30 protein-coding genes (1 of these 30 running past the window's edge) are annotated in these 57,671 nt (G+C 53.8%); 17 read left to right on the forward strand and 13 right to left on the reverse strand.

Annotated features, from left to right (window positions below):
- From T360_RS0109640 to T360_RS16220, 3 genes are all read left to right on the forward strand, one after another.
- Positions 1–302 (forward strand): IS3 family transposase (locus tag T360_RS0109640; RefSeq protein ID WP_028910969.1); only part of this gene is annotated, 302 nt, incomplete at its 5' end.
- A gap of 443 nt (positions 303–745) precedes the next feature.
- Positions 746–1,297 carry a DNA-binding protein gene (locus T360_RS0109645; protein WP_028912600.1) on the forward strand — a complete coding sequence of 184 codons (552 nt, stop codon included), beginning with the start codon at positions 746–748 and terminating at the stop codon, positions 1,295–1,297.
- An 81-nt stretch (positions 1,298–1,378) separates the two neighbouring features.
- Positions 1,379–1,480, forward strand: a complete 102-nt coding sequence (locus tag T360_RS16220; protein WP_155949475.1) for a smalltalk protein — start codon at positions 1,379–1,381, stop codon at positions 1,478–1,480.
- A gap of 99 nt (positions 1,481–1,579) precedes the next feature.
- On the opposite strand, the gene T360_RS0109650 is transcribed toward T360_RS16220, so the two are convergent.
- Both T360_RS0109650 and T360_RS0109655 read right to left on the reverse strand, forming a co-directional pair.
- A complete protein-coding gene (locus tag T360_RS0109650) occupies positions 1,580–3,580 on the reverse strand; it encodes a RagB/SusD family nutrient uptake outer membrane protein (protein ID WP_028912601.1) in 2,001 nt (666 codons plus the stop codon).
- Positions 3,581–3,614: 34 nt separating this feature from the next.
- Positions 3,615–6,911: a TonB-dependent receptor gene (locus T360_RS0109655; RefSeq protein WP_028912602.1), complete on the reverse strand. Its 3,297-nt coding sequence runs from the start codon at positions 6,909–6,911 to the stop codon at positions 3,615–3,617.
- A gap of 155 nt (positions 6,912–7,066) precedes the next feature.
- On the opposite strand from T360_RS0109655, the gene T360_RS0109660 reads away from it, so the two are divergent.
- Positions 7,067–9,637: a sugar-binding domain-containing protein gene (locus T360_RS0109660; protein WP_028912603.1), complete on the forward strand. Its 2,571-nt coding sequence runs from the start codon at positions 7,067–7,069 to the stop codon at positions 9,635–9,637.
- On the opposite strand, the gene T360_RS16740 is transcribed toward T360_RS0109660, so the two are convergent.
- Positions 9,634–12,849 carry a glycoside hydrolase family 88 protein gene (locus tag T360_RS16740; protein ID WP_369793509.1) on the reverse strand — a complete coding sequence of 1,072 codons (3,216 nt, stop codon included), beginning with the start codon at positions 12,847–12,849 and terminating at the stop codon, positions 9,634–9,636. The two genes, T360_RS0109660 and T360_RS16740, sit on opposite strands and share 4 nt — an antisense overlap.
- Before the next feature lie 184 nt (positions 12,850–13,033).
- On the opposite strand from T360_RS16740, the gene T360_RS0109670 reads away from it, so the two are divergent.
- Positions 13,034–17,275: a hybrid sensor histidine kinase/response regulator transcription factor gene (locus T360_RS0109670; protein ID WP_036929401.1), complete on the forward strand. Its 4,242-nt coding sequence runs from the start codon at positions 13,034–13,036 to the stop codon at positions 17,273–17,275.
- Positions 17,276–17,351: 76 nt separating this feature from the next.
- Here the strand turns inward: T360_RS0109670 and T360_RS0109675 are convergent, their stop codons facing one another.
- The 3 genes from T360_RS0109675 to T360_RS0109685 all read right to left on the reverse strand — a co-directional run bounded on the left by T360_RS0109675 (position 17,352) and on the right by T360_RS0109685 (position 23,974).
- Positions 17,352–19,487 carry a RagB/SusD family nutrient uptake outer membrane protein gene (locus T360_RS0109675; RefSeq protein ID WP_028912605.1) on the reverse strand — a complete coding sequence of 712 codons (2,136 nt, stop codon included), beginning with the start codon at positions 19,485–19,487 and terminating at the stop codon, positions 17,352–17,354.
- Positions 19,488–19,526: 39 nt separating this feature from the next.
- Positions 19,527–22,664: a TonB-dependent receptor gene (locus tag T360_RS0109680; protein ID WP_028912606.1), complete on the reverse strand. Its 3,138-nt coding sequence runs from the start codon at positions 22,662–22,664 to the stop codon at positions 19,527–19,529.
- A 131-nt stretch (positions 22,665–22,795) separates the two neighbouring features.
- Positions 22,796–23,974: a rhamnogalacturonan acetylesterase gene (locus tag T360_RS0109685; protein WP_036929404.1), complete on the reverse strand. Its 1,179-nt coding sequence runs from the start codon at positions 23,972–23,974 to the stop codon at positions 22,796–22,798.
- A gap of 174 nt (positions 23,975–24,148) precedes the next feature.
- Between T360_RS0109685 and T360_RS0109690 the strand changes: the two genes are divergently transcribed.
- From T360_RS0109690 to T360_RS16030, 8 genes are all read left to right on the forward strand, one after another.
- On the forward strand, positions 24,149–26,545 hold the full coding sequence (locus tag T360_RS0109690) for a glycoside hydrolase family 2 TIM barrel-domain containing protein (protein ID WP_028912608.1): 2,397 nt from the start codon (positions 24,149–24,151) through the stop codon (positions 26,543–26,545).
- An 11-nt stretch (positions 26,546–26,556) separates the two neighbouring features.
- Positions 26,557–27,666: a glycoside hydrolase family 105 protein gene (locus T360_RS0109695; RefSeq protein WP_028912609.1), complete on the forward strand. Its 1,110-nt coding sequence runs from the start codon at positions 26,557–26,559 to the stop codon at positions 27,664–27,666.
- Positions 27,667–27,718: 52 nt separating this feature from the next.
- Entirely contained in the window at positions 27,719–30,133 is a 2,415-nt protein-coding gene (locus tag T360_RS0109700; protein ID WP_036929406.1) for a glycosyl hydrolase, read from the forward strand.
- A 194-nt stretch (positions 30,134–30,327) separates the two neighbouring features.
- Entirely contained in the window at positions 30,328–33,552 is a 3,225-nt protein-coding gene (locus T360_RS0109705; protein WP_028912611.1) for a TonB-dependent receptor, read from the forward strand.
- Between the two features lie 19 nt (positions 33,553–33,571).
- Positions 33,572–35,383, forward strand: a complete 1,812-nt coding sequence (locus tag T360_RS0109710) for a RagB/SusD family nutrient uptake outer membrane protein (RefSeq protein ID WP_028912612.1) — start codon at positions 33,572–33,574, stop codon at positions 35,381–35,383.
- 58 nt (positions 35,384–35,441) lie between these two features.
- Positions 35,442–37,004, forward strand: coding sequence for a DUF4957 domain-containing protein (locus T360_RS0109715; RefSeq protein ID WP_051523504.1), 1,563 nt, complete (start codon positions 35,442–35,444; stop codon positions 37,002–37,004).
- A 9-nt stretch (positions 37,005–37,013) separates the two neighbouring features.
- Positions 37,014–38,591 (forward strand): glycoside hydrolase family 28 protein, encoded by a 1,578-nt coding sequence (locus T360_RS0109720; RefSeq protein ID WP_081772771.1) that lies wholly within the window; start codon positions 37,014–37,016, stop codon positions 38,589–38,591.
- Between the two features lie 79 nt (positions 38,592–38,670).
- Positions 38,671–40,494: an exo-alpha-sialidase gene (locus T360_RS16030; RefSeq protein WP_155949477.1), complete on the forward strand. Its 1,824-nt coding sequence runs from the start codon at positions 38,671–38,673 to the stop codon at positions 40,492–40,494.
- Here T360_RS16030 and T360_RS0109735 read toward each other — a convergent pair.
- Positions 40,491–41,435: a bile acid:sodium symporter family protein gene (locus T360_RS0109735; protein ID WP_028912615.1), complete on the reverse strand. Its 945-nt coding sequence runs from the start codon at positions 41,433–41,435 to the stop codon at positions 40,491–40,493. The genes T360_RS16030 and T360_RS0109735 overlap by 4 nt on opposite strands.
- Before the next feature lie 114 nt (positions 41,436–41,549).
- Here T360_RS0109735 and T360_RS0109740 point away from each other — a divergent pair, with 114 nt between their 5' ends.
- Entirely contained in the window at positions 41,550–42,728 is a 1,179-nt protein-coding gene (locus T360_RS0109740) for an alpha/beta hydrolase family protein (RefSeq protein WP_028912616.1), read from the forward strand.
- 25 nt (positions 42,729–42,753) lie between these two features.
- A complete protein-coding gene (locus tag T360_RS0109745; RefSeq protein ID WP_028912617.1) occupies positions 42,754–44,412 on the forward strand; it encodes a glycoside hydrolase 43 family protein in 1,659 nt (552 codons plus the stop codon).
- An 11-nt stretch (positions 44,413–44,423) separates the two neighbouring features.
- On the opposite strand, the gene T360_RS16745 is transcribed toward T360_RS0109745, so the two are convergent.
- Entirely contained in the window at positions 44,424–46,868 is a 2,445-nt protein-coding gene (locus T360_RS16745) for a carboxylesterase family protein (RefSeq protein WP_369793507.1), read from the reverse strand.
- A 15-nt stretch (positions 46,869–46,883) separates the two neighbouring features.
- Positions 46,884–49,910 (reverse strand): FAD-binding and (Fe-S)-binding domain-containing protein, encoded by a 3,027-nt coding sequence (locus tag T360_RS0109760; RefSeq protein WP_028912618.1) that lies wholly within the window; start codon positions 49,908–49,910, stop codon positions 46,884–46,886.
- A gap of 170 nt (positions 49,911–50,080) precedes the next feature.
- On the opposite strand from T360_RS0109760, the gene T360_RS0109765 reads away from it, so the two are divergent.
- Positions 50,081–51,685: an L-lactate permease gene (locus T360_RS0109765; RefSeq protein WP_028912619.1), complete on the forward strand. Its 1,605-nt coding sequence runs from the start codon at positions 50,081–50,083 to the stop codon at positions 51,683–51,685.
- Here the strand turns inward: T360_RS0109765 and T360_RS0109770 are convergent.
- Positions 51,678–52,478: a hypothetical protein gene (locus T360_RS0109770; RefSeq protein WP_155949479.1), complete on the reverse strand. Its 801-nt coding sequence runs from the start codon at positions 52,476–52,478 to the stop codon at positions 51,678–51,680. The genes T360_RS0109765 and T360_RS0109770 overlap by 8 nt on opposite strands.
- Positions 52,479–52,622: 144 nt before the next feature.
- Here T360_RS0109770 and T360_RS15130 point away from each other — a divergent pair, with 144 nt between their 5' ends.
- Positions 52,623–53,849, forward strand: coding sequence for an MFS transporter (locus T360_RS15130; protein WP_036929409.1), 1,227 nt, complete (start codon positions 52,623–52,625; stop codon positions 53,847–53,849).
- Here the strand turns inward: T360_RS15130 and T360_RS0109780 are convergent.
- From T360_RS0109780 to mfd, 3 genes are all read right to left on the reverse strand, one after another.
- Complete coding sequence (locus T360_RS0109780; RefSeq protein WP_197019300.1) at positions 53,836–54,579, reverse strand: sensor histidine kinase KdpD; 744 nt, start codon at positions 54,577–54,579, stop codon at positions 53,836–53,838. The genes T360_RS15130 and T360_RS0109780 overlap by 14 nt on opposite strands.
- 180 nt (positions 54,580–54,759) lie before the next feature.
- Positions 54,760–55,185: an Hsp20/alpha crystallin family protein gene (locus T360_RS0109785; RefSeq protein ID WP_028912622.1), complete on the reverse strand. Its 426-nt coding sequence runs from the start codon at positions 55,183–55,185 to the stop codon at positions 54,760–54,762.
- A 106-nt stretch (positions 55,186–55,291) separates the two neighbouring features.
- Positions 55,292–57,671: the 3' portion of a transcription-repair coupling factor gene (gene mfd, locus T360_RS0109790; protein ID WP_028912623.1), read on the reverse strand. 998 nt of this gene lie beyond the right edge of the window; only the last 2,380 of its 3,378 coding nucleotides appear in the window; its start codon lies beyond the right edge, outside the window; its stop codon occupies positions 55,292–55,294.

The raw sequence follows: 57,671 nt of genomic DNA on the forward strand, positions 1-57,671 counted from the left end.
TACACTCTGATCAGGGTTGGCATTATCAGCATATGATGTATCAGAAGATACTCAAAGACCATGGAATCGTACAAAGCATGTCAAGGAAAGGCAACTGTCTGGACAATGCCATGATGGAAAACTTCTTCGGACTTATGAAGAACGAATTACTATACGTGAATCATTTTGAATCTGTCGAAGAGTTTGAACGAGAACTGAAGAAATATATCTGGTGGTATAACAATAAAAGAATAAAACTGAGATTAAAAGGAATGAGCCCGGCTATATACCGAGCTCACTACTATAGAGAGATAAATAATTAACGTTTAATTTAATGTCCAACTTTTCGGGGTCACATCATCGCGGCGCGGGGCACTTTTTTGCCGACGTATTTGAAGTCAATCGGTTACACAGTTGCACAGTGTGACAGTTAGAAAAACAAGCCTTCACCCAACCAAAAAAGTATCTATATATTTATATATATTTATATATATAAATATATAGAGATAATTTCGAGGGTGGAAGAGGAAAAATCGAACTGTCACACTGTATTTTTTGTGCAAACATTCGTGAACCGCAATCAAAATATCGTACCTTTGCATCGTCAAAATGAGAATGATACGACGCTCCCGCGCGAGGCAGAATTATTTTCCACGTGCACTAAGAAAATCTCCCACACGTGAGAAGAATTTCGTTCTTAATTGGCAATCGACAATGAAAAATTGACAGCTAATAAATTTTATTTACAAACTAAAAAAATAAGATTATGGCACTGAAAGTTAAAGCACAGGAAAAGTTGCAGAAGATTGGCAAGTATGAGGGCACTTATCGCTACATCATGATGCCCGAGTTGTACACCTCGCTCTCGCAGGACAAGGTGATCAAGGAGGCTGCCCTTCGCAGCGGCGTAAGTAAGGGCATCATGCAGGCCTGCTGGGATGCAGCTGGCGAGGTGATCAAGGCGTGGGCCACTGAAGGCCACTCGGTAGCACTGCCTGGTCTGGGCACCATGCGATTCGGACTGCGCGCCAAGAGCGTGGCCAAGGTAGATGAGGTGAAGGCGGGCCTCGTAACCAGTCGCCGCATCATCTTCACCCCGGCAGTAGATCTGAAGGACGAGCTGGCCAGCACCGCCATCCAGATCACCTGCTACGACCGCGACGGCAAGGAGGTGAAGCGCGTCACCAGTACCGACGCTGGTGTGGTGGAGGACAACGAGAATACCAATCCAGGCACCTCCCCTAGCCCCTCCCAAGGTGGCGGACAGCCTAGCGGCGGCGGAGACAATGATCCGATCGACGAGCCCAACGGCGACTAAGGGTTGGGGCGAAAGCCCCGCCCTATTCCAAAATTAAAAAATGTAAGAATGTAAAAATTGACCAATTAAACCTTAACCATTATGACAAAGAAGGAAACAGCAAAGTTTATTGTGCAATTGATTGCATCTATCGCATCGGCGATACTCACAGCACTGGGCGCCACATCGTGCATCGGCGCGTAGGCGCTGCCCAGCCTCACGGGCGCATGAATAGCCCGGCAGAAACACAAAAATCCCCCGCAGACGAATCTGCGAGGGATTGCTTTTTATATACAAGATGTATTACTGCATAGCAGGAGCGTCGGTCTCGGTGGGCCAGTATGGGTTCTGGTACATCGGACTCTGGTCGATGCTGGCGTGGTCGGCTGCTGTCAGCAGGAACTGGCGCAGAGGCAGTGGCTGCAGATAGTAGGCCATGCGCCAGGTAAGACCGTTGGCATAGCTATTGTTAGTCATGTTAACCACGTGTGGGCAGTGATACTCGCTGATGCTCTTCTGCGATACGTTTGAGCTGCTAGAGCCGTCAGCCACGAGGTCGTTATACCACTTCTCCATAGGTGTGTTCCACAGGTGGATACCCTCGGCATAAACAGGCTTCTTGATGAGCTGCTCGTATGAGCGCCAGCGCTTCAGGTCCATATCGCGCAGACCCTCGGCCAGGAACTCGCAGCTGCGCTCACGACGGATGTTGTAGAGTGTAGCGTCGGTGAGCAGCTCGCCAGCGGTGTAAGCACCCCAGTCGAGTGTCTCCTTGCTCATGTCGGTGGCAGCGATGGTCACCTGAGGATCGATGGCAGCACCGGTGAAGCCGGCAGCCTCGCGCACCTTCTTCCAGTACTCCAGAATCTTGCCCGCGTTGATGTTCTTGGTGAGCATATACTCGGCCTCGATATAGTTGAGCAGAGCCTCAGTGGCACGGAAGATAACGCAAGCGTTGTAGCTACCGCCATTGGCTGTGAGCGCACGGTCGAAGGTCATACCCTTGCGGATAGCGTAACCAGTGATATATCCATCCTCGGCGTTAGCGTTGGTGATGTTTGGTGTAGGCTCCTTCTCAGTCCAGTGTGTACCGGCATCGTCGGTCACGTTCAGGAAGCAGTTCACCTGTCCGGGCACCTTCAGCATCACCTGCAGGCGTGGGTCGCGGTTCTCTACCACCTTGGCTATCTCAGAGTCGTCGTAGGTGTACTTTGAAGCGTAGATAGGCTTACCGTCGGCCATCACGTAGCGCTCTACCAGCGAGCGGGTTACGCCAGTGCCGATGTTACCCTTCTCTACAGCCACCTCAACGTCGTTGTTCAGACCGAGCGACTTGCTGTACTCGCGCCACAACAGAATCTCGCTCTTGCCAGCGCAGTTGGTGGTGCCCCACAGCTCCAGGTAAGGATTGCTCTCGCCCTCGGCCTGAGGAACCACGCCGTTGTTGATGGTCAGCGTGTTCTTATACTTCTCGGCCACCTCCTCGGCAGCTGCAGCAGCAGTCTCGAAGAAGTACTTAGCCTCGTTCTCCAGCGAACCAGTGGGGAACTGGTAGTTAGGATTCTTGGCAGCACCTGGCCAGCCTGTGCCGTTGGGCACGAATGGAGTGCCGGCAAAGTTGGTGAGCCATGAGCCCATGTAGAGGGCCACGCGGCTCTTGAACAGCTTGGCAGCGTCGGCCGAGATGCGTGTGTGGCGCTTCTCGAAGTCGGGCTTCATATAGGTGAGTGCTGTATCCAGGTTGTTCACGATGAAACGAGCCACCTCGTTGCAAGGCTGACGATGACTGGCAGCCACGAGCACGGCCTCATCATCGGGCAGAGCCTCGGTCAGGATGGGCAGGTCGCCATACTTCTTCAGCATGTCGAAGTAAGCGTAGGCACGGAAGAAGTAAACCTCGCCGATATACTGGCGGATGTTGGTCTCGTTGCCGCTGATGGCATTCTTGGCCAACTTATCCTTGAGCTCAGCCAACTGATAGTTGACGTTGCGGATATTACCCCACGACCAGTCGCCCTCGCTCTGGGCAGTGTGCCACAGATTGGCCGAGAACTTAGCGCTTGGTGTGCGCGCAGCCTGAACGTCGGTGTTGTTATCGTTTGTATATGTACCGTAGTCCCAACCGCCATGACCAGGCATGATGTCCTGATAGAAACGGTTAGCTACAGCCTGCACCTGGTCCTCGCTGGTGTAGAAGTTCTCAGGTGTGAGCGATGATGGTGGCTCCTGCTCCAGATAGTCGGTACATGCAGTAACGCCAGCTGCGAGAGCCAATGCTATGAATGAAGATTTATATAGTTTCATGATTTCCTATAATTATAATATGTGAAAAATACCATTAGAACGATACGTTAAGACCGAAGGCGAATGTCTTCTGCAAAGGATAGCCGTTGTTCTGATCTACAGAGTTTGACATCAGCTCAGGATCGAACTGGTGAGGCATCTTTGTGATAGTGAAGAGGTTCTCGGCCGAAACAAACACACGCAGGTTGGTGATGCCCCAAGGCTGAGTGATCTGGCGTGGCAGGGTGTAACCCAGCTGCAGATTCTTCAGGCGAACATAGGCACCATTCATCAGATAGCGGGTCTGAGCCTGCTCGTTCTTGTCGCTGAACTGTACGCGTGGCAACCAACCGTCCTGATTGGCCTTCTGATAACCGTTCTGAACCGACCATGTGTTGGCATCGCGGTAGTAGTCCTGAACGTCGGTGATACCTACGCTCCACCACTCCCATGAGTTGGTGGTACCAAACAGGTACTCCAGACCGCCGCCCCATGAGCCACCGATCCACCAGTCGCGCTTCATCACGCCCTGGAAGAAGGCGCTCAGGTCGAAGCCCTTCCAAGCTGCATTCAGGTTCAAACCTACCAGGTAGCGAGGTGTAGAGTTACCAATCACCTTCAGGTCGCCGTGGTCGTCCAGTGTCTGTGCGCCACGCGAAATCTTGTTGTCGCCATTCAGGTCGCGATACATGATATCACCAGCAGCCCAGTTGCTGCCCAGTGAGCTCTGATCGGCTGTAGCCAGGTGGGCGTTCATCTCCTCGTCGCTCTTAGCGATACCGATGGTCTCAAAGCCCCAGATCTCGTTCATATAACGACCCTTGATGTAGTTGTTGATAGAGTTTGTGGGGTTGTTAGGATAACGAGTGATCTTGGTGCGGGCATCAGAGATGTTGAAGGTGACGCCGTATGACAGACCGTTCTGCAGCACGTCGCGCCAGCTGATCTGCAACTCCCATCCAGAGGTGCGCAGGTCGGTATTGTTGGTCACGGGCACGCCGGTACCCAGGATAGCAGGCAGCTCAGGTGCATTACCCACCATGTTCTTGGTGTTACGGATATAGTAATCGAATGTACCAGTGAGTCGGTTGTTGAAAGCACCGAAGTCGAGACCCAGGTCGTAGCTCTCCACCTTCTCCCATGTCAGCAGGGCTGAAACGAGTCCAGGAGCGCTGGTGGTGTTAGGCTTAGCGCCATTCTGCAACCAAGTTCCGGCTACAGAGTTGTAGGCGATGGTCTGGTAGGTCTGATACCAGTTGTTGATATTCTGGTTACCCAGCGAACCGTAAGAAGCGCGCAGCTTCAGGGTGTTCACTGTGCCGGCCAGATTCTCCCAGAACTTCTCGCGGGCGATGTTCCAACCCAGTGATACTGATGGGAACAGCTTCCACATCTTGTCGCTACGGAAGCGTGAGGTTCCGTCGTAACGCAGGTTGGCCTCAAACAGATACTTCTCATCGTAGTTATAGTTCACACGACCGAAGAAACCGGCTGTCTGCCACTGGTTGCGCGAACCGTTCACATCGGGAACGATAGCCTCGCCAGAGTAGCTCAGACCGTTGGTCAGGTCAACCTCAGGCTTCGAAGGATCCAGGATACCGTTGCGCTGCAGTCCGAACTGGGTGCGCTTCAGCTGCTCAGTCTGGAAACCGCCCATCACGTGGAAGTTGTGCTTCTCGGCCATGGTCCATGTATATTCGCTGTAGGCCTGGAAGTTCAGGTAGTTATCCTTCGACTCGTCCTCGTGCACATTTGAGTTCTGGTTGTAGATGATAGCCTCGCCAGCCACGTTGTGGTTGTAAGTGCGCTGACTATCCCAGTGGCGGATGGCATTATCTATTTTGTAGTTGAAGTCGATATGTGTGATCCAGTTCTTCACTGGCTCCAGTACGAAGCCCAGCTGATGGTTCAGCACGTCGCGCTCCAAGCGGTCGGTACCACCAGTAGCCAGTGCCAGTGCTGGTGATGGTGAAGAGTAGAGATAGCCGTTGCGATCATACAGGGGCAGCATAGGCCATCCCTGACGGGCCATATCGTTATAGAGGCTGCCAGTGAGAGCAGCAGGACGATGATAGTTGGTGCGGGCAAAGCGCATGTTGTAGTTCATGCGAATCCACTTGGCCAGCTCAACGTTCAGCTTAGCGGTACCATTGTAGCGCTTGTAACCATCGCTACCCATGTTCATGAATCCGCCCTGATCCAGATAGCCGATTGATGCATAGAAGTTCAGCTTGTCAGAACCGCCGTTCACGCTGGCGTTGTGCTCCTGCGAGAAGGCTGAGTTGCGGTAAACCACGTCGTACCAGTCGATATCGTCAATACCGTAGCCGTAACCGTCGTCCCATGTGGTGCCGTTCTGCGAACCGATGGCGTAAACCAGTTTGCCATCGGCAGTGCGGCGTGTGCCAGGACCTACGGGTGTGGCATCGTGATACTCCTTGATGGCTGCCATGCGCTCGGCATCAAAGAATACCGACTGACCCTGATTGGTCTTGGCATCGTTGAGCCATGAAGCATAGTCCACAGAGTTCATCATGTGCTTACCGCGAATCAGATTGCTGAAACGGAAGCTGTTGTTATAGTTCACCTTCACCTTGCTGTCCTTGCTACCGCTCTTGGTGGTGATCAGGATCACACCGAAAGGTGCACGGCTACCGTAGATAGATGATGCAGCGGCATCCTTCAGCACTGAGATGCTCTGGATATCCTGTGGGTTGATGGTGTTGAGGTCGCCCTCCATACCGTCGATCAGGATCAGAGGCGAACCGCTTGAACCCTCACCGATGGTGGCAGTACCACGCACGTTGATGCTGGGAGTAGCATCCAGCTGACCGCTGGTAGCGGCAATCTGCAGTCCGGGCACTACACCCTGCAATGCCTGAGCGGCATTAGCCACGGGGCGCTGAGCCAGCTCGTCGCCATCTACTACTGACACGGCACCAGTAAGGTTTACCTTCTTCTGGGTACCGAAACCTACTACTACAACCTCCTGAAGGGCTTTTGAATCCTCAAGCAGGGTTACCTTTACGTTAGGACCGGTAACCTTGATAACCTGAGTCTTATAGCCGATGTAGCTCACTTCGAGCTGGTCGCCACGCTGAGCGTCGATGGCAAAGTTACCCTCAAAGTCGCTGATAGCACCCTTCTGTGTGCCTACAACCTTGATGGTAGCACCAATGACGGCCTCACCCGACTGATCGACTACTAAACCATTCACCTTAGATGACTGTTGAACTCCTGTTACTCCTCCGTAAGCATAAGCCTGAGTGACTGGTGCTGTAGAACAGAGTAACGCTGCCAAGGCAGAGGTAACAAACACATGCCTTGATGACAAAACACTCTTTTTGTACATTTTTTAATTAGTTAGTTAATTATAATTGTTAGTAACAAGTATTTTAAAATTCCTGAAACATGGCGCAAAATTAAACATTTTTTTGGATTTAATGCAGGATAATTGAAAAAATCACAATTATTTTATTTAAATTTGCACCAAATAATTAAAAAACGATGAGAAAACTAACCATTCTGCTACTCCTAGTGGCCTGCAGCTCCATTTTTGCTGCTACTATCAACCGCGTGCACATAGATCTTAGCGGCACATGGCAATTCGCTCTCGACCCCGAGGGCACCGTGAATCCTAATCAGCTGTTGACAGACACTATCTGTCTGCCAGGAACCACCGACACCAACCGGAAGGGCTTCGCCATCCAGAAGCGGGACGAGACCACCCATCTCTCGCGCCTCTTCGCCTACAAGGGCAAGGCGTGGTATAGTCGCACGGTAGAGATACCGGCCAGCTGGCGTGGGCGACCGGTCTTTCTGATGCTGGAGCGCACCAAACCATCGCAGGTGTATGTGGATGGGCACTTGGCTGGCGCGTCGAACGATATTTCTACCCCACAGGTGTTCGACCTGCGGAAACTGCTCACGCCGGGCCGACACCAGCTCACCATCATGATTGACAACAGTAGCGGGGTGCCACAGCAGCTCTATGCCAGCAGTCATGCCTACACCGAGGACACGCAGACCAACTGGAACGGCATCATCGGACAAATCATGCTGCTGCAGCAACCGCAGCCCAGCGCCGAGCCACAGAAGGAGGTGCACCCAAACTTCAGAAACTTCCACATAGAGAAGCAGCACTTCTATGCCAACGGGCATAAGCTGTTTCTGCGCGGCAGGCACGACGCCTGTGTATGGCCACTGACAGGTCATGTGGCGATGGACACCGATGCCTGGAGAGCGTATTTCGCCACATGCACGGCCTACGGACTGAACCACGTGCGCTTCCACTCCTGGTGCCCGCCCGAAGCGGCTTTCCAGGCTGCCGACGAGGCTGGCATCATCCTGCAGCCCGAACTGCCTTTCTGGGGCAGCTTCGACGAGAAGGACTCACTGCTCATGACCTTCCTACACAAGGAGGGCCTCAACATCCTGCGCTGGTATGGCCATCACCCCTCGTTCCGCATGTTTGCACTGGGCAACGAGCTCTGGGGCAGCATCGAGAAAATGGCCGAGTTTGTGGCCGACTTCAGAAAGGCGGCACCCGACAAGCTCTACACCTTCAGCTCTAACTATTATCTGGGCTATCAGGGGGTGAAACCGGGCATGGACTATTTTACTACTTGCCGTGTAGGCGGCGAGGGATGGGGCAACTACAACACCCACACGCGCGGCTCGTTCTCGTTTGCCGACGCTGCCGACGGCGGCATGATCAACCACTACTACCCCAACACGCTGATGAACTTCGAGGAGGGATGCGCACTGGCCAAGGTGCCCATCATATCGCACGAGACGGCGCAGTTTCAGACCTATCCCGACTACGACGAGATAAAGAAGTACACGGGCGCGCTATATCCTTATAATATGGAGGTGTTCCGACAGCGACTGCAGCAGGCTGGCATGGCCGACCAGGCGAAAGACTTCCACAAAGCCAGCGGACTATGGGCACTGCAACTCTACAAACAGGACATCGAGATGGACCTGCGTACCAAGAACATGGCGGGATTCCAACTGCTCGACCTGCAGGACTATCCCGGTCAGGGCTCGGCCTACGTGGGTATCCTCGACGCCTTCATGGATAGCAAGGGGCTGTGCACGCCCAGTGAGTGGCGACAGTGGTGCGCACCGGTAGTGCCACTGCTGGCAGCCGACCGCTTCTGCTTCACCATCGAAGACGGCATCCACGCCCTGGTGCAGATAGCCAACTACAGCGGCGAGTCGCTGGCGGGGAAGACACTGCGCTGGCAACTGACCGGGCGCGACTTTGAGGCCGCAGGACAAAGCAAGATTCCATCGGCAGAGGGACTGTACAACGCTGCCCGCTTGGATATCGACCTGAGCACGCTGAAGGCCCCCACCCAACTGCAACTACTGCTCACCATCGATGGCACGCTGTATCAGGGTGAGCCTTATCACAACAGCTACCAGCTCTGGGCTTATCCTGCCTGGACCGACCTGAGCAAGCTGGAGCAGCAGGTGATAGTGACCAACGAACTATCCGACCACGTGGCACAGCTGCTGGAGCGCGGCAAGAGCGTGCTGCTGATGCCCGACTCTACGGGCCTGTGCGTAGGACCGCTGTTTCAGACCGACTACTGGAACTACCGCATGTTCAAGACCATCTCTGAAAACAATAAAAAGACCGTATCGCCCGGCACCATGGGCATACTGACCAACCCTGACCACCCCATCTTCCGCGGATTCCCCACGCAAATGCACACCAACTGGCAGTGGTTCCCCATCATCAAGGCCAGTCACCCCATGATGCTCGACAACACCGGACAGAACTACCGCCCCATCGTGCAGGTGATAGACAATATTGAGCGCAACCACAAACTGGGTCTCATCTTCGAGTTTGCCATAGGCAAAGGCAAACTGCTGGTGTGCATGGCCGATATGGAGAAAGCCATCGCCTACCCCGAGGGACGCGCCTTCTATCGCAGTATGCTGCAATACATGACATCGACCGACTTTGCGCCAAACACACAAATATCGGTCGATGACTTCAGGCGGCTCATCACCACCCCTGTAACAGAAGGAAAGATAGGCGAGCTGAATAATATCTCACCCTATTAGAATCGGGTGCTGCCGTCGTAGTTGAAGATGGGGGCATCGGTGGGCACCTCCTCATCGTAGAACCACACGGCCGAATCGTTCATCTTGGGATGCTGGCGGCCCAGCAGCTTGATCATTTCGGCACCGGCCCAGAGCACGGGGCCATAGCCGTGGGCAGCCATCACATGCACAGGGCGATAGGCATAGAAGGCGGGATCGAAGCCCATGCCCGTGCCCACGCACACACCCTCTACCTGACCTTTCGCGTTGACAGCCGAAGCCACGGCATGCCAGGCCAACTGGGCCACGGGGCCATACACCTTGGCATCTACCCAACCCTGATTGATGGCGTGGGCAAAGCAGTAGGCATAGATGGCTGTGGCGGATGTTTCGAGATAGGTGTCGGCACGATCCAGCAGCTGATGCCAGAAGCCGTCGTGGTGCTGCAAGGCGGCCAAGCCCTGCAGATGCTGCTGCAGCAGGCGCATAATCTCAGGGCGCTGGGGATGACTGGCTGGCAGCACATCGAGCACCTCGCACAGCGTGAGGATGGCCCAGCCGTTGGCACGGCCCCAGTGGTAGGCGGGATGCTGCGCCATGCTCTCCACCCATCCGTGGCGGAACAACTGCTTCTCGGGCACCCACATCCTGCTGGCAAACTGCAGCACCTGGCGCGCTGCCTCGTCGTAATACTTCGCTTCGCCGGTATAGAGGCCCATATAGGCCACACTGGGGATGCCCATAAACATATCATCGAGCCAGACGGTGTTCTTCTGCGGACGGATGCGGGCAAAGGTGCCGTCGCTCAGTCTATATTCCTTATTTATAATATAGTTGCTATAGTGGCGGATGCGATCATCCACCAACTGGCGCAGCTTCGGGTCGGCATCCTTGAAAATGGTGGTCATGGCCTTGATCATCGAGCAGCAGATGGCGCCACAGTCGTCCAGCGCATGGGGGTCAACGATGCGACGGGCATTGCCACTGATACCAGTGCCCTGTTTCAGGGCAGTGGTATATTGCGGTGCCATCTCAGCCAGCAGCTTGTGGCGGTCATATACATAGCGGCGATAGGTCTCGTCGCCAGTGGCCTCGTAGGCGGCCAGCACACCCGAATAGGTAACGCCCCACTCATAACTGGTCAGTCGGAAACTGCCTTTCTCCAATTTGGGATCGAGTGGCGTCTCCTTGTCGATATAGCGCAGCACGCGGTCGATGGTGCGCTTCACATCCTCGGTCTTCGACACACCATAGCCCACACGGTAGGCGGGTTTCATCAGGTGCAGCGGTGTGTTGCTGTCGTTGATGGCGCCATCCTGCGCAGCGGGCTTGGCGTCAAACATCTCGGCACCCAGATAGAAACCGGGCTCGGCAGGCTGATTGTAGCCCACATTCTGCGTGGCTACCGACAGACGGTAAGGCACGTCGGCCATCAGTGTGGTGAGGCGATAATCGGTTTTTATGGGTGAGATGAAGATGCGCAGCTCGGTGTCGTCGGGGGTGCGTGCTATCACCTCCTCGCGCCAGTCGCCCAGGATATCGGCAGCCAGACAGGGGTTCGACTTGGTGCCGTTGTTGAACACGATACCGGGGAATTTGATCAGTTCGTCGATGGTATGGTTCTGCCAGTTGAACTTGGTCACCGTCTCGCGGTCGAGCAGTTCGCGCAGCAAGTCGCCATCCCACCAGATACCGAAGTTCACGGAGAGATAGCGCTGCCCCAGCTTCAGGTGCTGCTGATGCTGCGGGTCGGCGGCGTCTTGTGCGCTATAGATCACCTGTCCGTGGATATTACGGATGCCATGACTGTCGGTGCTCCACATCTCCACACCGGGGTTGGTGGGGTCGATATCAGCGGCCATGCAGCGGCCCACGTCACTCTTCGAAGGCACCTGAAACAGCACCTCGCCAGTGCGGGCATTGCGGAAGTCGCTACCATCGCGGCGGTTCTCATGGCAGTCCCACACCTGCAGCTCGGGCGACGTAGGGTCGAAGCACATCAGATGGATGGCATCGCCATGGCCCATGCCGGTGTTGTAGAGGCCGCGACCGTCGTGATCCACAGCCATCGAGCCGTAGGTTATCTCATCGCAGCCATCGCCATCCACATCGGCCACACGCAGGTTGTGATTGCCCTGTGCGGCATAGCTGGCCCATTGGGGCTGGTTGGTGTCGAAGGTCCAGCGCTGGCGCAGTTCGCGTCCGTCCCAATCCCAGGCTGCCAGCACGGTGCGGGTGTAGTAGCCACGGCAGAAGATGGCCGACGCCTTACTACCATCCAGATAGCCCACTGCAGCCAGCATGCGGTCGGAACGGTTGGCATAGTTGTCGCCCCAGTCGGCCAGGTTGCCACGCTCGGGCACGTAGGGTTTGGTGTCCATGGCGCGACCGGTCAGTCCGTTGAACACGGTGATATACTCATTGCCCGTCAGGATGCGACCTGTCATGGGGCGCCAGCGCTTGTTATATTTCCCCCACTCGCGTTCGGGCTTGGGGTTCTGGGCATCGGCAGGCGCACGGTGGCGGTAGTCGGCCTGGGCATCGCCAATCACGCGCCCTGCCCCATCGCGGGTGCCGTCGCTGGTGCGCACAATCAGTTCAGCGCGCCCGTCGCCATCCAGATCATAAAAGATGAAGGGCACGTAGTGGGCACCGCTGCGGATATTGATACCCATATCAATGCGCCACAGGCGTTTGCCGTCCAGGCGGTAGCAGTCGAAGATGGTGGGTCCGGTAAAACCGTCGTGGGCATTGTCGTGCGCATTTGAGGGGTCCCACTTCAGGAGTATCTCATACTGTCCGTCGCCATCCACATCGGCCACACTGGCATCGTTGGCATGATAGGTGTAGGCCTCGCCATCGGGGGTGGTGCCACCGGCAGGGCGCTGCAGTTTGATGGGCAGATAGCCGTCGGGGGCATCGGCCTTCACCACAAATTTTCCGTTGCGCCCGCCACCGCGCACCTCGTAGGTGGCTTTGCCGGTCAGGGGGTGCTCATCCACAAAGAACGAACCGCCACGGGTCAGGGGCTGGGCATTGAGTTTCTTGCCATTGCGATACACATCAAAGGCCTCGTCGGCAGCATCGCTGGGCAGCACGCGCCAGCTCACCACCACATGACCGCCATGGCGAAACGCCACGGTGCCGCGGTTCAGCTGCTCCACGTGCATCTTACTCATATCATAGCGAGGCTGAGCCTGCACAAAAGATGGGGTAACGAAATGTGACGCCATCAGAATCGAGATAATAGTTTTCCTATTCATATCTTGTTTTTTTTATCTTTTCTGCTGCAAAAATACTAAGAAATCGGCAAGTATATACATTATTTTTATACGAAAAGCAACAAAAATGTACAATGAGTGGGCATGTAATTGGAAAAATATGATTATTTTTGCACGCAATTACAGCTAACGAAATATGAACTTAAAAACAAAGATACTAATCAGCATGCTATGCCTGAGCTTTAGCCTACAGGCACAAGAACGATTATTGACCAACAGCAGGCACATCAGTTCGGCCGACGGACTGCCCAGCAACCAGATATTCGACATGACGCAGGATGCCGATGGCTATATCTGGATGGCGGCTGCCAACGGACTGTGCCGATATGATGGCTATCAGTTCTATAACATCTACAACCTGGGCCCGGAGTCGGACCCTATCCATGGTGTGGTGGGATATGTGTTTCCCGACGACGACAGGCGCCACCTGTGGATGCGCACCTCAACCTACGTGTATTGCTGCTACGACCTGCAGGCCGACTGCTTCATCGACTTCACGGGGCGGGGTGACCATGCGCGCACATACCGCCGCTTCATCCGCGGCAAGCAGGGCGCCCTCTGGATGTTCGACGACGAGAGTGGCGTGCGCCGCGTGAAGGGTAACGCCAACGGCCACGTGAACTGCAGAGACTATAACAAAGCCAACGGCGGACTGCCCATCAACCACGTGAACGATGCCTTCGAAGACTCGCAGGCACGCCTCTGGGCCATGACCTCGGCGGGCATCACCATCATCGACAACCGTGGCGAGGCGCGCACCATTGCCCGTGGCACCTTCTTCCGTCGCGGCATACAGATAGGCCGACAGATGCTGGCACTGACCAACACCGGACTGATCTATATCTTCGACGAGAACGGGCGCGAACAGCACCGCATGCAGATAGCTGCCGACATCAGCAACATCAAGATGGTGACGGCCAGTTTCCAGTGGCACGGCTGCTGGATGATCATGACCAACAACCAGACCCTGATGGTGAACCCACAGAAGGGCACTGCCACCGCCACCGAGCAGTATCACGTGCAGAGCGGTGCGCTGATGGAGGGACTGACTGACGACGACAACTACTTTGTGAGCAACAGCACGGGTGTGCTCTACGTATTCCCCGCGCAGGGCGACATGCGGGTGCTGAACCTGATGCAGGGGGTGAAATCAACCGTGGAGCGCTTCCGCCGCTATAATATCAAGAAAGGTGCCGACGGACAGTACTATATCGCCAGCTATGGCAACGGTCTCTTCGTCTATGACATCCGCCACGACAAGTTGCAGCACTATTCGGCCACATCGCCATGGGCCATCGTGGGCAACAGCTATCTCAACAATATCCTCATCGACCGCAGCGGATGCATCTGGCTGAGCGAGGAATCGACAGGACTGACGTGCATCCTGCCACCCGACAAGACTAATGCCGAATACTTCTACCCACAGCCCAACCGCAAGGGCGACTGGAGCAACTTTGTGCGCATGGTGACCTACACCAGTGGCAACAAAGTGCTGCTGAGCACACGCGACAACATGCTCTACGAACTGACGCCATCATCCTGGCAGCACCCTGCACCGACATCGCTGCCGGCGGCTGTCTATGCCTACTACAAGGACAGCAAGGGGCACACCTGGATGGGCACTCGCGGCGGTGGACTCTACATCGACGGCAAACCCATCGATTTCCCTTCGGCACAGATCTACGACATCACCGAAGACCCGCTGGGCCGACTCTGGATAGCCACCTGGGGCGAGGGCTTGTTTGTGGTGCGACTGGAGGCTAAAGGCAAACTGAACATCACCCGACTGATGAAGCGCTCGTACAACGAGAGTTGCACCCGCATCATCCGCGCCGACAGCAACCACCAATACTGGTTGGCCACCAACAACGGCGTGTATCACATAGACATGCTGAAGCAGCAGCTGACTGACAACGACCTGGTGAACCATAACATACAGCACGGCGACTTCCCCTTCGACGAGATATCATGCCTGATGCCCGACTCGGCTGGTAACATCTGGGTGGGCGGACGCGGCGGCGGACTGCAGAAATGCCGCTACGAAAACGGTAAGTTCAGCATCGTGCAGGGCTACACCACGCACGACGGACTCATCACCAACAACATCCTCTCCGTGACATCCGACCGCCAAGGTAATGTATGGACGGGTACGGACAACGGCATCACCTGCATCCGAAAGGACGGCAAGGTGAACTCGTATCAGTTCGGACACACACTTGAGAGTAATATCTACAGCGAGAACAGCACTGCCATGCTGCCCGACGGCCGACTGCTGTTCGGCACGGCCTACGGCATGATGATTCTGGAGCCTGAACGACTGAATGCTGAGACACCGGAGAAGGTGGGCCGACCCATCGTCACCATGGTGAGCATCGACGGCATGCAGCGCTATCTCACCACCAACGACCGACAACTGGTGCTCAGTCACGACCAGAACTCGATAGAGCTGGGATTCTCGAATCTCGACTATGCCGGCATCGCCTCTACCCAATACCGCTACTACATGGAGGGACTGGAGCACGACTGGCGACAGCTGACGAGTGATAATAACACGCGATACAACGGACTGCCACCGGGCACGTATAAGTTCCACCTGAGCTCGCTCAACAAGAACAACCAGTGGAGCGAGGAGTATGTGTTCACCATCATCATCCGCCAACCATGGTACAACACCTGGTGGGCTTGGCTCATCTATCTCTTCATCATCGGCACGCTGTGCTGGTACTTCTACCGCGCATGGCGACGCAACTTCGAGCTCGACCAGCAGATACGTGTGGAGAAAGAGCTGTCAACATTCCGCCTGAACTTCTTCACCCATATCGCCCACGAGTTCCGCACGCCACTGGCCATCATCAGCGGCGCTGCCGATAAGCTCACGCAGAAGGGCAACGAGCAACAGGTGTCGCGCTCGGCTGTCCAGACGGTGCGCCGAGGCACACTGCGACTGACCAAGCTGGTGAACCAGCTGATGGAGTTCCGACGCATCAACACGGGCAACCAGCGACTGGCGGTGATGGAAGAGGATATCATCAAACTGGCACGCACCACCTGCGACGAGTTCCGCGAGGTGGCCGACCGCAAGGACCAGACGCTGACGTTCACACCGTTTGCACATCAGCATCGCTGCACCTTCGACCCGCATCTCGTAGAGACCATCCTCTACAACCTGCTCTCAAACGCAGTGAAATACACGCCACAGGGCGGCCATATCAGCATGAAGGCCAAACTGCTGGAGGCCGAGCAGCAGCTGCAACTCATCGTTGAGGATAGCGGACCTGGCATCAGCGAACTGCAGATACCACAGCTCTACCAGCCTTTCATGCACGGCTACGTGTCGCAGGGCGGCATGGGCATCGGTCTCTACACGGCTTATCAGTCGGCAGTGATCCACAAGGGGCATCTGGCCTATGAGCGCATTGCTGCCGAGGGTGGCTCGCGCTTCATCGTGACGCTGCCTGCCAATGCCGACGTGTATAGTGCCGACGACTATGCTGGCACCACCGCGGTGAACACCGCTACGGCACCCGAGAAGACACCCGACCACATACGCGAGCTGGCACCAGTAGCCTTCAACGAGAATATCACCGTGGCCATCATCGAAGACGATCCCGACATGCTCGACCAGATACGTGAGAGCGTGGGCCGCTATTTCCGTACCATCAGCTACACGGAGGGAAAGAAGGCACTGAGCGACATCGGTGAGCAGCAGCCCAGTCTGATACTGTGCGACGTGATGCTGCCCGACGTGAACGGCTTTGAGATAGTGCGCCAGCTGCGCGCTGCCGAGGACTCATGCAACATCCCCATCATCATGCTGACAGCACTGGATGGCGACGAGCAACTGCTGCGCGGCTACAAGGCCGGTGCCGACGACTACATGGTGAAGCCCTGCAACTTCGAACTGCTGGTGCTGCGCATCACCCAACTCATCAAGTGGTACAGCCGAGTGAAGAGTTCAGAATCCAATCTTCCGCTCGAGCTCCGCTCGCTTGCTACCGAAGGGACGCAAGAATCTCCAAAGACCAATCTTCAATCTCCCATCATCACCAACGAGGCCGACTTGCGCTTCCGCGAGAAGATGGAGACACTCGTGGCGCAGCACATGGGCGAGGCCGACTTCAACGTAGATATGCTGGCAGCCATGCTCAAGATGGGGCGCACAAAATTCTACGGTAAGATGAAGGAGTTTACAGGCATGTCGCCCAACAGCTATCTGCAGAACGAACGACTGAAGCGTGCTGCCGAACTGCTGATAGAAGGCGACCTGAACGTGACGGAGGTGAGCTACAAGGTGGGATTCCAATCACCTACATACTTCTACAAGTGTTTCAAGGAGAAGTATGGTGTGCCACCCAGCAAATACGGCAAGCAAAAATAAAACACACACAAAAGAGAACCGCCCCCAACGAGCCACTGCTCGCGGGGGCGGTTTACAAAAAACAACTATCCTTTAATTAATAACCAGGGTTCTGCCAAGCTTTCTTGTCAGCATCGCTCAGATTGGTACCATCCTCATTCTGGAGGGTATCGATAAACTTCTGAGGAATAGGACGATACTGATGACGGTCCTGTACGTTAGGTGCAGCCTCGGGGTTGAAGGCCTTGGCGCGCTTAACCAGCAGTCCGGTACGAGCCAGCTCATCCCAACGGTTCCACTCACCCAGCAACTCGCGTGTGCGCTCGTTGAATACGAAGTTCAGCATGCGGTCGTAGTCGCTGCTGGCACCAATCTCCTTCAGGATAGCCTCATCCTCGGCAGGCAGCTGTGAGTAGCTCTTGATCTGCAGGTCAGAAGCATCAGTGGTCTGTGCAATACCTGTTGAGAGATAATAGGTGTTGGTGTGGGTCATTGAGAAGTCGTAAGCCTCGGCATTAGTGAGCTGCTTACCAGCCTTATCCTTATTCTTCTTTGGTGTGATGCTGGCAGCGGTAGAGTTGTCAGTCAGTCCACCATCGCTCTTCAGGAATGCCATTGAGCCATCGGTGTAGTAGCTACGATCCTCACCCTTCTTCCACTGTCCACGGGCACGGAGCACGTTCACCGTGTTGATGGCCTCCTGGTAGTTGCCCAGACGAACCTGGCACTCAGCCTTCACGAGATAGGTCTCACCGCTACGAGCCATGATCACATCGCGGTGGGCATCGCCCTTCTCACCGGTACGGCTACCGTCGGCAGTCTTGTTGATACCGCAGAACACGTTTGAGGTTGAGGGGTTACCAGTATAGGTGTTGAGCACATACTTACCATCCTGGAAGGTAACGAAGGCATTGGGCACCCACTTACCTGTGAGAGGATTCACAAAGTTGTGCACGTCGCCACCACGACCGAAGGTACCGTAAGGGTTGCCATCGAAGCGTGAGTCGCTCTTCTTATTGAGGATGAAGATGATACCCTCGTCACCCAGATCAGGCATCTGATCGGCGGTGATACCGTTAGAAGCAATCACATCGGCATCCTTCTTAGCAGCATGGTTCAAACCATAAACGGTCTTGAAGGTCTTCCACATACGGGCATCGTTCACATTGTCGAACACAGAGTAAGCATACTCGGTAGGACGGCAGCGCTGGAAGTCCATACCACCGATATACTGACCACGCTGAACCCAACCACCAGAGAAGTTAGAGAACTGTGGGTCGAAATAGTTGTAGGTACGGTTACCGAAGCGGCCCTGAGTGGTCTTATCCTCATTATGCTCGGCAGTCATCAGGATTTCATCCAAACCCTCGTTGGGGCAGTCGATACCGGTCCACTTGGCATACAGGTCCCAGTAGTCGGAAGCCAGTGGGCATGCAGCAATCACCTCGTCGCAAAGAGAGATGGCGCGATTCAGGTCGCCACTCTTGTCATAGCCCGAAGCCCATGAAGCGCAGCGCTCACTCTGGCGATACAGCAGGGCCTTAGCCAGGAAGTGGGCAGCGGTATATTTGGTCCATGTACCATTGCCACGCCACTTGTCCTTGGGCAGCATCTGGTAGGCCTTCTCAAAGTCGTCGATAATCAGATTGAGTGTCTCCTCCTCGCTAGCGCGCTTGAAACTCTTCTTCACAGTACCGTTGGCAGGCTCGGTCTCGAGCACCACGCCACCATACTGGCAGAACAGGCGATAGTAGTTATATCCACGCAGGAAGTGGGCCTCGCCCAGTGCCTTGTTGCGGGCATCCTCATTTGATACGTTATCGGCCTTGCTGATAATCAGGTTGGCGGTAGAGATACCATAGTACATCTGGTCCCACAGTGCCGACACACCTGGGCAGTTCTTGTTGGCAGCGCCCAGAGCAGGTGTACAGTCCTGAGGATTCAGGCGGTTGTCGTAGGTATTCCAGGGCTCAGCGGTCAGGTCGGCACCGTTGGTAAACTCATCACATCCATACAGGGTGATACCATAGGCCCACTCGTAACCGAAGTGCCAGCGGATGTTTGCATAAAGTCCAGCAGCCATCTTCAAGGCACCCGACTCTTCTTCCAGCAGTGCATCTGAATAAAGGTGTCCGGCATCTTCCTTCAGGAAGTCGTTGCCACATGATGTTGCACCCACCAGGGTGAGCATCGACAGTGCACCGCAAACTATTTTATTGCTGATATATTTCATAATTATCTCATTTTTACATTTTGTAATTGTTGCATTTTCTTAGAAGTCAACCTGCACACCAGCTGTTACGCCACGGTTGAAGTAGGTGCGGCCGGTATCGAGATCCATAAAGTCGATAGAAGAGTAAAGCATACCCAGGTTGCGACCCTGAACATAGAGTTTCAAACCGTTCAGACCGATGCTCTTCAGCAGCTTCTTGTCGAAGTTGTAACCCAATGACAGGTTGCGGATCTTGATGAACGAAGCATTCTTGAATCCGAGCAGACCAGAATAGGGGTCACCACCCGACTGGTTGTAGATAGGCTTCTGCCAGTCTGCACCGGTATTATCGGGTCTCCAGTAGCTGATTTCGCGCTGCTGATACATACCCAGCTGGCCCTCGCCACCGGTGCTAACCATATACTTGAAGCGGCCCTGCAGATCGATAGTGAGCTCGAAGCCCTTCCAGCTGAAGCTGTTGCTCCAACCAGCGGTGAAGCGTGGGTTCTTGTTACCCAGAATCACACGGTCGTCAGCATTGATCTTGTAGTCGCCGTTCTGGTCAACAGGACGAACATTACCGGCAGTAAACTTCTCGCCGTTCTCGTTGAACTTAGCCATCTCAGCAGCATCGCTCTCCTGCCACAGTCCGTTGGCAGCATAACCATAGTAAACAGCGATCGACTGACCGATGAACCAAGCATTGTTCACGTCGTCTTCCTTACCATTGGCCAGCTCTACGATCTCATCCTTCTGCCAAGCCAGGTTCAGGTTTGAGTTCCAGATGAAGTCCTTGGTCAGCACGGGGATAGTGTTCAGAGTGAGCTCAACACCCTTGTTCTTGGTCTTACCAACATTGGTCTTCATTGAAGGATAACCAGAGAGCGAAGGAATAGACATATCGAGAATCAGGTCGTTAGTGCGAGAGGTGTAGAGGTCGATGGTACCACCGATGCGGCCCTTCAGGAAGCTGAAGTCGATACCAAGGTTCCACTGTGTGGTCTTCTCCCAACCCAGGTTCATGTTAGGCATCTGCACCTGACTGCTTGAGTAGTAAGGCTCGTTGGTGACGAGAATCTGCGAGTTACCAGTGCTGAATGGCATCCAGTAAGAGTTGATGAGTCCGAGGGTTCCGTAAGGCGAAACGGCTGCGTTACCAGTAACACCTACACCCAGACGAAGCTTCAACTGGTCGAGCCATGATACATTCTTCAGGAATTCCTCCTGCTCCATGCGCCAACCGAGTGCCATTGATGGGAAGAAGTCCCACTTCTTGCCCTGAGCCAGCACAGAAGCACCATCCCAACGTGCAGAAGCAGTGAGCAGATAGCGATCCATGAAAGCGTAGTTGACGCGGGCCATGTAAGAGGCCAACTGGCTACCGGTAAGACCAGAGCCGATGCCTACCTTATACTTGGTGTCGGTTACATCCACAGCACCCAGGTTGTTCCAGAGGAATGATGGGATGGGCACGTTCTCCTCGCTGATGCTGCTGGTCTCAGTACGTGTCTTCGAAGCACTCTGCAACAGGGTCAATCCCACATTGTGCTCGCCGAAGGTACGGTTGTACATCAGCATGTTATCCAGTGTCCAAGCCAGCTGATGACCATCGCCACGGCTCACGGTGTTGTTACCGCCAGCACGGCTGATAGAGCTGCTGTCGAGGAAGTTACCATTGCGATAGTAGCGGAACTCTGGTCCGAACTGTGTCTTCCAAACCAGTCCCTGCAGGGGCTCATAAATCTGGCCGAGGTCTATCTGAGCATAGAAGCTGCCCAGCAAACGGAAGTTCTGACGGTTATCATTACTCTTGGTCCACTCATTAATAATAGAATAGGTGTTAGTGGTTGAACCACCAGGCTGAGTGATGATGTCGCCATTCTCATCATAAGGCAGTGTGTAGCGCAGGATAGCCTTGGCAGCACCATACAGGTCGGTAGGACCAGAGCTGGTACCGTAAGCCTTAGAGTAACCATACTGCTGAACGCCATACGAAGCGTTGAACGAGCCACCAAGCTTGAACCACTTGTTGCCCTTCACGTCGGCACTGGCCGAGAAGTTGTAGCGCTCAAAGGTCTGACCCTTCTGGGTACCCTCGTTGCGCAGATAGCCGAACGATACGAAGCCAGCCACATTCTTGGTACCACCACGGGCACTCAGTGTGTGCTCCTGTGTAAGACCAGTCTGTGTCACCATGTCGGTCCAGTCGGTATCAGTCACCTTCGAACCATCCCATGAGCCACCGGCCCAACCTTTCATCACATTGGCCAGAGCCACATCGTCGCCACCGAAGAAGTTCTTATCCTGCTCCTGATTAGGCTGATCGCCAGGAGTATATTTGTCAGGGCTCATGTTGTAGTAAGCCCAGCGGCGCCAGGTGATATAGTCGCTGGCCTTCATAGCAGGACTCTTATCCACAATCTTCTCGAAAGTGAGCGAACCGCTATAGCTTACCTGCATCTTACCTTCCTGTCCGCGCTTGGTTGTAACGAGTACTACACCGTTGGCACCACGGCTACCGTAGATAGCGGTAGAAGAGGCATCCTTCAAGATGTCGATGCTCTCAATGTCGCGTGGGTTCAGGGTCTCGATACCGCCTGCCTGGAGGGGCACACCGTCAACAACGTAGAGAGGGCCTTTACCAGCCGAGATAGAACGCTGTCCGCGGATGGCGATGCTACCAATGGTACCAGGACGCTCGCTGGTGGTGATATCCACACCGGCTGCCTTACCCTGCAGTGCCTCGAAAGCATTGTTCACTGGCTTAGCATTCAATTCTTTCTCACCTACGCGTGTCAGCGCACCGGTCACGTCGCTCTTGCGCTGAACACCGTAACCTACTACTACCACTTCGTCGAGCAACTGCTTATCCTCTTCGAGGGTTGTCTTAATCTGATTTGTGCCAGAAAGAGAAATCGTCTGGGTGCGATAGCCTACATAGCTGATCACCAGACTTCCTTTGGCTGGAGCGTTGGCAATGACAAACTTACCGTCGAAATCGGTAACTGTACCATTGCTGGTTCCTTTAATAACTACACTTGCGCCGATGATGGGCTCACCCTGAGCATCGACGACAGTACCGGTTATCTTGTTCTGAGCGAATGCACCAATGGCAAACACAGTGAACAAAACCGTAAACATCAACCTCTGGAGCATACCCCAGCTGCTGTTCAGACTTGATCTACCAATGTCCTTCATACTGTTTGTTAATTTTGTTAAATAATTATAGTTTTAAAAAATTTGGTTTTGCTGCAAAATTAGGAGTTTCTGCATTCCGTTCTATATCAAAATCGTTCGATTACTATGATTTTCGTACAATCTCTGCTTTTTTAATTGCCATCAGGCTTCAGCAGATTGGTATTTCCCGACGGATACCACACAAACGCATCGGGATCGTCAGGATGCTGCGGGGTGTAATCCTGCCAGTCGGCACGCAGATGACTCACCAACGGACAGTTGATCTGCTTCAGTCCCATCACAATGAGCTTAGCCACCTGCCAGGCACCGTAGGGGTTGAAGTGGGTGTTGTCGGCCAGCGGTTTGGGCTGATTCACAAAGGTGTTGGCGGGATAGTGCACCAGGGCTTTCTTCGAGCCTTCGAAGCCCAGGGTCTCATAGAGCGTGGTGGTCAGTCCGTTCAGCTCTATCACGGGCACCTGCTCGCGACGGGCCACAGTGCGCATGGCTTCAGGATAGTCGCCATGGGTATTGGTCAGCGTTTTCTGGTCAGCCTCGAAGAAGCGTCGGGCTGTGGGTGTCACAAAGATGATGTTACCACCCTTGGCGCGCACCCTGTCGGCAAAGATTTTCAGATTGCGGGTATAGCTGTACCAGGCACCATCGCCGGGTTTCTTCTCTTTCTCATCGTTATGTCCGAACTCGCAGATCACGTAGTCGCCCTTGCGCAGCTGACTCAGAATCTTGTCGAGACGCAGCTGTGCCAGGAAGGTGGTGGCCGAGAGTCCGCTTTCGGCATAGTTGGCTATCACCACCTCATCGTCAAACCAGCGGGTGATCATCTGTCCCCATGATGCCCAGGGCTCTTCTTCCTGATCCACCACGGTGCTGTTGCCACAGAGGAACACGGTGGTGGCTGTGGTGTCGGGGGTGATGGTGATGCGCTGCACGGCTGGCGCAGGGCCGCAGAACTGCAGGTTCAGCGCCTCGTCCCAGTTCTTGTAGCTCAGTTCGCGCTGCTTCAGCTTCACGCTGCGCGCATCATCAATCTTGGGTTCATGTTTGTTCACCACAAAACTGATGGTCTGATATTTGCCTTTCTTGGTGCTCACCACGTCAGTATAATGCCTACGACTCTCAGCACGCACCACCGTCTGGGCAGCACGCTTCTTAGAACCGAGGGTGACCGTGACACGATAATTGCCATCGGGCACTCGAACCGAGAAATCGATGGGGGCGACACTTTCTTTATATAATAAGGTGTCGATAGTTTGCGCTTGCAGATACAAGCACGATACGATGGCCGTAGTTAAAGTAATTAGTCTTTTCATCAGAGTTATCAATTAGTTGCTGCAAAAGTACGACCTTTGTAACCAGGATATGACCGATTATTGTTCGTAAACTATCAAACTTGTACAAAATTGCTAATTTCAGAACGAACGTATATGTATCATCCCCCCAAAAAAGCCTATTTTTGCAGCGGAAACTAAAAACGTACGACTCAGATGAAAACAAATCGCATCATCACATTGGTACTACCGCTTTGCATATCAACAAGCGCGTGGGCACAACCAAGGACAGCAGAATCGCTGAACCTGGGTTGGCAATTCTCGCGCGACTCCTTATTCCAACACGCACAAAGGGTAGATGTGCCTCACGACTTCCAGATAGAACAACCATGGGTGGCGCCCGCTGCTGATGAGCAGGGCGACAACACCGACGTGGCGGCCAACATCAAGAGCCGCCTCTCAGCGCGTGGCTTCAAAGAGATGGGAGCCGGATGGTACAGGAAGAATGTAAGAATTGAAGAGTGTAAAAATTTAAAAATTGAAGATTTAAAGAATAATCGTCGCCTCCTCCTCGACTTCGAAGGTATCATGTATGTGGGCGATGTGTGGCTGAACGGTGTACACATCGGCGGTACTGATTACGGCTACGTGGGTTTCGAGATCGACGTTACCAAACTGTGGCGCTATGGCGAAGACAACGAGATCATTGTCAAAGCGCACACCATGACTGAGAAAAACTCACGCTGGTACACGGGTGGCGGCTTGTTCCGCAATGTCACACTCGTCAGCACACCTGCCGACTTGTACTTCGAGCGCCATCCGCTCTATATCACCACACGCGATAATAAATATGTACGTGTGGCAGCCGACTTCACCAACCGCATGAAGAAACGCGAGACCACAATGAAGGTCAGCATCTACGACCCGCAGGGTAAGCTGGTGGCAGAACAGACCGCCCAGCGCGGCGGAAACCCGCAGACACGCACACTGACCATACAGATGCCTGAGACGGAGATTCCCAACCCGCAACTGTGGGACACCGAGCACCCCAACCTCTATACGGCTGTGGCACAACTACTGTATGCCGACGGCACCGTGGCCGATGAGGTGAGAGAGCAGTTCGGCATCCGCACGATAGAATATGGTCCTGACTTCGGACTGAAGCTGAACGGTAAGAAACTACTGCTGAAGGGTTATGCCAACCATCACACGCTGGGTGCGCTGGGTGCTGCCGCCTATCCGCGTGCCATCGAGAAGCGCCTGCAACTAATGAAGCAGTTTGGCATCAACCACATACGCACCTCGCATAACCCCTATAGTCGCAGTTTCATCCAGCTCTGCGACAAATACGGCATACTGGTGGTGGATGAGCTCTACGACAAGTGGACCCAACAGCACACGGGTGGACGGGTACCGTTTATGAACCACTGGGCACAGGACGTGACGGAGTGGGTGAAGCGCGACCGCAACTCGCCATCTGTCATCATGTGGAGCCTGGGCAACGAACTGCAGCAGGACCCCACCCTGCCTTTCAACGACTTTGGCGTCACCTGCTACAAGATGATGCGCCCCGTGGTGAACCGCTACGACTCAACCCGCAAGGTGACCGTAGCCATGCACCCACGCTATCGCAACTGGGAGACCGACTCGCTGCCTTGCGATCTGGCCATGCAGACCGATATCCAGGCATATAATTATAGGTATATGTATTTCCCTGGCGATGGTCGCCGATTCCCTTGGATGACCTTCTACCAGAGCGAGGCCAGCATCAACAGGATGGGTCCCAACTGGTTTGACATGAACCTCGACAAGGTGATAGGTCTGGCCTACTGGGGCGCTATCGACTACCTGGGCGAGAGTCAGGGATGGCCAGCCAAGGGTTGGGCACAGGGTGTGTTCGACATCGCCCTCGAACCCAAACCAAAAGCCTATTTCATGAAGAGTTTCCTCACCGATGAGCCGTTGGTTCATCTGGCAGTCATTGAGGATAACGATACCGACATAGAGTGGAACGGCATACAGACCGGCAATGAGATCCTGTCGGAAAACTGGAACCGCACTCCCGGCTCGAAGGTGAACCTCTTCACCTTCACCAATGGCGACGAGGTGGAGCTGCTGCTCAACGGCAAGCGCCTGGGCCGCCAGCAGAACAGTGCCAACCCAGAGCAGCGCAACCGCATCGTGTGGAAGGGTGTGCCCTACAAGGCTGGCCGACTGGAGGCTGTGGCTTATCGCAACGGCAAGGTGATAGCCCGCCATGCCCTGCAGACCGCTGGCAAAGCCATCAAACTGCAGGTGACTGCCGACAACAGCCAATGGCAGGCCGATGGCGAAGACTTGCAGCACCTGCGCATCGTGGCTGTGGACAGCAAGGGGCGCCGTGTGCTGGATGCCAACGACGAACTGGCCTTCCAGGTAGAGGGCGATGCCCGCATCGTAGCTGTCACCAACGGCGACATAGAGAGCCACGAGCTCAACGTGACCAACCACCGCCACCTGTGGCAGGGCTCGGCTATGGTCATCCTGCGCGCCGGCAGCAAACCATCAAAGATTACACTCACCACGACATCTGACAAATACAAGACTGTCGTAAGCAAATTAGAAACAAAATAAACTACAAGATAATGAAGAAAACAATCCTTGCACTCATAGCCATGATTGGTATTTCAACCACGGCTACTGCACAGAACGACGTGCTGGAAGCGGCACGCAAGACCAACGACTACTTTATGATGAAGTATAGCGACCCTACCCTGCCCACCAACGTGAAGCGCATACGCCCTTCATCGCTCTGGACTCGCGCCGTATATTACGAGGGACTGATGGCACTGAATGCCATCGACCCACAGCAGCGCTACCTGGACTACACCTTCAAGTGGGCCGACTTCCACAAATGGGCGCCTCGCAACGGGGTGAAGACCACCGATGCAGACGACCAGTGCTGCGCGCAGACTTATATTGAATATCTGCAACTCACCGGAAAAGGTCAGCTCGACACCGTCAAGGAGAATCTGGCCAAACAGATGGCTTCGGGTCGTGTAGATTACTGGACTTGGATTGATGCCATCCAGATGGCGATGCCTGTATATGTAAAGATGTATGCACTGACTGGCGAGAAGCAGTATCTCGACTATGCCATGGACAGCTACAACTGGACCCGCAACACCTGTGGTGGCGGACTCTTTAACACCAAGAGCGGACTGTGGTGGCGCGATAAGGATTTTGTGCCTCCTTACAAAGAAATAGATGGTAAGGACTGCTACTGGAGCCGTGGCAATGGTTGGGTGTATGCCGCCCTGGTGCGCTGCATGAACGAACTTGACCCCAAGAGCAAGGCATATAAGGCGCTGAAAAAGGACTTCCTGCTGATGAGCAAGGGCTTGCTCAGCTGTCAGCACGCTGATGGATTCTGGCACGCCAGCTTGGTGAGCGATGCCGAATACCCCACCCCTGAGATGACGGGCACAGCGCTCTTCCTCTATGGTATGGCATGGGGCATCCAGCACGGACTGCTGAAGGCCAAGACCTACCGACCTGCTTGCGACAAAGCCTGGCAGGCACTCGCCTCGTGTGTGCACAACGATGGCTTCTTGGGTTGGAACCAAGGCACTGGCAAGGCGCCTTCGGCTGGTCAGCCCGTCACCTTCGACAGCATGCCCGACTTTGAGGACTACGGCACAGGCTGCTTCCTGCTTGGAGCTACTGAGTATTTCAAATTGACAATTAATAATTGATAATTGACAATTTATGCTTCGCATTAAAAAATACGCCATCAGGGGATTGATAATGACATTGTCCATTATCAATTGTCCATTATTAATTGCCGTCAGCGCCCAATCCTTGGGCGCAGGCTGGCCTACGGCCAAGCCAGAGGCAAAGCCTGGCACCCGTTGGTGGTGGCTGGGTTCGGCTGTTGATAAGGACAACCTGGCATGGAACCTCAGCGAATATGCCCGCGCTGGCATCGGCGCTGTTGAGATAACGCCACTCTACGGTGTGAAAGGCAACGATGCCAACAACATCAGCTTCCTCTCTCCGAAATGGATGGAGGCGCTGCAGAATGTAGAGGATATTGCCCGTCCACTGGGTATCGAGGTGGATATGAACTGTGGCACAGGTTGGCCCTTCGGCGGTCCGCATATCTCGCTCGACGAGGCTGCCTGCCGTGCTATCATCAAAGACACCATCGTGAATGGCAAGCACCAGTACACGGTGGAGATAGGTCGCACCAAACAGAAAGTGAAGCGTGCTGCTCCTGGTGGCGAGGGATGGGTGATAGACCATTTCGACCGTCAGGCCGTGGCTCACTATCTACAGCGCTTCGATCAGGCTTTCGCCACATCAGGCGTGCCCTACCCTCACACCTTCTTCAACGACAGTTATGAGGTGTATAAGGCCGACTGGACACCTACCCTCTTCGACGAGTTTCAGAAGCGTCGTGGCTACGACCTGCGCCAGAAACTGCCCGAGCTGTTAGGCGTGGTGGATGATGGCAACCAGGTGCTGGCCGACTATCGCGAGACGCTCAGCGACATGCTGCTCGAGAACTTCACCCAGCAGTGGGTGGCGTGGGCGCATCAGCACGGTGTGAAAGTACGCAATCAGGCGCATGGCTCACCTGCCAACCTGCTCGACCTCTATGCTGCCGTGGATATCCCAGAGATTGAGGGCTTCGGACTGTCTGACTTTGGTATCAAAGGTCTGCGCACCGATCCTGGCATGACCCGCAAGAACGATAGCGACGTGTCGATGCTGAAATATGCCTCGTCGGCAGCCCATGTCATGGGCAAGCCTTTCACATCTAGCGAGACCTTCACCTGGCTCACCGAGCACTTCCGCACCTCGCTGTCGCAGATGAAGCCCGACCTCGACCTGATGTTCACCTGTGGCGTCAACCACGTTTATTTCCATGGTTCGTGCTACACACCGAAGGATGATGTGTGGCCCGGATGGAGATTCTATGCCTCGGTGGATATGACTCCCAACAACAGCATCTGGCGCGATGCCCCCTACCTGATGAAGTATATCGAGCGCTGCCAAAGCTGGTTGCAACTGGGCGAGCCCGACAACGACTTCCTGGTGTATCTGCCCGTACGCGACATGTGGCACCAGCGCGATAAGAACAACACACTGCTCATGCAGTTCGACATCCACTCCATGGCTAAGAAGGCGCCACAGTTCATACGCAGCATCCTCACCATCGACAGTTTGGGCTATGATTGCGACTATATCAGCGATCGCCAACTGACTAAGGTGCGCATCGCCGACGGTATGCTGCAAACCGAGGGCGGCACACGCTACAAAGCCCTCATCATCCCCAGCGGCACCACTATCGACGCCTCGTTGCAGGCACAGATAGACCGTCTGGGCGGCTACGTGATACGTGGCGAACAGGCTGCCGACATGGCACGTTTCTGTCAGCCCGAAGCCATAAAGACAGCGTGCGGTCTGCGTGCTATCCGCCGCAAGACTGCCGATGGCTGGCACTATTTCATTGCCAACCTCTCACCACGCGATGTAGAGGCCGACGTAGCCCTGGCCGTACCCTTCGAGAGTGCCACCTGGTTCAACCCCATGAATGGTGACATCCGACCAGCCTCGGTGAGCAACCACCAGCTGCATATCGCCCTGAAATCGGGCGAGAGCCGCATCCTGCAGACAAGTAATCAATCATCTATATATGTTGTACCGGAGAAACCTGTGGGCGAGGAGATTGAACTCCAAGGCCCATGGGTACTCTCATTCACCGACGAGGCTCCCCGCGTGGCAGGCACGTTCAAGCTCAACCAGCCGCAGACATGGGAATCGCTCAGCGACAGCGCCGCAGTCACCATGGGCACAGGTGTTTACACCACCACACTCAAACTGAATGCCCAGCAGGCACGCCAGCACTGGCAGATAGACCTGGGCGACGTGCGCGAGTCGGCTCGTGTGTACATCAACGGACAACTGATTGGTTGCGCCTGGGCAGTGCCCTTCGTACTCGACTGCGGCAGCACCCTCCGCAAGGGTCGAAACGACATCCGCATCGAGGTGACCAACCTGCCTGCCAACCGCATAGCAGCACTTGACCGAAAAGGGGCTAACTGGCGGAAATTCAATGAGATAAACGTTGTGGATATCAACTATAAGAATACCACTTACGCCAGCTGGACACCAGTGGCCAGCGGACTGAATTCTGCCGTAAAACTGGTGCGTTAAGGCTAACGTATAAAAATAAACAATGTGTGCGTAAACGTTTTCACACCGAAAACGTTTACGTATATTTTTGCGTATCTTTTCACTGAGAAATTACTCTATTTTGGATTTTTTTACTTAAATTTGCACCAATTTAAGGACTAATCTCTGGAAGTAGAATAACTCACTATTATAATTAATAACTTAAACATCAGAGTATGAATCAAGCATTGAGAAGATTGTGCAAACTATGCCTCTTAGCTGCATTCTTTGTACTAGCTCCCCCCGAGGTGCTGGCTCAGACAATTGCGAAAGGCCAGGTTTTTGACTCAACTAACGAGCCCGTTATCGGCGCAACAGTAGTTGAAAAAGGTAGTCCGAAAAACGCTACCATTACCGATTACGACGGTAACTTCAGCCTCACGCTGCAAGCTGGCAAGCAGGTTGTCATCACCTACATCGGTATGAAGACAAAGACCGTTACTATCACCGGTGCCCCCGTGAAGGTAGTGATGGAAGACGACAACACCACACTGAACGACGTGGTTGTTATCGGTTATGGTTCGGTTAAGAAGAAGGACTTGACCGGATCTGTTGCTACTGTAAACAGCGAGACACTGCAGGCCGTTCCTGTAGCCAATGCCTCTGAGGCCCTGACGGGTAAGATGGTAGGTGTGCAGGTAACCACCACTGAAGGTTCGCCCGATGCCGAGGTAAAGATTCGCGTGCGCGGAGGTGGTTCTATCACCCAGAGCAACGACCCTCTTTACATCGTAGATGGCTTCCCCGTTGAGAGCATCAGCGACATCCCTGCCAACGATATCGAGGACATCACCGTGTTGAAGGACGCCTCTTCTACCGCCATCTACGGTAGCCGTGGTGCCAATGGTGTTATCCTGGTAACCACCAAGAGTGGTAAGGAAGGCAAGACCAAGGTGAGCTACAACGCCTACTACAGCTGGAAGAAGATTGCCAAGAAGCAGAGCGTGCTCTCAGCACGTGACTATGCTACATGGCAGTACGAGCTGGCATTGCTTAAGAACAATAACGATCCTGAGAAGATTTCTTCTTACACCGATTTCTTCGGCAACTATCAGGATCTTGACATGTACGACAACATTGCCACAAACGACTGGCAGGACATCGTTTACGGGCGTACAGGTCACACCTTCAATCACAATATCAATATCAATGGTGGTACTGAGACTATCAAGTATGCATTCAGCTATGCACACATGAACGATAAGGCCATCCAGATTGGTTCAAGCTTCAAGCGCGATAACTTCAGTCTGAAGTTGAACACCAAGCCAACCAAGCGCACAACCCTCGATTTCCAGGCTCGTTATTCAGATACCGATATCCGTGGTGGTGGTGCTCAGGATGCTACTGGTGTCTACGACTCTGACCGTCGTCTGCGCTACGCTATCATCTACAGCCCATTCCCCATCAAGAACCTCGATCCATCAGCCGGTACTGATGATGATCTGGGCAACCTGTATAATCCTATCACAGCTCAGAACGACAACGACCAGAAGAAGGAGCGCAAGAACCTGAACCTGGCTGGTGCTTTCGGCTGGGAGGTTTACAAGGACCTGAAACTGCGCACTGAGTTTGGTTATGACGATTATAACAACTACGACCAGCGCTACTGGGGTCTGACCACCTATTATATTAAGAACGTACCTGCGGTTGACAATCAGAACATGCCAGCTATCCGCCTGACATCTACTAACCGTCACCGCTTCCGCAATACCAACACCATCAACTACGACTTCAAGAAGCTGCTGAAGAGCGATGACCACAGTCTGAACGTGATGGTGGGTCATGAGTACGTGATCACCAAGCAGCGCGCCAATGCCGACGAGGTACATGGATTCCCCGTTGACTTTGATGCTGCCACAGCTTGGAAGCTCTCTTCACAGGGCACTCCATTCTCTATCGATGATGTTTACAGCGCCGACGACAAGCTGTTGTCATTCTTCGGCCGTCTGAACTATAACTTCAAGGATCGCTATCTGCTCAGCGCTACATTCCGCGCCGATGCTTCTTCTAAGTTTGCCAAGGGCAACCGCTGGGGTTACTTCCCATCAGCCGCTCTGGCATGGCGTATCTCTTCTGAGCCATTCATGGCTGCTACTCACGACTGGCTCGACGACTTGAAGCTGCGCGTAAGCTATGGTACCGCTGGTAACAACAATATCCCTGTAGGTCAGCTCGTACAGACCTATAGCGCCAGCTCTACAGCTTGGGTTAACGGTATCTCTTCTTACTGGGCACCCTCTAAGACCATGGCTAACCCCGACCTGAAGTGGGAGACCACTATCACCCGCAACGTTGGTATCGACTTCACCATGTTTGGTGGTAAGCTGAACGGTACCATCGAGGCCTATCTGAACACCACTAAGGACCTGCTCATCCAGTTCCCTGTAGGTGGTACAGGTTACGACAACCAGTATCGCAACATGGGTAAGACCGAGAACAAGGGTCTGGAGTTCAGCTTCACATACCACATCGTAAACCAGAAGAACTGGGGTATCGACCTGAGCGGTAACATCGGCTTCAACAAGAACAAGGTTAAGAGCCTTGGCGTGATGGACGACTTTGGTTGGAACACCAACTGGGCATCTACTGAGATTGGTAACGACTACTGGATCTCTGTAGGCAACCCTCTGGGCCAGGTGATGGGTTATCGCATGGACGGTGCAGGCCGCTACGAGGTAACCGACTTTGCCGGCTACGACGAAAAGAAGGGCTGGATCCTGAAGGAAGGCGTGGCTGATGCTACAGCCGTAGTAGGAACCCTGCGCCCAGGTAGCCTGAAGCTGAAGGACCTTGATGGCGACGGCTTCGTAACTTACGAGAAGGATGTAGAGGTGCTGGGCGACGTGAACCCAACCGCATTTGGTGGATTCACCCTGAGCGGTCACGCTTATGGATTCGACCTGAGCGCTGCCTTCAACTACAGCATCGGCAACAAGGTTTACAATGCCAACAAGATTGAGTTCACCTCAACCTCTAAGTATCAGTACCGCAGTATGAGCACTCAGATGGAGGCCGGCAAGCGCTGGACCAACCTCGATCCTGAGACAGGTCTGCTGAGCAATGATCCTACACGTCTGGCTGAGCTCAATGCTAACACCACTATGTGGAGCCCATACATGCAGAAGTTCGTGCTCACCGACTGGGCCCTGGAGAACGCTTCGTTCCTGCGCCTGAACACCCTGACACTGGGTTACACTATCCCCGCTGCCCTCACCAAGCGTGCTGGCATCCAGAGCCTGCGCTTCTATGCAACAGCTTACAACGTATTCACAATCACTGGTTACAATGGTTTCGATCCTGAGAGCGACTGCTATCGCCGCACTGCCCTCACACCAAGCGTCGACCACTCTGGTTACCCACGTAGCCGCCAGTTCGTTGTTGGTTTGAATTTGAATTTCTAAAATGAAGGAGGACAAGAAAATGAAGAATCAAATAAAATTAGCTATACTGTCAATGTCGCTGGTAGGTCTCGCCTCGTGCGATATGGATGCTCCTAGCATCTCTACCCTCGACGAGTCATCAGTATTCGCCACCTACTCGCTGGCAGAATCTGAGGTTATGTCTATCCACGTATCATTCGGTGAGACCAACTCATACCGCGGACGTTTCCTGCCCTACTACGGCGTGAACAGCGATGTTGAGATGGGTAACGGCATGTCGTATGCCGACCGCGTCACCGACAAGCAGAGCCTGTGGAACTACAGCACTATGCCTGGTAACGGACAGATGAACACTACCAACAATGCTTATGCTAAGTTCTACGAGGGTATCGAGCGTGCCAACCTGGCTATCAAGGGTATCCGCCAGTATGGTAACATCGAGGCTAACGCCAACATGCGCCACCTGCTGGGCGAGGCACTCACACTGCGTGCCGTGATCTACAACGACCTGCTGAAGGCTTGGGGCGACGTGCCTGCACGTTTCGAGCCCAACAACTCAGAGAATATGTATCTGCCTCGCACCAACCGCGACGTCATCTACAAGCAGTTGCTCGAGGATTTGAAGGAGGCCGAGGGCTATTGCTACTGGGCTAATGAGAACGCCATCACCAAGACTACCGAGCGTGTAAACAAGGACTTTGTAAAGGCCCTGCGCGCCCGTCTGGCTCTCTATGCTGGTGGTTACGGTCTGCGTGGCGATGGCTATCGCCGCTCAAAGGATGCCGACCTGGCTCCTGAGAAGATGTACCAGATAGCCAAGGAGGAGTGCGAAGAGGTGATTGCTCATGGTAGCAGCAAGCTCGGCTCATTCAAGGACAACTTCGTTAAGCTGTGCCAGGACAATGTAACAGCTGGTGGCGAGAGCCTCTGGGAGATTCCTTTCTCAGCTGGTCGTGGCCGCGTGCTCTACACATGGGGTTTGAAGCACAATGCTAAGGACCAGTACACACAGCAGGCTCAGGGTGGTGCCAACCGCGCCCTGCCTACACTCTACTACGACTTTGACAGCGAGGATATCCGTCGCGACATCACTGTTGTACCTTACGAGTGGAGCAAGGAACTGGTTAACGGCAATGCTCACGTCACACTGAGCGGACTCAACAAGATGTGCTTCGGCAAACTGCGCTACGAGTGGATGAAGCGTATCGTCACCAGTACCAATGATGATGGTGTCAACTTCCAGTACATGCGTCTGGCTGATGTGTATCTGATGGCTGCCGAGGCTGAGAACGAGCTGGGCAACACAGCTGCCGCTTGGACCTACATGAAGCCCGTACTGGATCGCGCCCTGCCAGCTGCCAAGGTAGCTGCTCTGCAGACCAAGTACACCGCTAGTCAGCAGGCTTTCCGCGAGGGTATCTACGATCAGCGTGCACTTGAGTTCGCTGGCGAGGCTCTGCGCAAGGCCGACCTGGTTCGCTGGGGTATCATCGACCAGAAGATGGCCGAGGCCAAGGCTAAACTCCAGGCACTCCAGACTCGCTCTGGACAGTACGAGGGTCTGCCTGATAAGGTATATCTGAAGACTGTTGAGGATGCCGACGCTATTGAGGTTTACGGTCTGAACAAGGGCGAGAACGATGCAGCTGTCATCAACGCATTCGAGGGCAACTGGGAGAACAAGAACTGGTTCGGCACAGCCGACAAGCCATCTCTGACCGACGACATGATCGACGGCCTCTATGTAGCCACTCCAAGTCTCAACTGCTTGTGGCCTATCTGGCAGTGCTTCATCGACGCCAGCAACAACATGCTGAACAATGATGGCAACTACGGTCAGCTGTCGGACTAATGAGTCAATTGAAAATTGAGAATTGAAAAGTTCAAGAATTGAAAAATTGAAGTTTTTTATGAAACAAATAAAAATCAAGAATATCGTATTAGGCCTGGCTGCAGTGGCATTGGCTTCATGTAGCGACGCGGCCGACGAGATTACGAGCATTGTCTATAATCGTAACTTCTCGCCAACCAGCGTAGAGGCTAAGGTGCGCAACCGCACCAACATCGAGCTCAGCTGGAATCTGGGCGAAGGCGTTACCAACTACAATGTAGAGGTATTTGCCAACGACAGTCTCACTTTTGCTGGTTCGCCCGTCCAGAGCTTCTCAGTAAATCCCGATCAAGTGCCTGTACTCATTACAGGCCTTGACGGCGAGACCATGTACTCATTCCGCGTGCAGGCCACCGACGGCGATGCAGCCCGCGACTCAAAGTGGACTGGTGTGTTTGCCAAGACCGACGCTGAGCAGCTGTTCAAGAACGTGAAGGAAGAGGATATCAAGGCTAAGGAGGTAACCCTGCGCTGGACTGCCGGCGAAGAGGCTGCCACCATCACCCTCACTCCTGGCAACATTGTTTATAACATTACTGCCGATGATATCAAGAAGGGTGCTGCTACCATTAGCGGACTGACACCTGAGACTGATTACACCGCTGTGATGGCTCGTGCCAACGGTAAGACCCGTGGTAAGATCAGCTTCACCACTGGTGTATATCTCGAGGAGACCGACATCCTGGTTAAGGCTGGTTCGGATATCGCTGCTGCCATCAAGGGCGCTCCCGAGGGCTATCGCCTGATTGTTGAGCCTGGCACCTATGGCATCGCTACCGACGAGGCTGCCTTCGGCGGTTCTATCACCGTCAACAAGGCGCTCACCATCAAGGGTCTGCGCCAGAACGATCACCCTGTTATCCAGGGCCGTATCAAGGTAGAGGCCGATCTCACTATCGACCAGGTAACGCTCGACGGTAAGGGTACCGATGGCGGACAGGCCTTCGACTTCACCGCTGCCAACGAGATTGATCATCTCATCGTATCTAACAGTGAGATCACCAACTACACCAAGGGATTCTACTACGTGAACAAGGCTGCCAAGATCCAGACACTCACCATCAACAACTGTCTCATCAGCAATGTAGAGTGCGACGGTGGTGATATGTTCGACTGCCGTGCTGGTGCTATCCTGGCTCTCAACATCACCAACAACACCATCTGGAACTCTTGCAAGGCTCGTGATATGGTGCGCTACGACGATAAGTCAAGCAACTTTGCCGGTGTAGCACCTGTCATCACCATCGATCACAACACCATCGTAGGTGTATGTAACGATGCAGGCAAGCGTATCCTCTACGTTCGCTTCAAGGGCAACAGCATCAAGTTCACCAACAACATCGTAACCGCTTCTGCCGGTAACTTCTCTAACCAGAAGAACACCGCCGAGCCTACCTTCGAAAACAACTTCTATTTCGAGGCTGAGGGTTACGTAACCGCTGGTGCTAACAGCAATGCTCTCTTCGTTGACAAGAGCGGTACTGTGGCCGATCCTAAGTTCAAGGATGCTGCTAAGGGCGACTTCACCATTGGCAATGACAATGTGAAGGATAAGAAGGCCGGCGCACCCCGTTGGTACTAATATTTCAAAATGATGATGAATAATATCTTTAAGAGAGAGTCGTGTGTCATAGCACGGCTCTTTCTTTGTTCTTTCTCAATGGCATGCGCCACGGCTCATGCCGATATCAACTTCAGTATGCAGGCCGAAGCCGAAGCGCAGAACACGCCTGAAGGCTGGGCTGCCGTAGAACTGCCTAAGAACCTGCCCGCGATAACAGCCGCCAACACGTTCAACATCACCGACTATGGTGCTGCCACCACCTCGACCGACAACACCGCAGCCATCCAGGCCGCACTCGATGCAGCCCACCAGGCAGGCGGCGGCATGGTCATCGTGCCAGCCGGCGAGTGGCTCTTCGGTCGCATCACCATCGGTTCGCACACCGTGCTCCACCTCTGTGCCGGTGCCACACTCAAGCTGCTGGCATATGCCAACCAGCCCGATCACACCACCAAGACGCCCTATATCACCGATAAAAAGGGCGCCACCGACATTGTTATCGAGGGCGAGAGTGCCGAAACCAGCATCATCGAGGGTCAGGGTGGCCCCTGGTGGGATGCCGTAGAGGCCAAGGAGTCGGGCTTGCAGCGCGGCTCACTCATCCGTTTCTATCAGGGCGAGCGCCATCTGTTCCGCCACTTCCGCCTGCAGAATGCCCCAGGCACCAACCTTACCCTCGGTCAGTCGGGCAAGGGCGGTCATAACACCGTACACGACGTGAGCATCTATGCCCCCGCCTCTACCGCCTCCGACCCATCACACAACACCGATGGCATCCCCGTATGGGCACCCTATGCCAACATCTACGACTGCCTGATTGACACGGGCGACGATAACGTCGTCACCGACAGCTACGCACAGTACATCCACGTGTGGCACTGCCAGTTCAAGGCCGGTCATGGCGCTTCGCTGGGCAGCTATACCGTGGATATGCACCACATCATCTACGAAGATTTGAGTTTCGACGGCACCACCGCTGGCTTCCGTCTCAAATCGAATACCGACCGCAGTGGCGATGTTCATGCCATCATCTTCCGCAACTGCACCATGCACAATGTAGCCACACCGATACAGATTACCGCCTGGTACGACAAGGTACCCGACTCGCCAACCGCTGCCGCTGCAGCGCCCGAGAGCGTCACCTCCACCACCCCACGCTATCACGACATTCTCATCCAGAACGTCAGCGTGTCAGGCTACGACACCAAGAACAGCAATGATAAGAACTACAACGGCATCATGATCTACGGGCGCCCCGAGAGCTATGTCCACGACGTCACCTTCGACAACGTACAGATCTCCCATCGCAATGGTGTGCGCCTGTTCTTCTGCAAGGACATCAAGTTTATCAACGGCTGCAGCTTCACCAAGACGCGCACCAACCAGAGCGTCAGTGCTACCGATGCCGACCTGAGCGCCGTAATGGAGAACGCTTACGAGGCCGCTTACACCTGGAATGGCAGCACCTCGAGCTTGACTCCCGCCATGGGCACCCCGCAGCCAGCAGCCACTCGCTACTACAATCTGCAGGGCCACTCTCACAGCACCAAGCCCCACACCCGAGGCATCTACATCCACAACGGCAAGAAAATCATTGTGAAGTAGAAACCACGGATCAGCTAAGATGCGTTGACTCCTGAACTTTTATTATAATTTTGCAGCCAGAATAAACTATTACACAGATATGAAACAAATCAAACTACTATTGGCATTATTAGTCGTGCTATTGCTAACAGCGGCGATGCCCGACAAACGGACTACTATCTTTGTGATTGGCGACTCTACTGCCGCTAACAAGGATACCACGAACGGGAAAAAAGAGCGCGGCTGGGCGATGATGCTGCAGGGATGTTTCGATGCGAACTACATCCTGGTGGATAACCACGCCGTGAATGGTCGCTCATCGAAAAGCTTCATCGACGAAGGACGCTGGGACAAGGTGCTGGAGAAGATTAAACCTGGCGACTACGTGATCATCCAGTTCGGACATAACGACGAGAAAGCAAAGCCCGACCGCCATACTGACCCGGGCACAACCTTCGATGCTAATCTGGAGAAATATATCCGCGAGACACGCCAACACGGCGGCATCCCCGTGCTGATGAACTGCGTGGTGCGCCGTAACTTCTTCGTGAAGGCACCGGAGATAGCCGACGACGAGCTGCTGCGCACCTCTACCTTTAAGGATGGGGTGAAGATGATAGAGGGCGACACGCTGATTGACACCCACGGACTCTATAAGGAGGCACCCAAGGATGTGGCTCGCAAAATGAACTGCCTTTTCATTGATGCCAACAGGATTACACACGACCTGGAACAGGGCCTGGGCAGAGAGGGGTCGAAGCAACTGCACATGTGGTTCAAGCCAGGCACAGAGCCCAGCGAGCCCGAGGGAAAGCAGGACAACACGCACTATAACATCTACGGCGCAACTACCGTGGCCAACCTGCTGGCTGATGCGCTGTGCGAAAAGATTCCGGAACTCAAGCCATATCGCACCAAAGCCACAGTAACTACGGTCTCAATCTTCCGTGCTACAGAGGGTACCGACCACTATGCCAACGGCGTGGTGATGACGGCCTTTCAGGGGAAGCTGTACTGCATGTGGCAGAGCTCGCCAAAGGATGAGGATACAGACGACACATGGGTGGCCTACAGCACAAGCAGCGACGAGGGGAAGGCGTGGAGCAAACCGGTAGCGCTGGCCGTGCCATCGGCTACCGACTACTGCACATCGGGCGGATGGCTGGTAAACGGCAACACGCTAACGGCTTATATCGACCTGTGGCAGAAAGGACTTGAGCCACGTGGCGGACGGACGTATTATATGACTTCGACAGATGGATGCACGTGGAGCCAACTGCAGCCCGTGCGGATGGCTGACGGGAGCCCTATGCAGGGGGTGCTGGAGCAAGACCCTTACCGACTGAATGACGGTCGACTGGTGGGTGCAGCCCACTTCATGCCAGGTCTGCACGTATGTCCGGTATATACTGACAATCCCACTGGTGTGAGCGGATGGCACAAAGCAAGTTTTGAGGCCGAAGACAAAGGCAAGACATCGCGAGAGATTGAGCCCAGTCAGTATGTGCGCCCCGACGGCACACTGGTGATGCTGTTTCGCGACCAGAGCAGCTCGTTCCGCAAGTTGGCTTCCTACAGTAGTGATCGCGGCGCATCGTTCACCAAACCCGTACTGACCGATTATATTGACGGCCGCACCAAGCAGTGTGCCGGCAATCTGTCCGACGGAACGACCTTTATGGTGAGCTGCCCTTCTGGCAACAAAGCACGCTGGCCACTGGTGTTGCAACTTTCGAAAGACGGAAAGACGTTTGATAAGACCATCACCCTGCGCACCAAAGACGAGCTGCCACCCCGCCGCTACGAGGGCCGCTACAAGACACTGGGCTACAGCTATCCGAAAGCTTTTGTTTGGGGCAACAAACTCTACATTGGCTACAGCGTGAATAAAGAAGATGTAGCCTGCACCATCGTACAGTTTTAGCTACGGGCCTCACGCCTAGCAGATAATCTATTGTATAATCGGGCCACGATGGCGCCACTGATGTTGTGCCACACGCTGAACACGGCACCAGGAATGGTGGCCATGGGATAGGCAGCGAAATGGAGGTTGGCTAGACTGGATGCCAGTCCGCTGTTCTGCATGCCCACCTCGATGCTGATGGCCCTGCGCTTGGCATCCGACAGGCGCAACACACGCCCCAAAAACCAACCCAAACACAGACCGCTGAGATTATGAAGAACCACCACCAGGATAATCACAAAACCGCCCATGAGCAACTTCTGCGCATTGACCGAGATGATGACACTGACGATGAAGGCGATGGCCAACGACGACACGGCAGGCAGATAGTCGGTGGCGCGCTCGGTGAACCTAGGCCAGAACCACTTGACGATAAGACCTGTGACGATGGGCAGGATGACCACCCAGAGAATGCTGAGCAGCATGCCAGCCACATCCACATCGACACTCTGACCCGCCAGCAGCCACACCAGCAGCGGCGTGAGCACAGGTGCCAGCACGGTAGAGGTGGCAGTCATACCCACAGACAGCGCCAGGTCGCCCTTGGCCAGATAGGTGATGACATTCGAGGCAGTGCCGCCAGGGCAGCAGCCCACCAGTATCACACCCACCGCCAAAGCCTGGTCGAGAGCAAACAAGCGCGACAGCACCCATGCCAGCAGCGGCATGATGGTGAACTGCGCCAGGCAACCGATGATGACATCCTTGGGCCTACTGAACACTATCTTGAAATCATCAAACTTGAGTGACATACCCATGCCAAACATGATGATGCCCAGCACCGGATTGATGAGGGTGGGCTTGAACATACTGAACGCCTGGGGCACCAACAGTGCCACTACTGCCAACACCAGCACCAGCGCACCCATATAATCGGAAATCCACTTGCAGAGTTTTTTCATAATTATTCCATTTTAAAGCTTTACCGGGGCAAAGGTACAATAATTATTTTGATTTTCTTGGCTGAATGAAAGTTTTGTTTTAAATTTGCAGCCAAATAGCTACTGAAACAAAATATGATAAAGAAAACAGCAACGCTGATACTGATACTGCTGACGTCGGGGATGACAGCCCATGCACAGCAGAAGAAAAAGGACACTGAACCTAAACGGGACAGATACGAATTCACGCGCAATCTGCCTGCTTATGCCGACTCGCTGATAGCCGATCTGGACTATCCCTTGGCTTGGGGCAACAGCCCTATCAAGAACTTCAAAAAATGGCGCAAGACGGCCCGACAAAAGGTGCTGGACTGCATGCTGACACCACCGCCTGCTCCTGCTGACGGCTACAAGGCCACCGTGCTCTATGAGGAGCAGCGACAGGGCTATAAGGCGCGCAAGATAGAGCTGCAACTGTCGCGCTACTACAAGGTGCCGGCCTATGTGCTGATTCCTGATGGTGAGGGTCCCCACCCTGCCATCAACGTGCTGCACGACCACGGCGGACATTTCTATATAGGTAAGGAGAAATGTATCTACCCGCTGGCCTGCGAGGACTCGACGGTGATCAAGGATGCGCTTGACTGGGCCAAGGGCTACGATGGACAATTCTTTGGCGACTACCTGGCTCAGCATGGCTATGTGGTGCTGTCGGCCGACGCACCGATGTGGGGCGAACGGGGACTGAAGGAGGGCATGAAGCGCAACTTCTATGATATGATTGCGGGCAACATGATGATGTATGGCATCGACCTCTCGGCCTATATGACCTACGACGACATAGCTGCTACGGAATATCTGGCACAGATGCCCGAGGTGGATGCTAGTCGCATTGGCTGCACGGGATGGTCGATGGGTGCATATCGCACCTGGATGCTGGCAGCACTGAGCGACCGCATCAAAGCGGGGGCTGCCGTGTGCTGGATGGTGACTACCGACGAGCAGATGGGATTCAGATACAGCCGAACCGAAAACGGCGGTTTTGCCAACTGCATACCCGGACTGCGCCGCTGGCTGGACTATCCCCACATCGCCAGCATAGCCTGCCCCAAGGCCATGCTGTTCATCAACGGCACGCAGGACAAGCTCTTCCCTGTGGCTGGCGTAGAGAAGGCTTTCAGCACGATGCACGATGTCTGGAAGAGTCAGGGTGCCGACAATCAGCTGGAAACCGAGCTCTGGGACATGCCACACAGCTGCGGCAAGAGATCGCAGCAACGCGTGCTTGACTTTTTTAATAAGCATTTAAAATAAAATACCAAAACATCAGTATATCATCATGAACAAAAAACTACTATTAAGCTTATCTCTCTTGTCGCTGACACTGGCGGCACAGGCACAATACCAGTCGAAGGTATGGTGCCCCGACAATGGCAATGGAACCTACACTAACCCGGTGATCAATGCCGACTATTCTGACCCCGACGTGTGCGTGGGACCAAGTGGCGATGACTACTATCTGACGGCTTCGAGCTTCCACTGCACGCCGGGACTACCCATCCTGCACTCCAAGGACCTGGTGAACTGGCAGATTGTGGGCTATGCACTGAAGAATCTCTACACGGGGCATGAGGCGCTGCTGCGCCACTTCAGCAGCAAGCCACAGCATGGCAACGGCGTGTGGGCACCCAGCATACGCTATCACAACGGACAGTACTACATCTACTGGGGCGACCCAGACTTCGGTGTGATGATGGTGAAAACCAAGAACGGCAATCCGGCAGGCGAATGGGAAGACCCCGTGTGCGTGATTGAGGGACAGGGCTATATCGACACTACCCCACTCTGGGACGACGACGGACGATGCTATCTGGTGAACGGATGGGCCAACTCGCGTGCCAAGTTTGCATCGGTGCTGACGGTGCGCGAACTGAATGCCGAAGGCACTAAAGCCATCGGCGAACCGGTGATTGTGTTCGACGGCAACGGCACGGAGAACCGCACCTGCGAGGGACCGAAATTCTACAAACGCAACGGATGGTACTGGATTATGTGCCCTGCGGGCGGCGTGCCCACTGGTTTCCAACTGGCCATGCGCGCCAAATCGCCCTACGGACCCTATGAGCACAAAATCGTGCTGGCACAGGGCAAGACCAATATCAACGGACCGCATCAGGGGGCGTGGGTACACACCAAATACGGCGAAGACTGGTTTCTGCACTTCCAGGACAAAGAGGCCTACGGACGCGTGGTGCATCTGAACCCGGTGGACTGGACTAGCGGATGGCCTATCATGGGACAGAAAGGTGAACCGGTGACTACCTACCGCAAACCGAAGGCTGCCGTGAGCACCATCCAGAACCCCGTGGAGAGCGACGAGTTCAACACACCAACCACAGGACTGCAATGGCAGTGGCACGGCAACTACGACGAGAAGTTCGGCATGGCCACCGCCTTTGGCACCTACCGCATCTACACCTATAAGCTGCAGGCTGGATGGAAGAACTTCTGGGAGGTGCCCAACATGCTCCTGCAGAAAACACCCGCCGACCGGTTTACCGTCACCACGAAACTGCGCTTCACCTCGAAAGCCGAGGGACAGATGGGCGGACTGATCATGATGGGACTGGACTACACAGCCCTGATGGTGCGCCGCGCCGGTAAACAGTTTGAATTGGTGCAGATGACGTGCAAGGGTGCCGACAAAGGTGGCGCACAGACAGAGCAGCTGATAGCCACCCTGCAGCCCACGGCTATAGACCAAACAGACTATAAGCCCGGCATACACGAGGATATCTATCTGCGCATGCAGGTGAACGACTCGAAACTGCAGCTGGCCTGGAGCCTGGATGGCAAGAAATTCAAGCCATGCGGCAGCACGTTTACGATGAAAGAAGGAAAATGGATTGGTGCCAAGTTCGGATTTGTATCGGTAGAGACCGACCCCAAAGCCGACCGAGGCTGGATAGAGGCCGACTGGATTAGGGTCGGCCTCTAAACAACATCATATCAGCGGCGTGAGGATTCTGTTTCCTCACGCTTTGCTTTATAATAGCGTTCTACGAAATCAATCTGTTCACTATTGGGGCGCATGATGAGCGAAGCACCATTAGAGAACTGCATCGTAGTGGGCTCATCGGCCTTGAACGAAGGCCAGTAAGGCAGTCCCTTACCATTAGGATTGCAGGTCTTGGCAAAGTTAACCCAATACTGCTGAATAATCTCGGCAGTGGCACTCTCGGCAGGATACTGCTGTGGCTGATCCAGGAAGTGACCATTGAGATACATGATATCATCAGCATGGGCCACGCCGCGGCGACGGGGATCCTGCGAGAAGCTCATCTTGGATGGCTGGGCCAGATAGGCTGCATAGGCAGGACTCTTACCTGTCTGACTCTGCAGGTTGGCCCAAGCAAACGATGGCCAGGCAAAACCCATATCGCGGAAACAGTCGCTAAAGCCATGCCAAGCCTCATCATCGGTATTACCGGGATAAACCTTCAAAGCCTCATCGGCCCAAGAGCCAAAGATGCCTTTCACCGTCTTCTGATAATCCTCAGCCTTCAGATTGCCCGGTGTGAAGAGGGCACCCTCGTCGCTATTGGTCATCACGATGACGGGCACATCATTATACTCGCCACGCTCATAGAGGCGATACTGATCATCACAAATCACATAGCCATCCACACAGGGCCAGAAGCCCGAGAAGCCCACATTGCCATCACACAGAGCCATGGCATCCATCTGGCGCAGCTGCTTCAGATTCTTTTTCTTGAGATGCTTCATGAAAGCCACACCCTGACTCTCGGCACCCTTCTGCGAGGCATCGAGGCCCAGCGAACGGGGCTGATCGCTCCAAGGGGCAAACGAACCGCCACTCTGACTAATGCAGGCGCGGAACAGCCCCTTGGCCAATGGTGAGGCACAGAGCATGCTACAGCTGATGGCACCGGCACTCTCGCCAAAAATGGTAACCTTTGAGGGGTCGCCACCAAACTGGGCTATGTTGCGCTGCACCCACTGCAGGGCATAGATCTGGTCGAGCAGACCGTAGTTGCCCGAATGACCTTCCTTGCTCTCCTTGGTGAGCTCGGGGTGCGCCATGAAACCCAAGGCACCAGTGCGATACTCGATGCTGACGATGACCACACCACGCTGAGCCAGACGCTTCCACAGGTCGCCACCATACCATTCGGTCTGGAAGCCACCACCATGAATCCATACCATCACAGGCAGTTTCTCGCACTTACTCTTGGCCGGAGTGGCAATACCGAGATACAAGCAGTCTTCGCTCATCATATCGGCAGTACGCCCTGGACGTGTGGGCTGTGGGGGCATCGGGCCGAACGTGTCGCACTTGCGCACACCCTGCCAGGCCTTAGCGGGCTGAGGGGCACGCCAGCGCAGATTGCCAACAGGAGGGGCTGCATAAGGGATGGCCTTATACACAGCCAGACCCTCATCGAGCACACCCTCTACATCGCCTGTCTCCACATGGGTGGCCAGCAGGGGCTGCGTCTTCTTGCAGCAAGGGGCCTGCAGACGCACCAACACGGGATAGTGGTCGGATGGCAGGCGCTTCTGGTATTTCTGGAATGTGATCTCCTGAGGGGCATCGGTGCCCTTGATGGGCTCGGCAGTCTGAGGCTTCTCACTCCAATAAGCATTGGTGAGCACGCCATAGCGCTCAACGGCAAAGCTAGGCGACACAAACACATGGTCGATACGACTTGCGGTCTTGAGTTCCGGATCCCAGCTGTTGAAGGTACCGTTCTCGGCAAAGCGCATCTGCGCCTTCTCATAGCTATCCACCAACAGTCCCGATTCGGTGAAGATGCTGTAGATCTCGTTGGTCTGATCGACATTGAAATCGCCTGTGAGCACCACGGGCTGCCCCTTGGCAATCTCGCGGATGCGCTGCACCACCAGCTTGGCGCCCTCGCTACGAGCGATGGTGCCCACGTGGTCCATGTGCAGATTGAAGAAGAAGAACTTCAAGCAGCTGTTCTTCAGTTCAAAACTACCCCACGTACAGATGCGCACGCAGGCGGCATCCCATCCTAGACCGGGGCGCTCGGGATTTTCTGACAACCAGAAATCGCCATGATCCAGGAGCTTCACCTTGTTCTTATCGAAAAAGATGTTGGCATGCTCGCCACCATGCTGACCATCATCGCGCCCCAGTCCGATGCAATCGTAATCGGGCAACTGGCGCAACAGGTCCTGGCGCTGCGACTCGAGCACCTCCTGAGTACCAAAGATGTCGGGATGCTCAAAGAGAATCTGACCGCAGATGACGGGCAGGCGCTGCTGCCAGCCATTGCCGGCATCAGCATCACCTTGGTTCTGATAACGAATGTTGTAACTGCCCACGTAGAGCGCCTGGGCTTGCGCACAGAGTGCTGCTGCCACCATCATGGTGCACAGCACGAGTTTTCTAAGTAACACTTTCATCACTTGTTTTAATTATTATTTTTTAGTTGTTGTACATTCATTGACTAGATATACTATATTTATATAAGGTATACCGGTGTTGGCCTCCAGTCCGATTTCGCAGGTGCGACTGTTGGAGTAGCCCACCTCAATATGATGAGCCTCTATCTGTGGGCGCAGCTTGCGCAAGCCATACTGATTAAGCTCAGGCACACTAAACCCTTTGTCGCCGGCAAAGCCGCAGCAGCCCACGCCTTCAGGCAGGAACACTTGGGTAGAGCATAGCTTGGCCAGGGCTATCATATCCTTATCCACACCCATGTTGCGCGTAGAGCAGGTCAGGTGGAGTGCTATGGGGCGCTCGATAGGATGGAAATCCAGTCGGGGCACCAGGAACTTCATGATAAACTCGGCTGGCTCATAGAGGTGCATCTTATACATCACGCGGCGCATGCGATGCAGACACGGACTCTGGTCACAGAGCACGGGATAGCGCCCCTCCTCGCTGGCTTTCCACAGGGCTTTCTCGAGCTCGGCACTCTTACGGTCGGCAATATCCAGCATGCCCTTCGACTCCCAAATCTGTCCGCAGCACATCTTCTCCATACCCTCGGGGAAGACGACCTCGTAGCCAGCCTTGCTGAGCAGCTGCAGCACCTCATCCACCAAGGCGCGCTGCTTACTGCCACGACGGGACTGCCCCATCGTCTGGTTGATGCAGCTGGGGAAGTAAACTACTTTTAACTGAGAACTGAGAGGTGAGCGCTCGGCTTCGCCGCTTGGTTTGTCCAAGAACTGAGAGGTGTGATTACCCTGCTTGGGTTGGGCATACTTTTGGGGCATGGCGGGGGTCCAGAGGGGCATGCCCATCTTATTCAGACGGCGGCACACGGTGGACATCAACTTAGTACCAAGGCTGACATGGGCAGCATGGGCCACATCGAGCACCACGCGCAAACCCTGCTTGAGACCAGCCATGTGGTTGGCAGCATAGTCGCCGAGCCAATAGCCCAAAGGACGCGTGTTCATATCCAACTGACGAATCAGATGCGTCAACTCGCCCGTGTTGATCTTCATCGGACAAGAGGTAGCGCACAAGCCATCGGTGGCGCAGGTCTGGTCGCCATAATATTCATACTGCTTCTGCAGCGTCCCCAAACGTTCCGGGTCCTCACCAGTCTGAGCCAGATGACATATCTCGCGCTGCACAGCGATACGCATGCGACTGGACAAGGTGAGTCCGCACGACATGCAGTTGACCTCGCAGAAGCCACACTCGATGCACTTATTGGCACGCTTAGCCTGCTGGATGGTCTCCTTGGCAGTAGAGTGCGTGGGGTCTATGAGATAATGTCCGCCATCGGGCACGCTCGTAAAATCGAAATCAAGCACAGGCAATGGTTTGAGGCACTTGATGAAGCAATCGGGATCATCATTGAAGATAACACCACGGTTGAGCAGATTCTTCGGGTCGAAGATAGCCTTGAGCTCCTTCATAACCTCGTAGGCCTCATCGCCCCACTCATACTTGACAAAGGGTGCCATATTGCGACCCGTGCCGTGTTCGGCCTTCAGCGAGCCGTCGTACTCCTCTACCACCAGCTTGGCCACGTCGCGCATCATCTCGGCATAGCGAGCCACCTCGTGCTCATCGGCAAAGCTCTGGTTCAGAATGAAATGGTAGTTGCCCTCGAAGGCATGACCATAAATACAGGCATCGTTGTAGCCATGATCGGCAATGAGCTGTTGCAACTTAACGGTGGCCTCAGGTAGCGACTCGATGGGGAACGCCACATCCTCAATAAGACAGCTAGTGCCCACGGGTCGGGTGCCACCCACTGAAGGGAAGATGCCACTGCGGATGGCCCAGTACTGACCATAGACGGCAGGATCTTCGGTAAACTCGGCGGGGATATAGAGCCGGTAATTGCTCAGACAGTGCTGGATACGGGATATCTTCTCCAACAGTTGCTCGTGGGTGATGCCCTTGGTCTCGGTAAGGATGGCGGTAAGGTTGTGATAGTCGCCTGGCGCCACGCCCTCTATCTTGCCAGCATCCACATCCTGCTTATACTGCAGGAACACAGGGTCATCGACAGATGAGAGCGACTTATAATCGAGCATCTCGGCACTCTTCACCACCAGATTCTCGGCGCTATACTCAAAATCCTCGTTGTCGGCCTCCAATCGTTTCATAGCCACTACAGCCTCGCAACTCTCCTTCATCGAGAGGAAGTAAACCATGGCCGAAGCCTTGAAAGGATAATCCTTGAGGGTGCGCATGGTCACCTCTGACAGGAAGGCCAGTGTGCCCTCGCTGCCCACTATCGAATGGGCTATGATATCAAACGGATCATCATAGGCCACCAGCGGGCGCAGGTTCAGACCGGTGACATTCTTGATACTGTATTTCTTGGTGATACGCTGGGTAAGGGCCTCATCGGCACACACCTTATCATGCAGCTGCCTGATCTTGGCAAGAAATTCGGGATGCGACTGGCGGAAGGCCTCGCGACTATTCTCGTCGCCAGTGTCGAGCACGGTACCATCAGCAAGGATGATACGTGCCGAGAGCATCATGCGGTCGCTATTGGCATGCACGCCACAGTTCATGCCCGAGGCATTGTTGGCCACGATACCACCCACCATGGCAGAACCGATAGAAGCGGGATCGGGCGGGAACACACGTCCATAAGGCTTCAGTATCTGATTAACCCGAGCCCCCACGATGCCCGGCTGCAGTTTTATATACAAGTCAGAGTGGACACTGTCAACTAGAGAAAAACGTTCCCAATGCTTACCTGCAACGATAAGCACACTGTCAGTGCAACTCTGACCGGAAAGCGATGTGCCGGCAGCACGAAAAGTGAAGGGCAACTCATACTTGGCGCACAACTGCACGATTCGGGCTATCTCATCTTCACCATCGCTACGAATCACTACCTTGGGTATCTGGCGATAAAAACTGGCATCAGTACCCCAACCTAAGGTACGCAACGCGTCAGTATAGATTCGGTCGTCAGGCAAAAAAAGCCTCAGTTCGGATAAAAATTCTTTCAGCATACCGCTTACGGTTTTAGTTACAACATATTTTTGGGAACAAATATACAAATAAATTCTATATCGAATCGCGTTTTTTGCTTTTTTTCACTAAAATAGCAATAAAAGTTTACGAAACTTTTCGTATATTTGTCCGCAAAACTTATATAATATTCATTAATAACTAAAATCCTATGTCTGCATTAGTATCAGCTATCCCCATCCTACTACTTATCATCCTGATGATGGGTTTCAAGGTTTCAGGCTACAAGAGTGCCGTCGTCACTCTGATCGTTACAATCGTCCTAGCGCTAGTGGCTGTACCGGTCTTAGGCATCGTGCCTGAGAAATATGCCCAGAGCAGCATCCTTGGCATCACGATATGGTCGGTGATAGAAGGACTGTTGAAGGCCTGCTTCCCTATTATACTTATTATAATATGTGCCATCTTCAGCTACAACATCCTTTGTGAGACGAAGGAGATAGAGACCATCAAGACACAATTCATCCAGATGACCTCGGACAAGGGTTTGCTGGTGCTGCTGCTGACATGGGGCTTAGGCGGCGTGCTGGAAGGTATGGCTGGATTCGGCACGGCGGTGGCTATACCGGCGGCCATACTCATCGGACTGGGATTCAAGCCTATGTTCTCTGCCGTGATATGCTTGATAGCCAACACGGTGGCTGTGGGATTCGGCGCCGTAGGACTGCCTGCCACCACACTGGCCAACCAGGTGGCTGCCAGCGGAACAGCCACACCCGAGGAGCTGTGCGAGGTGGCTACCTTCATCATCCTGCAGCTGTCGCTGATGTTCTACATCACACCATTCCTCATCCTGATGCTCACCGACAAGACCAAGATAGTGAAGAATATCTGCATTGCGCTGTTTGTGGGCACGTTCTCCATCATCGTACAGTTCTGCTGCGCGCATTTCATCGGCCCAGAAACACCGGCCATCTTGGGTTCTGTGGCTGCCATCATTGCCATGCTGCTCTACAACAAACTGTTTATACGCGACGAGCAACCTAGCGACGAGGTGATCGTAGAAAAAAAGAATTTCGGACTGGGCAAGACACTGAAGGCATGGAGCGTGTATGGATTGATTATCTTCTTTATCCTCATCAGCAGTAAGATTGTGCCACCTATCAACGAACTGCTGGGTAGCACACTGGTGACGCAGGTTGAGTTGCCCGTGATTGGCAACACCTTTAAGTTTGGTTGGCTTTCGAATGCTGGACTGATGATTTTCTTGGGCGCGATGATAGGTGGACTGATACAGGGTATGAGTCTGCGTGCGCTGCTCAGGCTACTGGCCAAGACCACGCTAAACCTGCAGAAGACGGTGGTGACCATCTGCTGCCTGGTGGCGATGGCTATGCTGATGAATAATACGGGGATGACGAACGATATCGCCAAGGGTCTGGTGATGCTGACAGGTGTCTCCTTCCCGTTCTTCGCACCACTAATCGGCTCTATCGGCACCTTCGTAACGGGTAGCGCCACCAATGCCAACATCCTGTTTGGTAAGTTGCAGGCCACTGCTGCCAGCGACCTAGGACTGGTGAACCACGGCAGTTTCTTCGGCGTGAGCGGCAATGAGACCAACTGGCTGGCGGCTGCCAACTGCGCCGGTTCAGAGGGCGGTAAGCTACTGTCACCACAAAGTATCGCCATCGCTACCGCAGCATGTGACATGGAGGGGCAGGATGGCGATATTATGCGAAAGACCATGCCGTTTGCTATCTTCTGGATACTGATGAACGGCCTGATGGTGTTCTTAGGCTTGCACGTTATTTAGCAGGCTGCAGATACCAGCGTACGGTCCAGTTAAGTTCGGCACCGGGAGCCAGGGTGGTATAAGCGCCTTGGCTCTCGAGTTCTATATAGGTCTTACCACGGTTCACATAGACCTGTATCTCGGCTTCGCCTGGAGCAGGCTCATCGGCCTTCAGGTCGGCAAACTTCTTGGTGAGCACCAGACCGTTGTTCTCATAGCTCAGCCAACCCTTACCATCGGCATTGACCTTGCGATTCTCCTGAGCCTCATCGGCAGCGTAGCATGCCACGCCATTCTTCTGCTCGAAGTTCATCAAGCCGGCAGGCCAGATGCTCTCAACGGGTGCATCAAACTTGATCACACCGGCATTGGGCACACGGGTTATCTCCCATGGTGCCACCTGGCGTGTTTCACCGCTCTCGTTGATGATGCTGTAGGTGACAACGATGGCACCATCCTTCGCATCGGTACTAAAATCCTTGCGCACGCGGTACTTCAGTTTTTCAGACACCGGACTGGTCATCACCAGATGACCATCCTTCTCCACCACCTCATACACACCCTTATCGAGCTCGAATACAGGAGGCCAGTTCCACTCCTTCTGCGGACTGGTCCAGAAGGTGCTACCAAAGGACTCGGGCCAGCGCAGCTGCGAGATAACTTCCTGATCCTGATACTTGAGCGACATAATCTTGGCGCCCTTCTCGGGGTTGATGGTCATGGTGACATCACCCACCTTTAACTCTCTTGTCTGTGCCATGCTTACCGACGACATCAGGCACGCCATGGCTGAAAGAACTAGAATTCGTTTCATACTTATAGTTGATAATGATTTTGATTGTTTGACGTAGATGAAGGTCAAAAGTTAAGCCCCGTTATAGTTCGTTAACGTTAGTTCTGCTTTTTAGACCCTGAAAAAGTGTAACTTTGCACACGGAAAAGCAGAAAAATAGAATCAATGGAGAAACTCTGGAACAGGAACTACTGCAAGGTGATGGCAGCCAACTTTATGTTGTTTTTTGCCTTCTATGTGCTGACGCCCCTACTGCCACTCTACCTGAGTGAGCACTTCGGTGCCACTAAGGATGTGATTGGCCTGGTGCTCTCTGGCTATACCATCACCGCACTGCTGGTACGCCCGTTCAGTGGATTCATGGTTGATTCGTTTCCTCGCAAAACGGTGCTCATGGTGGCGTTCGGCATCTTTGCCATCTTCTTTGCAGGCTATCTGGCTGCCTCTACCCTACTGCTCTTCACCATCGTACGCACGCTGCATGGCGGACCATTCGGCGCCCTCACCGTGGCCAACTCTACCGTGGCTATCGACGTGCTGCCCAGCAGCAGGCGTACGGAAGGTATCGGCTTCTATGGACTGAGCAACAACCTGGCTATGGCCATAGCTCCCACCATCGGCATCTTTATCTATCAGCTCACCCACAGCTTTGAGTTTCTGTTCTGGCTGGCGCTTATCGTAGCCACCTCAGGCTGGCTCATCGACTCGACCGTTCAGCTACCCCACCCTCTCCCAAAGAAGGACAAAACAGAGCAGAAGGCACCGTCAAGCGCACCAACACTGTTGGGAGGCAGAGTGAAATTAGACCGTTTTTTCCTAACCCGCGGCTGGCTGTTAGGACTCAATATGATTGCGTTTGGTTTTAGTTTTGGTGTGCTGAGCAATTATCTGGCCATCTACGGCAAGGAGGTGATGGGCATCACAGGCGGCACTGGCACCTATTTCATGTTGTGCTCAGTGGGATTGATGTTGTCGCGCCTACAAGGCAGCAAAGCCTTGCGCCAGGGTCGCGTCACTCATAACGCCGCTACCGGCATGGTCATCTCACTGGTGGGCTACACCCTCTTCATCGCCTGGGGAGGAGGGATTGGTTACTATGGCTCTGCCCTCCTCATCGGCTTGGGCAACGGACACATGTGGCCAGCATTTCAGAATATGACTATCAATGTGGCCAGCAACAATCAGCGTGGCACAGCCAACAGCACCATCCTCATCTCATGGGATCTGGGTATGGGACTGGGCATTCTGGTGGGCGGTATCGTGGCCGAGCTGATCAGCTATAGTGCTGCTTTCTGGACTGTGGTATTGGTAAACGGAACTGGTGTAGCCACGTTCTTCATGGCTACCAGAGCATTCTTCTTAAAGCGCAATCTTAATCCTACCGTGCGATAATCCCCTTCTTCATATCACGCATCTTGCAAGGTATCCAAACAGATACCTTACAACCCTTGCCTGGTTCTGAAGTGAGAGTAATTTCGCCCTTCAGACTATCAATAATCGACTTGCAGATAGATAGTCCGAGACCAGAATCCTTGTTGAAGAACGTCAGCGAATCGCCCTTTTGTATCAAGTCAGAGAAGTCGTTCTGCTGTTCCTTGATATTTCCGTCGCCGGTATCGGTGACCGTTATCTCCAGTCCCTTATCTTCATAACCATATTCTATCGTGATAGAGCCATCGGAAGTATGCGCATTCGCATTGCGCAAGAGGTGTATCATGAGCTGATACATCAGATTGGTGTCGAGGGTGGCCTTGCAGTGGGGTGACAGTTGAGAGCGCACCACCACCGTCACATCGGTGCCGGCATCGCGCTGCGCCTCGCGACGGTATGACGCCATCAACTCGGCCAGGTTCACCTCTATCAGCGTAAAGGTGCCCATGCTATTCTCGAAATTAGAGAGTTCTAGCAACTGCGAGATAAAATACATCAGTTGATTGGCATTCTCATTTATCTCAGTTGCCATGCTTTGAATCTGCTGTCGGGTGATATCATCGTGTTCCATCAGCTTCTTACTATCATAGATAATAGTATTGATGGGCGTACGCAAGGCATGACTCACGTTGGCCATAAACACCGTCTTGACACGCTCGCTGCGCTGGGCACGATTTATCTCGCTTACCAAACGTTCATGATAATAGTGACGAATGATCAGAAAAGAAATAACAAATACAGTTGTCAACAAAAACAAAAGAATCCAATACACATTCATAATACCATTATTTTAGGTTTCAGAATGCAAAGATAAGCAAAAGGCTTGAAAAAAGAAGAGCGGTTAACATAAATTAACCGCTCTGGATGTTTACTAAAGAATGTCTATCTGTCGTGACAACTTCACTTTCTCCTCGACAATCTTCGGAAGTTCAACCGTCAGCACACCATGTTCTACGCGTGCCTTGATGTCTTCTTTCTTCACATCGTCGGGCAGTATCAGCGTCTGCTCGAACTTTGAGTATGAGAATTCACGACGCAAGTAGCGTGTGTTCTTATCCTCATCCTTATGCTCCTGCTTGCTCTCCATCTTGATAATCAGGTTGCCCTCATCGTTGATGTGAACATTAAAATCCTCCTTCTTCATGCCCGGTGCAGCAAGTTCTACGGTGTAGGCCTTGTCGCTTTCTTTCACGTTGATTGCTGGTGCTGTGCAATTAGCTTTCGGCATAAAATCCGTATCAAACAAATCACCAAACACGCTTGGAATCCAACTGTTAGTTCTCATTACTGGCATCATAATTTTTACCTCCTAATTCTATTTTTTTAAATTGTTAAACCATGTTACTGAACGACTGGCGTTCGACAACTAAGAGGCAAAAGGCATGCTAAGCCCAAATTATATGTCATAATGACAGTATTTCGCGACAAACTGTCAGTGCTTCAGCTACAGTAGGTATCTCTGAGATGACCACCGAGTGCTTGCCGCTACCCTCGCGGAAGTTGCATCTACGTGGATATTTGGTGACATAGTGGAGGATGCGACTGAACTGTTCGCTCTGGAAGTAAGGACTATCATCGCGGTTCACGAAATAGAAGAACATCTTCTGTTGCTTGAGCATAATCTTCTCGATACCCAGTTGCTTACCGGCCACACGCAATGGTACCACCAGAATCAGCTCTTCGCTGACAGCGGGGATAGCACCGAAGCGGTCCACCAGGCGCTTTCGATAGGCATCCAGTTGCAGCTCCAGTTGGGTGCTGTTGGCCAGATTATCCAGTTCGCGGTAGAGCAGCATGCGCTCTGAATCACTAGGCACATACTGGTCGGGGAAGTACATCTCGATATCACTATCCAGTGCACAATCATCAACCCAGGCGATATTACTAGTATCAGTAGCCGGGCTAGTTTTTCCAGCTGCCGAATCGGCAGCTGATGCATCGGCAGCTTGGGATTCGGCGGCTGCTGCGAATTCGGGCTCTTCGTTCTTGAGTTCGCTCATGGCCTGGCTCAGAATCTTCTGATAGGTCTCGTACCCCAGGTCGGCGATAAAGCCACTCTGCTCAGAGCCCAACAGATTGCCTGCGCCTCGGATATCCAAGTCTTGCATGGCGATATTGATGCCAGAACCGAGATCGGAGAAATTCTCGAGTGCCTCCAGTCGGCGACGACTCTCCTGATTGAGTGCCGAGAGTGGTGGCGCCAGCAGATAGCAGAAAGCCTTGCGGTTGCCGCGTCCCACACGTCCACGCATCTGGTGCAAGTCACTCAGTCCGAAATTATGCGCGCCATTAATAATAATGGTGTTGGCATTAGGTATGTCGATACCATTCTCAACGATGGTGGTTGAGAGCAGCACATCATAATCGTAATTAGAGAAGTCGAGGATAATCTTCTCGAGTTCCTCAGGCTTCATCTGCCCGTGTCCGATACAGATACGTGCATCAGGCACGTACTTCTGAATAATCTCAGCGATATGCTGCAGATCGGCAATGCGATTATTCACGAAATACACCTGTCCGTTGCGACTCATCTCGAAGTTGACAGCCTCTGAGATGATCTCCGGACTGAACGTATGAATCTCCGTCTGAATGGGATAGCGGTTGGGGGGCGGCGTCTGAATCACACTGAGGTCGCGCGCACCCACCAGCGAGAACTGCAGCGTACGTGGTATAGGTGTGGCACTCATCGTCAGCGTGTCCACCGAGGTTTTCATCTGGCGCAATTTCTCTTTGGTAGAAACGCCAAACTTCTGCTCCTCGTCGATAATCAGCAGTCCCAGGTCCTTAAACTTCACGTTCTTGCTGACCAGGCGCTGGGTACCGATGATAATATCTATCTTACCCTCGGCCAAATCTTTCAGTATGCGGTTAGTATCTTTTGTGGTACGCGCGCGCGTTAGGTAATCCACCGTTACAGGCATGTCCTTCAAACGGCCCGAGAACGTGCGGAAGTGCTGATAGGCCAGCACCGTGGTGGGCACCAGCACAGCTACCTGCTTACCATCAACAGCTGCCTTGAATGCGGCACGCACAGCCACCTCAGTCTTACCAAAACCCACGTCGCCACACACCAATCGGTCCATGGGGCGTGCCTTCTCCATATCGGCCTTCACGTCCTGTGTGGCTTTCAGCTGGTCGGGCGTATCCTCATAGAGGAACGAGGCCTCCAGCTCGTGCTGCATATAAGAGTCGCGACTGAAGGCAAAGCCCTTTTCCCTGCGACGCTTGGCATACAGTTTTATCAGGTCGCGGGCTATCTCCTTGATGTGTGCCTTGGTGCGCTCCTTCAGGCGCTCCCACTGGCCCGTACCTAAGGTTGATAGGCGCGGTGCATCACCATTATCCTGCGACTTGTATTTAGCCACCTTATACAGCGAGTGGATAGATACATAGATGGCATCGCCATGCTGATAGGTAAGCTTAATCATCTCCTGATAGCCATCGCCCTGAGGCATACGTACCAGTCCGCCGAACTTACCCACACCATGATCTACGTGCACCACGTAGTCGCCAATCTCAAACTGCTGTATCTCCTTCAGCGTCAGCGCCATCTTTCCGCTGCGCGCCTTGTCACTCTTCAGATTATATTTATGGAATCGGTCGAATATCTGGTGGTCGGTGAAGAAGCACATCTTCAGGTCGTCGTCGATAAAGCCCTCGTGCAGTGTTTTCTCTACCGGTGTGAATCGTATCGCGGCATGCTCGCCCTCGGCTTCGGCACGCTGCGCAAAGATATCCTTCAGACGTTCGTTCTGCTTGGCGCTATCAGCCAGAATATACACC

The organism is Prevotella sp. MA2016, from assembly GCF_000619825.1.
Taxonomy (GTDB): Bacteria; Bacteroidota; Bacteroidia; order Bacteroidales; family Bacteroidaceae; genus Prevotella.

What these genes read in the sequence shown, in the direction of transcription:
- T360_RS0109685 (WP_036929404.1), bottom strand. Translation starts at nt 23,974, where the DNA reads ATGAAAAGACTAATTACTTTAACTACGGCCATCGTATCGTGCTTGTAT.
- T360_RS0109785 (WP_028912622.1), bottom strand. Translation starts at nt 55,185, where the DNA reads ATGATGCCAGTAATGAGAACTAACAGTTGGATTCCAAGCGTGTTTGGT.
- T360_RS16220 (WP_155949475.1), top strand. Translation starts at nt 1,379, where the DNA reads ATGACAAAGAAGGAAACAGCAAAGTTTATTGTGCAATTGATTGCATCT.
- T360_RS0109690 (WP_028912608.1), top strand. Translation starts at nt 24,149, where the DNA reads ATGAAAACAAATCGCATCATCACATTGGTACTACCGCTTTGCATATCA.
- T360_RS0109745 (WP_028912617.1), top strand. Translation starts at nt 42,754, where the DNA reads ATGAACAAAAAACTACTATTAAGCTTATCTCTCTTGTCGCTGACACTG.
- T360_RS0109760 (WP_028912618.1), bottom strand. Translation starts at nt 49,910, where the DNA reads ATGCTGAAAGAATTTTTATCCGAACTGAGGCTTTTTTTGCCTGACGAC.
- T360_RS16745 (WP_369793507.1), bottom strand. Translation starts at nt 46,868, where the DNA reads ATGAAAGTGTTACTTAGAAAACTCGTGCTGTGCACCATGATGGTGGCA.
- T360_RS0109735 (WP_028912615.1), bottom strand. Translation starts at nt 41,435, where the DNA reads ATGAAAAAACTCTGCAAGTGGATTTCCGATTATATGGGTGCGCTGGTG.
- T360_RS0109740 (WP_028912616.1), top strand. Translation starts at nt 41,550, where the DNA reads ATGATAAAGAAAACAGCAACGCTGATACTGATACTGCTGACGTCGGGG.
- T360_RS0109670 (WP_036929401.1), top strand. Translation starts at nt 13,034, where the DNA reads ATGAACTTAAAAACAAAGATACTAATCAGCATGCTATGCCTGAGCTTT.
- T360_RS0109695 (WP_028912609.1), top strand. Translation starts at nt 26,557, where the DNA reads ATGAAGAAAACAATCCTTGCACTCATAGCCATGATTGGTATTTCAACC.
- T360_RS16740 (WP_369793509.1), bottom strand. Translation starts at nt 12,849, where the DNA reads ATGGCGTCACATTTCGTTACCCCATCTTTTGTGCAGGCTCAGCCTCGC.
- T360_RS16030 (WP_155949477.1), top strand. Translation starts at nt 38,671, where the DNA reads ATGAAACAAATCAAACTACTATTGGCATTATTAGTCGTGCTATTGCTA.
- T360_RS0109705 (WP_028912611.1), top strand. Translation starts at nt 30,328, where the DNA reads ATGAATCAAGCATTGAGAAGATTGTGCAAACTATGCCTCTTAGCTGCA.
- T360_RS0109655 (WP_028912602.1), bottom strand. Translation starts at nt 6,911, where the DNA reads ATGTACAAAAAGAGTGTTTTGTCATCAAGGCATGTGTTTGTTACCTCT.
- T360_RS0109645 (WP_028912600.1), top strand. Translation starts at nt 746, where the DNA reads ATGGCACTGAAAGTTAAAGCACAGGAAAAGTTGCAGAAGATTGGCAAG.
- T360_RS0109650 (WP_028912601.1), bottom strand. Translation starts at nt 3,580, where the DNA reads ATGAAACTATATAAATCTTCATTCATAGCATTGGCTCTCGCAGCTGGC.
- T360_RS0109675 (WP_028912605.1), bottom strand. Translation starts at nt 19,487, where the DNA reads ATGAAATATATCAGCAATAAAATAGTTTGCGGTGCACTGTCGATGCTC.
- T360_RS0109680 (WP_028912606.1), bottom strand. Translation starts at nt 22,664, where the DNA reads ATGAAGGACATTGGTAGATCAAGTCTGAACAGCAGCTGGGGTATGCTC.
- T360_RS0109720 (WP_081772771.1), top strand. Translation starts at nt 37,014, where the DNA reads ATGATGATGAATAATATCTTTAAGAGAGAGTCGTGTGTCATAGCACGG.
- T360_RS0109660 (WP_028912603.1), top strand. Translation starts at nt 7,067, where the DNA reads ATGAGAAAACTAACCATTCTGCTACTCCTAGTGGCCTGCAGCTCCATT.
- T360_RS0109765 (WP_028912619.1), top strand. Translation starts at nt 50,081, where the DNA reads ATGTCTGCATTAGTATCAGCTATCCCCATCCTACTACTTATCATCCTG.
- T360_RS0109700 (WP_036929406.1), top strand. Translation starts at nt 27,719, where the DNA reads ATGACATTGTCCATTATCAATTGTCCATTATTAATTGCCGTCAGCGCC.
- T360_RS15130 (WP_036929409.1), top strand. Translation starts at nt 52,623, where the DNA reads ATGGAGAAACTCTGGAACAGGAACTACTGCAAGGTGATGGCAGCCAAC.
- T360_RS0109710 (WP_028912612.1), top strand. Translation starts at nt 33,572, where the DNA reads ATGAAGAATCAAATAAAATTAGCTATACTGTCAATGTCGCTGGTAGGT.
- T360_RS0109715 (WP_051523504.1), top strand. Translation starts at nt 35,442, where the DNA reads ATGAAACAAATAAAAATCAAGAATATCGTATTAGGCCTGGCTGCAGTG.
- T360_RS0109770 (WP_155949479.1), bottom strand. Translation starts at nt 52,478, where the DNA reads ATGAAACGAATTCTAGTTCTTTCAGCCATGGCGTGCCTGATGTCGTCG.